The sequence below is a fragment of the Bacteroidota bacterium genome (assembly GCA_016711505.1).
Classification (GTDB): domain Bacteria; phylum Bacteroidota; class Bacteroidia; order AKYH767-A; family 2013-40CM-41-45; genus JADKIH01.
This window is the reverse complement of the sequence record JADJSV010000003.1, coordinates 230,686-288,356: the sequence shown is the minus strand read 5'-3', so window position 1 is coordinate 288,356 and position 57,671 is coordinate 230,686. Positions and strand designations below refer to the sequence as shown.

Below are 57,671 nucleotides of genomic sequence, written 5' to 3'. Positions count from 1 at the left end.
GAGTTCTAGTGGATTAGGGGTTACTTCGTGTTTAACCTGGCTGTAGTTTTTGGCCATTTTCCCTAAGCCGTTACAACCTGCTACTGCTACTGCTAACAGTATGAAGGAGAGTGATTTAAGCTTATTCATTTCGAGTGGAATAAAAATTAGTAGAGGTGAATTTTTTCGCAATATTGCAATTAATTTGTTTATAATGAAGGATTGTTAATTATTTTTTGAATATCGTTTTCTCTCATTTTCATCAAGTATGATTTTTCTCATACGAATTGCTTTAGGAGTTACTTCTAGGTATTCATCTTTTTCAATGTATTCCATTGCTTCCTCTAAAGAGAAATTAATTTTTGGTGTAATTCTAACATTGTCATCACTACCTGATGCACGCATATTTGTTAATTGTTTTGCACGAGTAACGTTTATTACAAGATCTCCCGGACGAATACTCTCCCCTATCACCTGACCTGCATAAACCTCTTCAGCAGGATCAATAAAAAATCTGCCACGATCCTGAAGTTTGTCAATTGAGTAGGCAGTTGTCTTGCCTTTGTCCATAGATAAAAGCACACCATTGATGCGACCCGGAAGGTCACCTTTCCATGGCTCGTATGCTTTGAATCGATGGGCAATAATTGCCTCACCTTGGGTAGCTGTTAACATATTATTCCGGAGTCCGATCACCCCTCGGGCAGGAATACTGAATTCTAAATGCAGTACATCACCTTTTGGTTCCATGATCAAAAGTTCACCTTTGCGTTGTGTTACCAGGTCAATTACAGAACCTGAAAATTCTTCAGGAACATTGACAGTAAGCATTTCAATCGGTTCACATTTTACTCCATCGATCTCTTTTACGATAACTTGCGGTTGTCCAACTTGCAGTTCATACCCTTCACGACGCATTGTTTCAATAAGGATCGATAAGTGAAGTACACCACGACCATAAACATTGTACGCATCCGGAGAAGATGTTTCTTCAACACGTAAAGCAAGATTTTTTTCGATCTCTTTATAAAGACGATCACGTAAGTGACGTGAAGTGACAAACTTTCCTTCTTTACCAAAGAACGGTGAATTGTTGATGGTAAAAAACATACTCATTGTCGGCTCATCGACATCAATTGTAGGAAGTGCTTCCGGAGATTCGAAATCAGCAATTGTGTCACCGATATCAAAACTTTCCAGTCCAACGATTGCACAAATATCACCTGCCTCAACAAATGTTTGTTTGCTACGACCTAATCCTTCGAAGCTGTGAATTTCTTTTACACGCGACTTAAGAATAGTACCATCACGTTTCATCAATGAAACCGGCATACTCTCACGCATTGTTCCACGGAAAACACGACCGATAGCAATACGACCAACGAAACTTGAATAGTCAAGAGAAGTGATCAGCATCTGAGGTGTACCCTGACGAACATTTGCAGGAGGACAATAATCTATAATTGTATCAAGTAAATCAGTGATATCTTCTTTCGGAGTTTTCCAGTCTGTGCTCATCCAGCCTTGCTTCGATGAACCATAAAGAGTCGGGAAACCTAGTTGTTCTTCTGTTGCTCCTAGGTTATAGAACAAGTCAAATACCTGCTCATGCACTTCGTCGGGGCGACAGTTTTCTTTGTCGACTTTATTGATCACGACAATTGGTTTTAATCCAAGAGCAAGTGCTTTTTGAGTAACAAAACGCGTTTGCGGCATTGCACCTTCAAAAGCATCGACTAAAAGCAATACACTATCAGCCATTGTCAGTACACGCTCCACTTCACCACCGAAATCGGCGTGACCAGGTGTATCTATGATGTTGATTTTTACGTCTTTGTATCTGATTGAAACGTTTTTGGCAACGATAGTGATACCACGTTCACGTTCTAGGTCATTATTATCAAGAATAAGATCATCAGTCGCCTGATTATCACGAAAAAGTTTGGCTTGATGCAGCATTTTGTCAACCAAGGTCGTTTTACCGTGATCAACGTGGGCAATAATGGCTATATTTCTGATTTGCATGTAGTTATGACGCTTTCTAAGTTAAGCGGGCCGCGAAGGTAGTAATTTTCGCTCGAAATGCGAACGATTTTGGATTTCGGATTCCGGATTTAGGATTTAGGGTTTTCGAAATATTTGTAAACCGCTTACTTTCATAACACTACAACAATTTGGAATTGGAAATGAAGTATAGAATTGGCTCATTCCGGAATTCGAAATCCGAAATCCGAAATTTTAATATCGTTTGGAAATATTGAGTATTAATCTACCTTTGCAGCCCTTCAAAAATAGCATTTTATGGAAAATTTCGTGTTCTTGATACCAATTCTCGGTATCGTCGGATTAATAGTCATGTTCATCAAGGCAGCCTGGGTCAATAAACAGGATGCCGGTGATGCTAAGATGCAAGAGTTAGCAGGATATATCGCTGACGGAGCAATGGCATTTCTAAAAGCAGAATGGAAAGTACTAGGTATTTTCGTAACGTTCGCTGCAGTATTACTAGCTTATTCAGGAACCATTCATGAAGTGAATGGTAAAGAAATACATTCAAGTTGGATCATTTCAATAGCTTTTATTATCGGGGCTGTGTTTTCAGCTACTGCCGGATATATAGGAATGAAGGTTGCCACAAAAGCAAACGTCCGTACAACACAAGCTGCACGTACTAGTTTAAAACAAGCGTTGAAAGTTTCTTTCACAGGTGGAACGGTAATGGGACTTGGTGTTGCTGGTCTTGCGATCTTAGGATTAGGCGGATTGTTCATTGCCTTCCTGAATATTTTTGCAGGCTTAGGTGAAGACACAGTTAGAACAGCAATTGAAGTATTAACTGGATTTTCATTAGGAGCTGAATCGATCGCATTGTTTGCACGTGTTGGTGGTGGTATCTATACTAAAGCTGCTGACGTTGGTGCTGACTTAGTTGGAAAAGTGGAAGCAGGAATTCCTGAAGATGATGTTCGTAATCCTGCCACGATTGCAGATAACGTTGGTGACAACGTTGGTGACGTAGCAGGAATGGGTGCCGATCTTTTCGGATCATATGTTGCAACCATTTTAGCAACTATGGTTTTAGGTCAGGAAGTAATTGTTACTGATAATTTCGGAGGAATGTCGCCGATCTTATTACCAATGGTGATTTGTGGTCTGGGAATTCTTTTCTCAATCGTAGGAACATGGTTCGTTACAATTAAAGATGAAAAATCAAGTGTTCAGAATGCATTGAACCTGGGTAACTGGGCATCGATGATCCTTACAGTCATCGCTTCTTATTTTGTTGTGAACTGGATGTTACCTGATGGTGATATCATTCTTCGTACTGCTACATTCACAAAAACAGGAGTGTTTCTTGCAATCCTGACAGGTACTGCAGTTGGTGCAATTATGAGTATCGTAACTGAATATTATACTGCCATGGGCAAAGGTCCGGTGAACTCAATCATTCAGCAATCTTCTACCGGCCATGCAACCAATATCATCAGTGGATTATCTGTTGGTATGAAATCAACAGTGATCCCGATTCTGACATTAGCAGCAGGTATTATTGTTTCATACAGATGTGCAGGTTTATACGGAGTAGCAATAGCTGCAGCCGGAATGATGGCAACAACAGCAATGCAATTAGCAATTGATGCATTCGGTCCGATCGCAGATAATGCCGGTGGTATTGCAGAGATGAGCCAGTTACCTCCTGAAGTTCGTGAGCGTACAGACAATTTAGATGCAGTAGGAAATACAACAGCAGCAACAGGAAAAGGATTTGCGATCGCTTCAGCAGCATTAACATCGTTAGCATTATTTGCAGCCTTTGTAGGTATAGCAGGAATTTCTGCGATTGATATTTATAAAGCAGATGTACTTGCAGGATTATTTGTAGGTGCAATGATTCCATTTATTTTCTCGGCATTATGTATCCAGGCAGTTGGAAAAGCTGCTATGGATATGGTACACGAAGTCCGCAGACAGTTCCGCGATATTCCGGGCATCATGGAATACAAAGCAAAACCGGAATATGAAAAATGTGTTGCCATTTCAACTAAAGCATCGATCCGTGAAATGATCATGCCGGGTGCAATTGCATTGATCACACCATTGATCGTTGGATTTACATTCGGTCCTGAAGTTCTTGGTGGATTGTTAGCCGGTGTAACAGTAAGCGGTGTGTTAATGGGAATCTTCCAGTCAAATGCAGGTGGTGCATGGGACAATGCAAAAAAATCTTTCGAGAAAGGTGTTATGATCAATGGAGAAATGTTCTACAAAAAATCAGAACCACATAAAGCATCTGTTACAGGTGATACAGTTGGTGATCCGTTCAAAGATACATCAGGTCCTTCAATGAATATCCTTATCAAATTGATGTCTATCGTTTCATTGGTAATTGCTCCTTACATAGCAGTAACAGGTGGCAGCGCAGAAACTATGGACGCTTGTTGTTCTGATAAAGCAGCAATTGAATGTCACATGAGTGGCGGCGAGAAAATGGGAATGGGTTGTGAAATGGATGCTGATGGAAATTGCGTTATGGATTCTGCAGCGTGTGCAGAAATGATGGCCTCAGGAAAATTAGACAGCTCTGCTTGTGTTAAAATGGAAAACGGAAAGTGTTATGTGAAGAAAGATGCATGTGTTCATGCAATGGGCGGAATGAAATCTGAAGGCGGAAGTTGCACAGAAGAATGTATGGCAGCATGCAAAGCAGCGGGGATTGATTGTGCGAAAGATGGATGTCCGAATGAAAGTTGCGGGATGCACAGAAAGTGAAAAACGAAAAATGAAAAATAAAAAATATGGTCCTGCTTCGGCGGGACTTTTTTTTGGGGGAAAGTGGATAGGTTGAATTGAAACTTAAAAATTTCAACACTAAGATCACTAAAATTAGTCACAAGAACACAAGATAAAATAAATCACTTGTGCTCTTGTGCTAAACTTAGTGATCTTAGTGTTAAATTTTAACTTTTATCCGTTGCATTTCAAAAACCGTACAAGCAAACTCATTCTTCTCATCAGCCGGATATTTATCTTCCGCCATGATTTCCCATTCATCCATATTCAATTCAGGAAAAAATACAGTGCCTTCAATTGTTGTATGAATTCTCGTCAGATATATTTTATCGCAATGTGGTAATGCAACTTTAAAAATTTCGCCGCCACCGAAAACAAAAGCTTCGTTATCATTCCAGGAAACTTTTATTGCATCAAAAAAAGTATTTACCACAATACAGCCTTCAGGAGCGTATCGTTTTTGTCGTGTAACGATTACTGTTGTTCTTCCAGGTAAAGGTCTGCCGATGCTCTCATATGTCTTTCTGCCCATGATGAGATGGTGTCCCATCGTCAGCGCTTTAACACGTTTCAGATCGCCGGATAATTTCCACGGCAGATCATTGGCATGACCAATTACATTATTCTCAGAAACGGCTACTACAATTGAAAGCATAATTTATTTTATACGGCTACAGCACCTTTGATGTGCGGATGCGGATCATAATTAACGATGGAAAGATCTTCAAATCTGAAATCGAAAATACTTTTCACTTCCGGATTTAAAATTAGTTGAGGAAGAGGTCTTGGATCTCTTGTGAGTTGCAGATTCACTTGTTCAAAGTGATTGGTATAAATATGAGCATCGCCAAGAGTATGAACAAAGGTTCCGGGCTTTAGTCCTGTTACCTGCGCTACCATCATTGTGAGTGCTGCATATGAAGCAATGTTAAATGGAACACCAAGGAATATATCAGCACTACGCTGATACAACTGACAAGACAATTTTCCATCAGCAACATAAAACTGGAAGAAAGCGTGACAAGGCGGCAATTTCATTTTACTTACTTCCCCAACATTCCATGCACTTACAATTAGCCTTCGCGAATCCGGATTCTTTTTGATCTGATCGATCACCTCAGAAAGCTGATCAATCTTGCGACCATCATCCGTTTTCCATGCGCGCCATTGTGAACCGTATACCGGACCGAGGTCACCATTCTCATCAGCCCAATCGTCCCAGATGGAGACGCCATTATCCTTGAGGTACTTTATATTCGTATCCCCTTTGATGAACCACAACAGTTCATGAAAGATTGATTTAGTATGCAACTTTTTTGTTGTCAGTAATGGAAATCCTTCAGCCAGGTCAAACCGCATCTGGTATCCAAACACACTCCGTGTGCCGGTACCGGTGCGATCGCTTTTGTCGCTACCTTTTTGCATTACATGATTGAGAAGATCTTGGTATTGTTTCATAAAATATAATATCTAACGGTTGCAAAGTTAACGAAAATCTCACCTAAACAGACCGAAAAGATATCACCAAAAAATGAGACCTTTCAACCTTTGCAGGGCAATTAGGCGTCGTACATTAATTTGTCTAAATTTACAATAGCAGCCCGAATACTCGGGCTGCTATTAATATTATGAGAACACTATTAATTCTCCTTTTACTTTGTCTTTCATTTTGTGGTTATTCGCAATTTCAAAGCGCAAACTACTTAGTAGGATATACCACAGGTTTGGATTCTTTTACAACTACCATGAGAGCACGGATCAATTTTGATTCCGGATTTCAAGGAATTCCCGAAGCAAGACCCATGAAATTTGTTGGTGCACAAGCTAATATTTCGGACAGTATGGGAAATATTGTTATTGCCACAAATGGAGTTTATGTTGCGGATGCAACCGGAAACATTATGGATAATGGAGATGATTTAAATCCGGGACAATATACATCTGATTTTAGCGATGGACTTCCTTTTGCTTCTGCAAATATAATTGTCCCTTTTCGGGTCAGCAAAATCAATTTGTACTTTTTCATATGACGGGAAATTACGATGCGAATTTAGCAGCTACAGAAATTTACTATTCTGTTATTGACCTTAATCTGAATGGCGGCCTAGGCAGGGTTATTTCAAAAAACCTAATTGCTGTTCAGGATACTTTTAGTTACGGAATTGCCGCATGCAAGCATGCAAATGGAAGAGACTGGTGGATCGTTGCTATTAAAGACAGCTCTGATCTTGCTTACAAAATTTTATTAACACCTGATGGGGTTTCACAAATTTCTACTCAAAATCTAAATGTTCCTCCTGCATACTTGAATGCTACTCAACCGCTTTTCAGTCCGGATGGTAGTAAATTCGCCTACTCATTATCAAATGCATTTAATGGTCCTTGGGTCTTCTATGTATACTTGTTTAATTTTGATAGATGTTCAGGAATGTTTTCAAACGCTAAAATAATAGATTGCACTGACACACATCCAGGTTCTGCATTAGCATTTTCAAGAAGCTCCCAATTTTTATATGCCGCTTCAACTTATCATATTTTTCAAATGAGGACAGATTCATTAGCTCAGCCATCACTTGACTCAGTTGCTAGCAATGATGGATACTACTCACCTTATCCTCCGTTACTAGACAATTTCTGGTATATGTACCTTGCAAATGATGATAAGATTTACATAACAGCTGGAAATAGTGTTGTTGATCTTCATTACATAAATTATCCGGATAGCAGCGGTGTGAGTTGTGACGTTAGACAACATGCTATCCGTCTTCCTTGCTACAATTTTAGGACAGTTCCTAATCATCCAAACTATGGACTTGGGGCTTTTCAGAGTAGTGTCTGCGACACTATTACTGCGATCAGAGAACTTCCTCAAAATTCGGTTCCGAAACTAAGCGTTTATTATAATTCAAATTTGCAAAATGCTTTTTTACAAGCATATGATCTCAAAGGAAATCATTTAAAAATTATACTCACAGATATTTCCGGTAGAATTCTTTTTGTTGACGATGTAATAGCTGATGCCGGAAATTTCTCGAAAAATATTCCGATGGATAATCTTGCAGCAGGAATTTACTTGGTGACCATTGTTACGGAGAAAGAAAATGTTTCAGAAAAGTTTGTGAAAAACTAAATAATTCATGTTTCTTCTTGATATCGTCTCGAACTATAACGCTTTTCAACAACGGCGCTCTTTTCAAATAACTTTCTGCATACTTAAGTAAACAGAGAGCATATAAAAATAGCGCAAATCCGTTCAGAATATCTGCATATTCAGTCGTATTGCCACGGAAAATAAAATATCGAAGTTTTTACGAGTATTTAAGATTTAAACTATCTTTCGAAACTAAACGCAAAAAATATGGGCATTAAATTTCGTCTGACTGTAGTGAGTTTTTTTCAATTCTTTGTCTGGGGTGCATGGCTGATCACAATCGGTACTTATTGTTTCAATGCCAAAGGCTGGACAGGTGCACAGTTTGGTGCTATCTTTTCTACGCTTGCATTGTCATCACTCTTTATGCCGACGATCGCAGGGATCATTGCAGATAAGTGGATGAATGCAGAAAGACTGTATGGAATTCTACATATACTTTATGGTTTGATCTTATTTTATGTGCCCAGTGTAAATGATCCGGACACGCTTTACTATGTGATCTTTGGTGCGATGATCTGTTACATGCCTACAATTTCACTTTCGAATTCAATCGCCTATACAATTCTCAAAGACAATAAATTCGATGTCATAAAAGTCTTCCCTCCTATTCGTGTGTGGGGAACAATTGGTTTTATCGTTGCCATGTGGATCACCAATCTGACAGGAAGTAAAGCCAATGCGAATCAGTTTATCATAGGCGGAATTGCAGCGATCGTACTGGGAATTTACGCCTTCACACTTCCAAAATGTCCGCCGCAGAAAAGCATTTCAAAAGATTCTTCATTGCTTGAACAATTAGGATTAAGTGCTTTTAAATTGTTTGGCAATTATAAAATGTCATTGTTCTTTATCTTCTCTATGTTTCTGGGTGGTGCATTGCAATTGACAAATATGTATGGTGATTCATTCCTCGATGACTTCAAAAGATTTCCTGAATACGCAGATTCTTTGGTAGTGAAATATTCTACGATCATCATGTCAATTTCCCAGATCTCTGAAACCGTTTTCATCCTTACAATTCCATTTTTCCTTAAAAGATTTGGCATTAAAAAAGTAATGCTTTTCTCAATGCTTGCCTGGGTTTTAAGGTTTGCATTATTCGGCTATGGAGATCCGGCTGGTGGATTATGGATGATCATACTTTCATGTATCGTATATGGAATGGCATTCGATTTTTTCAACATCTCCGGTTCACTCTTCATAGAAACAAATACAGATTCTTCAATCCGTTCGAGTGCACAAGGATTATTTATGATGATGACTAATGGGGTTGGTGCTTATCTGGGAAGCGTGGTAAGCGGATATGCAATTGATAAATATTTCACAAGTGCTACCGGTGAAAAAGACTGGCAACACATCTGGCTTTCTTTTGCTGCCTACGCAATGATCGTTGCAATTCTATTTGCAATTTTCTTCAAACATAAACACGATCCGAAAGAAATTCAGGCTGTTTCACATTAACACTGATTAATTATTTACCATCCTGATAAATTTAATATTATGGAAAAATGTATATTCCTGATTACGTTTATTTGGTTATCGTTTACTATAAATGGCAATGCATCAACAATAAAAATTCAGCAATCCGGAAACACAAAAATTCTATATTTTGCTAAAGACAGCCTTGTCGTTTCAAACGGCACTGTAGAATTTTCTCCTGATTCGTTAAGTTGTATAGTATTGTTTTATGATTCATTGATTTTTAAAGCTTATGATTTCAACAAAAAAGAATTATATGACTTTCCTTATAATTACGAGTCTGCAAAAATGGCCGTAATTGTTAATGATTATAGATTTGCAACTGTTGGATTCAGGCCCACCGAAAATTTATCGACCATTGTACAAATAAGTTTTTATTCTAATGAAGGAAAAAAAGTCAGAGATTCTCTTTATTCAACTCCTTCTGTATATAATGTGAATATGAAATTCATTAATAATAATGAATTAGCAATTTTACAGGAAGTATCAGTGATATTTACTTTAAAAAGATTACTCATTTTTGATGAAAACTATGTTCGCAAACTTGTAACTGAAATTGAATATCCCTCAAACGAATTCACCCATCCGTATTATAACTCGAAACGAAAATTCTATCTGGTAAAATACTATGACAGCTCGATTAAAAAAATTCAATCAATAAAAATAAAATCACCTTAAAAATTATTTTATGCAAAATTTAAGGGGTTTAAAGTGTGAAAGGTGTAACACCTTAAACCCTTTAAACCCCTTGAACTTTTTATCAGAAATCGTCAGGCTTTCATAAGCCCCCGTTATTTGTTATTCGTTAAAATCAATTGCTCTTTCTCTTATTGAGTTCATCCCGAATGCGACTCGCTCTTTCATAAGCTTCATCGTCTATTGCTTTCTTCAGCATTTCTTTCAGATCGTCTGTACTTGCAACGCTGAGTTCGTTTTCGGAAAGTTTGCTTGTAGAACCTGCAGGACGTTCGACTTGTTCTTCGATACTTTCAAGAGGAGTATTTTCATCTGTTGCAATTCCTGCAGTAGATAAAATGAATTCGTATGTATAGATCGGACAACCAAAGCGAACGGCGATTGCAATTGCATCACTGGTACTTGCATCGATCTCTAATTTCTTTTCGCCGTTGTTGCAAATAAGTTTTGCATAAAAAACTCCTTCGAGTAAATTGAAGATAATTACTTCTTCAACTTCAATCTTGAAAGAGTGAGCAAGACTTTTGAAAAGATCATGAGTCAGCGGACGCGTTGGCGTCATGTTCTCAAGTTCGATAGCAATAGCCTGAGCTTCGAAAGCTCCGATGATAATTGGTAAGCGTCTTTTGCCTTTGTCTTCACCGAGTACTAAAGCATATGCACCGGATTGAGTTTGGCTGTACGACAGGCCGATTATTTCAAGTTTGATTTTTTTCATTTTTCAATGCCAATCGGCACTAGACTTTATCGAAATTAATAAAAATTTGTTTCGCCTCCGCAATGTTAATTCTGGCTTGCTTTGAAGGCTTTAGCTGCTTCAATAAGCTTTGGAACCACCTCAAAAGCATCGCCTACAATACCATAGTCGGCAGCTTTGAAGAAGGGTGCTTCGGGGTCCTTATTTACCACTACGATGACCTTAGAAGAACTCACTCCGGCAAGATGCTGGATGGCTCCGCTTATTCCTACAGCAATATATAAATTCGGACTGATTGCAATACCTGTCTGGCCAACGTGTTCTGAATGTGGTCTCCAGCCTGCATCGGAAACCGGCTTACTGCAAGCAGTAGCAGCTCCAAGTACTTTGGCTAGTTCTTCGATCATTCCCCAGTTCTCAGGACCTTTCATTCCTCGTCCCGCAGAAACTACCAGTTCAGCTTCAGGTAGTGAAATTGTATTTCCTGCTTTCACTCTTTCCTTCACTGTTGCCGTGAAATCTTTTGCATCAGGAATAAAATCAAAAGCGGTTACTTGTGCTGATTGTGCACTAGGAACAACCTTATAAGAGTTCGGCATCATACTGATAACCTTTACACCGGCAAGCATTTCAATGATTGAATATGCTTTTCCTGAGAAGGATCCTTTTTTAACAGTGAAAGCTCCATCCATTACAGGAAGACTCACCACATTTTCTGCAAGTCCAGCATCAAGTTTTATTGATACTCGCGGAGCAATTGTTTTTCCTGCAAATGATGCAGAGAGAACGATCACTTCAGCATTTTCAGCTTTTGCAGCAGCAGCGATTACGCTTGAGTAAGCCTGAGTGTTTGGTGTATTTAACTTATCACCGGAAGCATTTAACACTTTTGTTGCTCCATACTGTCCTGCTTTTGCAAGTTCGTCGTTGCTGACATTTCCAATTGAAAGTGCAACCAATTGCTTACCAAGTTTTGCTGCAATTGCAGATGCATAACTGATCGCTTCAAAAGCTGATTTACGAAATGTTCCTTCTGCGTTTTCTATATATACGAGTACTGACATAGTTTTTTCTTTTGTAATGGATCAGATAATTTTTTTCTCTTCGCGGATGATGTCAAATAATTTCGATGCATCATCAACAGCGATCATTTTCACTGCACTTCTTAAAATCGGTTTGTCATAAGAAACCAGTTTTACTTTCTGTGCAACTTCAATCGGCTCAACAACAGTAAGTGGTTTTGTACGTGCCGACATGATACCACGCATGTTTGGAATTTTCCATTCTGCCATTCCTTCAGATGCACCGGCAACGAAAGGCATTGAAGTAGTGATCACTTCTTTTCCGCCTTCGATCTCTGAATCAAGAGTTGCAGTTGTACCATCTATCGTCAGACTTTTTGCAAAAAGGATACAAGGGATTTCTAAAAGTTCAGCGATCATTACCGGAACGCTTGAACCATTGTGATCACTGCTTTCACGACCACAAAGGATCATATCGAAAGAATTCTTTTTTGCATAATCTGCAATTTGTTTGGCAACAAAGAAAGAATCTCTTGGAATTGCATTTATACGAACTGCATCTGTTGCTCCAATAGCAAGTGCTTTACGAATGACAGCATCAGTAGAAGGATCACCAACATTGATGACTGTTACTGTTCCATTATTTGTTGTAGCAAGATCAACAGCCTTTGAAAGTGCGATCTCATCGTAAGGATTAAGGATGAATGTTACTCCGGCTGAAACGAATTCTTTATTGTCGGGAGTAAAATTTATTTTTGCCGTAGTATCCGGCACACTGGAAATACAAACTAATATTTTCATGTTGGTTTTGTTACTTTCAAATGATTAAGACCGATAAACTTCCGTGATTGGACTTTTCCAAGTCTTTTTTCCCGAAATTGTTTATCTTTCCTGAATAGTGGCGCGAAGATAAATAAATAAATTACCCGAAATTCATTAAAAACCATACATGTCTGTCAGATTAAATTTATTAGAAGCTTATTTAAAAGAAGACCACTTTGATGAGTTCCTCAAATATGCTTTAGCGTTGGAATACAAAAGCTTAGGTCGAACAGATGAAGCTTATTCACAATTGAAATCCTTGATCGAAGTCAGTCCGGAATACCTGGCCAGCTACTACATGGCCGGAAAATTTGCGGAAGAACTTCAATATCAGGCTGAAGCGTTAAATTTTTACGAAACAGGCATTCGGAAAGCACTTGAGCAAAAGAATGATCACACGTTAACAGAGCTTCGGACAGCCTTGAATCTGTTGAACGATGAAATGAGTGAGGATTAACAGGAATTTTTACATTTGCAGTCCCAAATAAAGAATACAAAATTTATTATGAGAGAAATCCAATTCCGCGAAGCACTACGTGAAGCAATGAATGAAGAGATGCGCAGAGATCCGCGTGTTTTTTTAATGGGTGAAGAAGTTGCCCAGTACAATGGTGCTTACAAAGTAAGTCAGGGAATGCTTGATGAATTTGGCGAAAAAAGAATCATCGATACGCCCATTGCCGAACTTGGTTTTGCAGGAATTGGTGTTGGTGCTGCAATGAATGGTTTACGTCCTATCATTGAATTCATGACATTCAATTTCTCTCTTGTTGCAATCGATCAGGTGATCAACTCTGCTGCAAAAATGATGAGTATGAGCGGCGGACAGTTTACTGTTCCCATTGTATTCCGTGGTCCTACCGGTTCTGCAGGTATGTTGAGTTCACAGCATTCGCAAGCTTTTGAAAGTTGGTATGCAAACTGTCCGGGACTAAAGGTTGTTGTTCCAAGCAATCCTGCTGATGCAAAAGGATTATTGAAGTCTGCTATCCGTGATAACGATCCTGTGATTTTCATGGAAAGCGAACAGATGTATGGTGACAAAGGAGAAGTGCCTGATGGAGAATATCTGATTCCGATCGGAGTAGCTAAAGTTGTGAAAGCCGGAACAGATGTAACTATTGTTTCATTCGGCAAGATGATGAAGATCGCATTGAAAGCTGCAGAAGATCTTGCAGCAGAAAACATCAATGCCGAAGTGATCGACTTACGTTCCGTTCGTCCGATCGATTATGCAACGGTGATCAACTCCGTAAAGAAAACGAATCGTTTAGTTATCGTTGAAGAATCATGGCCACTTGCTGCTATTGCAACAGAGGTAGCTTTCAAAGTTCAGAAAGATGCTTTTGATTATTTAGATGCGCCTATTTTGAGGGTGATGGGGATGGATGTTCCGCTCCCTTATGCACCGACATTTATTGAAGCTTATTTGCCGAATCCGGCTCGAGTTGTGAAGGCAGTTAAAGAGGTAATGTATTTGGTTAAATAGGCAATAATATTTTTAAGTTTTAACAGATAAAAGGCTCCCAGAACACACAAGAAGGATACACAACATAAAAATTTACAACAAAAAGAGTACCTTTGCGGCTTAATATTCAAAAAATGCTTTCTTTCTCAGAATTAGGAGTTGGCGAGAATGTTTTGAAAGCCATCCAAGAGTTAGGATTCATTGAACCTACTCCAATTCAGCAACAGGCCATACCAGTATTATTGGCCGATGAGACAGATTTTATCGGACTTGCACAGACAGGTACCGGAAAAACAGCTGCGTTTGGCCTTCCCATTCTTGAACTCACCGACCTGCGTATTCCAACCACGCAGGCTCTTATCTTAGCACCGACACGGGAACTGTGTGTGCAGATAGCAAACGATTTAGCTAAATACGGTAAGTTTCACCGTGCAGCCAACATCACCGCAGTTTATGGTGGTGCAAACATTGTTCAACAGATCCGCCAGATCAAAAAAGGCTCACAGATCGTTGTTGCCACACCTGGTCGTTTACTCGACTTGATCAACCGTGGTGCAATAGACATGGGCGAGATCCGCTATGTGATCCTTGATGAAGCAGATGAAATGCTGAACATGGGTTTCAAGGAAGATATCGACGAGATTCTTTCTCATCTTCCTGAACAACGTCGTGTATGGTTATTCTCTGCAACAATGCCGCAGGAAGTCCGCACGATTGCAAGCCGTTACATGAAAAATCCGTTTGAACTTACTATCGGTCGCAAAAACGATGGTGCTTCAAACATTGAACATCATTACTATGCTGTTCACGAACGTGATCGTTACAATGCATTAAAAAGAATTTTAGATTCTGTTCCGGAGATCTTCGGAATTATTTTCTGCAGAACAAAAATTGATACACAAAGAATTGCTGAATCTCTTGCAAAAGACGGATACAATTCAGATGCACTACACGGCGACTTAACACAAGCGCAACGTGATAAAGTAATGGCGCGTTACAGAACTAAAAATCTGGATGTGTTAGTTGCAACTGATGTTGCAGCACGTGGAATTGATGTTAATGATATTACTCACGTAATTCATTATAATTTACCTGACGAAGTTGAAAGCTACACTCATAGAAGTGGTCGTACAGCACGTGCAGGTAAATCAGGTATTTCAATTGCATTGGTGAATGTCCGTGAAATGGACAAGATCCGTACGATTGAAAAGAAGATCGGAACGAAATTCCATTTAGGTAAAATTCCTGATGCCGTAGAAATCTGCGAGCAACAGTTGATGAACCTGATAAAGAAAATTCATACAGTAAAAGTGAATGAAGCGGGGATTGCAAAATTCCTGGCTCCGGCTTTCGAAGAATTGAAAGAGCTTTCAAAAGATGAATTACTAAAAAGAATTGTAAGTATTGAATTCAATCGCTTCCTGGATTCTTACCGTAATGCACCGGATCTGAATGTAGATCTTGCGCATCAGGGAAAAAGTTCAGGCGGATATCGTTCAGCTGGTCCAAGGTTATTTATCAACCTGGGTTCAATGGATGGATTGAGCGAAAATTCAATGAAGAAATATGTAAGTGAGATCCTTAAAATCAGCGATACTTTAATCGGTAGAATTGACGTAAAAGGTGTTTACTCATTTATCGATCTTCCTGAAAAAGAATTGAGCCATGCAATGGAAACATTCCCGGGCGAGATCTATCAGGGAAGAAAAGTAAGAATAGAAGTTTCTTCAAACGAAACGCGTAAACCGAGCAGTGGCGGAAGAAGCTATGGCGGCGGTGGTAGAAGCAGCGGTGGTAGTGGTCGTCCAAGTTACAAAGACAGAAAACCTTCAGGTGGTGGTTACGGCGGAGATCGCGGTGGCAGCAGCGAAGGCGGCGGTTACAAAGGCAATCGTGATTCATCTTCAGGTGGCGGATACAAAGGCAGAAGCAGCAGCACAGGTACAGCAGGTGAGAAATCATCGCGTGGCTGGGGTGAAGGCCGTCCGGCTTCGGGTGGACGTTCATCAGGCGGTTCTGACAGAGAAAAACGTCCTGACACCGGAAAAAAGAAGAAGTGGTAATCAAAGTTTTAACTTAACGGTGTTCAAATTATATCCAGATTGACTCGTTAAATTAAGATATAATGGTGACCTTTACCAAACGAAAAAATCCCTCTAATCAATGGCAAGTATAAAATTCAACGGAAATGCATCAGAATTCTACACCGATCTTCGGAGCAGAGTAGATGCATATTTTGCAGAAAAGAAAATTGATCCGACAGGAAACGGTAAACTTTACTTCAAGACAGCTTTCTACATGTTGTCATTCCTGGCAGTATATATCACTTTAGTATTCCTCACTCCTTCAAACTGGGTTGCAATTTTATTGTGTGTATTGTTTGGATTGCTGACAGCAGGAATTGGTTTCAATGTAATGCATGATGGTGGTCATGGAAGTTATTCTCCGAATAAGACAGTAAATAAACTTGCTGCTTTAACTTTGAATATGCTTGGTGGTTCATCATATCTGTGGAACATTAAACACAATATGATCCATCATACCTTCACGAACATCGACGGACATGATGATGATATTGCTACTGAACCTTTGTTGCGTTTATGTGAATCACACAAGAAATATTTCTTTCACAGATTTCAATTCTTGTATTGGTTCATAGTTTACGGTTTGACTTACTTCCTATGGATCTTCATTCTTGATCTGGTAAAATATTTCAGAAAGACGGTTTCATCAAAAACAGGAATTAAGTTTGACTTCAAAACGCATCTTGGTTTCTGGTTGACGAAAATAATTTACGCAGGATTTTTTGTTGTACTTCCTATTGAAATGGTAGGCTTTACTCATTTCATTATTGGTTATAGTGTATTCTTATTTACAACAGGATTATACATCAGTACAGTATTCCAGTTAGCTCACGCTGTGGAAGACACACATTTTGTAGATCCGACAAACATGCCGGTTTTAGAAAATGACTGGGCAGTACATCAGGTAAGAACTACTTCCAACTTTGGATCACGCAGTAAATTACTTTCATTCTTGACCGGCGGATTGAATCAGCAGGTAGAACATCACTTGTTCCCGAAGATCTCTCATATTCATTATCCGAATCTGAGTTTGATCGTAAAAGATACATGTACTCGTCACGGCTTAGTTTATCTGGAGCATCCGACATTCTTTCATGCAGTAGCATCGCATGTGCGGTTGTTGTATAATCTGGGACGGAATAAATAATTTTGGTTTTAATACCAATAGGAGATCTCCAATAACAGAAATGTTGTTGGAGATTTTTTTTATAGGTGAGGGATTATTTCCCGCAGATCAACGCAGAAAAGGCGCAGATGAAATCGCAGATCTTTCATTTTATATTATCATGTTTGATCTAGTAATAAACTTGCTTTTTTGTAAGAACGAAACCTAGAATAAATAAATGTTGAGCAAATAAAAATAGTACTAGTGGGACGAAATACCCAACATTGTAATATAATTTAAGTCTCTAACCTTACCATGCGAGTCTAAGTAAAATAAGTATTCTGTGCATTGCGTATCTCGATCTTTGTTATCACATGGAGGAGAAACACGATATACTAATGCAGAAATAAGATTTGAATTTTTACTGCCCTTCGTGTCACTTGGTATTCCAAAGAGTGAAATAATTTGATCACTACTTAAACCTACTAAACAGTTTTTGTAATTAATTCCAAGTTTGTTAAGGAATTCTTGATTTACCAAATAATATAGATTGTCATTTGATAGAATCCAGCTCTTGGATATTTCAGACTGAAGACTTTAATACAAGGAATTCTATTCAATTTATTCGTCTCATTACATGCCGTTACGGAAACTATGAGTAATACTAATACTATACATATTATCTTATTCATAGTTTATTAGTTTTTATAACGTTCGAATTGTTCCTGAACTCTTACCCATATAGAGCCTTGATTCAAATTTTTCACTACGAATAATAAAATTAAACTTCACCGGAACGAATTACATCTATTTTGAAGAGTGATATTTCAGAAAAATTCTTCATCATATTATTTAATGATATACAAGGTCTTAACGCGATTTTATGTAAGAATAATCAAGAATTGTCGTCAAAATTCAAAATTCTTCGATTTAATTATCCTTTCTGCATAAATGACCTTCTTTTTTCGATGAAATTTCAACATGTTCATAACTTCTGTTTATCCGTTCCAAAAAATACCCCAAAAAGTGCATTTGTAAGAAATCCCACACTATTTTCTCAAACTCACACTGAATTTTAGGGGGTGTTGGTAAAAAAATACTTTTTCTTGACATACCCCCTATTTTTATGATACATTTGGCAAATAATTAATAAATATAGTATAAACCCTCAATTCACACATCTAACATGTCAAGTATTCGATTTCGTGCCCTTGAAACCTCATTGAACCGCCAGCCGGTCAAGGTTACTCCCCCTTCAAGTAAGGTATCCGATTATTACGGAGTGAACGTATTTAACCGTGAAGCCATGCAGAAATTTTTACAGCGTGATGCTTATAAAGCAGTCATTGCAGCCATTGAACATGGAGCTCAGATCGACAGAAAGATGGCCGATCAGGTTGCATTAGGAATGAAAGAATGGGCTAATACTAAAGGAGCTACTTCTTATACTCATTGGTTCCAACCATTGACAGGCTTAACGGCAGAGAAGCATGATTCATTCTTTGAATTAAGTGATGGTAAAGCTATAGAACATTTTTCAGGAAATGCATTGGCTCAACAAGAGCCGGATGCGTCAAGTTTCCCGAATGGTGGAATCAGAAATACATTTGAAGCCCGCGGATATACTGCATGGGATCCAAGTTCTCCTGCATTCATCATGGAAAATGCTGCCGGTAAAACTCTTTGTATTCCGACGATCTTCGTTTCATATACAGGAGAAACACTCGATTATAAAGCACCTTTGTTAAAAGCATTACATGGTTTAGATAAAGCTGCAGTAGAAGTTTGTCAGTATTTCGATAAAGACGTAACGAAGGTTTTTGCAACACTTGGTATCGAACAGGAATATTTTCTTGTCGATACAAGTCTGTTGAATTCTCGTCCTGATCTTTTAACAACAGGAAGAACATTGTTTGGCCATTCGCCTGCGAAAGGACAACAGCTGGAAGATCATTACTTCGGTTCAATCCCTGAAAGAGTATATAGCTTCATGGTAGATTTCGAAACAGAAGCATATAAACTAGGTATTCCTCTGAAAACCCGTCACAATGAAGTTGCACCAAGTCAGTTTGAATGTGCACCGGTATTTGAAGAGATAAATCTGGCAGTCGATCATAATGCATTGTTGATGGATCTGATGGACAAAGTTGCCCGTCGTCATTACTTCAAAGTATTGTTACATGAAAAACCATATGAAGGAATTAATGGTAGCGGAAAGCACAACAACTGGAGCTTAAGTACAAACACAGGAAAGAATTTATTGTCACCGGGAAGTACACCGAAGAGTAATTTAATGTTCCTGACATTCTTCGTGAATACGATCATGGCTGTTTTCAAGCATGCAGATCTGCTTCGTGCAAGTATTGCATCAGCGAGTAACGATCACCGTCTTGGAGCAAATGAAGCACCACCTGCGATCATGTCAATCTTCTTAGGTGGACAATTATCGTCAGTACTTGACGAGATCGTTCAGATGGTAAACGACAAAAAAATGTCGGCTGATGAAAAGACAGCATTGAAACTGAACATTGGTAAAATCCCGGAGATCCTTTTAGATAATACCGATCGTAACCGTACGTCGCCATTCGCATTCACAGGAAATAAATTTGAATTCCGTGCTGTTGGTTCATCGGCAAATTGTTCGAATGCAATGATGGTATTAAATACAATTGTAACAAACCAATTGATCTCTTTCAAAAAAGAAGTTGATCAGTTGATCGACAAAGGCACTAAGAAGGATGAAGCAATATTGAAAGTTCTTCGTCAGTATATCGTAGAATCAAAGAACATCCGTTTCGAAGGAAATGGATACGGAGATGAGTGGGTGAAAGAAGCAGAGAAACGTGGACTGTCAAATATTCAGACAACACCATTGGCTTTGGATGCATATGTAAGCAAGTCAACACTTCAATTATTCGATGACCTGAACATCTTCTCACATCGTGAGGTAGAAGCCCGTCATGAGATCTTACTTGAGACTTACATCAAAAAGATTCAGATCGAATCAAGGATCATGGGTGATCTTGCCATCAACCATATTATTCCGGCAGCAGTGAGATATCAGACAGAACTGGCAAGTAACGTTGAGAAATTAAACAACATCAAAGCCGGTGCTGATACTACTAAAACTCAGATGCAGATGATCACTGAGATCAGCGGTCACTTGAATGGGATCAACAAACTGGTCGATGAAATGATCGAAGCCAGAAAGAAGGCGAACAAGCAGGAGAATATCCGCACAAGAGCTATCACTTATTGCGATGAAGTCAAAGCATTTTTTGAACCGATCCGCGACCATGTCGATGCCCTTGAAATGCTGGTTGATGATGAGATATGGCCGATGGCGAAGTATAGGGAGTTGGTTACGATCAGATAAGCTTTTCGTAATTCAAAATTCGTAATTGGTAATTCAAGAATCGTAATTTGAAATTCGTAATTTGAGGGATATTGGGAAGCCGATATTTTACAAATTACAGGTTTCGGATTACGATTTTTTTATGGAATAATTCCTTTGAAAAGCAGTTGATAAATCACAGAAACCTGTAAAAGTGAACCAATCTTAACACAGTTTCGTTGAATGGTGGAATTCAGGCATGTAAGTGCTTGTAACAGAGCACACAAGTGTTAATTCACCGATTCGTAATTTTATTTGAAAAGGGCGTTAATACTTTTGTAATCATTAAAATTCTTATTTTCTTTGCTGTAGAGTGTATACTTTGCTCAACCCAATCTAACCCAAGGATGAAAATGAACTTTCGTTTGCTTTTGACTGCAGCTTTGATGTTTGCAGCTTCACTAACATTTGCCCAACGCGGCCCAACATACCAGGCTGATCTAGCATTTGACAAAGGCGATTATTATGATGCTGCTGCGCTTTATAAAAAAGCCTTCACGAAGGAAAAAAATAAAGTGAAGCGTGCAGAAGTAATTTACAAAGTTGCTGAGTCGTACCGATTAACTAACGATTACAAGAATCAGGAAGTATGGTATGCTAAGGCAATCAAAGCAAACTACAAAGCCCCGGAAGCTATTTTGCATTATGCCGATGCATTGAAGATGAATGGCAAATACGACGAAGCCATTGTTCAATACACGGCTTTCCAGAAAGAATCTCCAAGCGATCCACGTGGTGAAGACGGAATCAAATCAAGTCAGGATGCACAGAAATGGAAAGACAAGCCGACAAGATACCGTGTGCTAAACGTTGCACCTATCAATACGAAATACTCAGATTTTTCTGCAGCATATTCTCACAAAGACCGCAGACATATCATTTTTACTTCTGCAAGACAGGAATCGATCGGAAAACAAAATGATGGCTGGACAGGCGAAAAGTTTCAGGATCTTTTTGAAGCTGCTGTAGATAAAAAAGGAAAATGGAGCAGCCCGAAGCCTTTGCTTGAGCCTATCAATTCAGGTTCGAATGATGGCGGTGGATCTATGGATACAAAAGGAGTAGACATGTTCTTCACACGTTGTGATGAAGGGAAATTGGGTACTTGCAAAATATATTACACAAAACGTAAAGGACAGACTTGGGAAGAACCAAAGCTGATTCCGCTTTCTGATGACAGTGCAACTTGCGGTCAACCTTCGTTGTCAGCAGATGAACAAACATTATATTTTGTTTCTAACATGTCCGGTGGACGCGGAGGAAAAGATATCTGGATCTCTAAGTACGATAAGAAAGCGAAGACATGGGGAACGCCTGTGAATGCAGGAGATAAGATCAATACGGAAGCTGATGAAATGTTTCCATTCATTGCAGCTGATAGCACACTTTACTTCTCATCAAAAGGACATTTAGGAATGGGCGGACTGGACATTTTCAGTTCAAAGATGGCCAATGGAAATTTCGAAGAGCCTGTCAATTTAAAATATCCTGTAAACACTTCTTATGACGATTTTTCATTCGTTGTTGATGAGACAACAGGCGACAGAGGATTTTTAAGTTCAGACCGTGATGGTGGAAAAGGAAGTGATGATATTTATTCTTGGAGCTTACCTCCACTTCTTTTCACAGTATCAGGAAAAGTATTTGATGCAGATACAAGAGCAAATGTTGAAGGCGCTACGATTGAATTATTCGGTAGTGATGGTTCATCAATTCCTTTAAAGACAGATAAAACAGGTGCATACAAATTCGATCTGAAACCGGAAACATCGTACCGTCTTTCTGCACAAATGCCGAATTACCTGAACAAATACATTGAAGTTACTACAGTAGGTCTTGAACAATCAAAAGATTTCATTGGTGATTTCGACTTTGCACTTCGTTCAACGCTTCGTGCAATTGAATTACCGGAAGTATATTATGATCTTGGTAAATGGGATCTTCGTCCTGAATCAAAAAAAGCTCTTGATGGTTTAGTTGAAACATTAAAAGATAATCCAACGATCGTTGTTGAGATCGGTTCACACACCGATTCACGCCCTATTCCAATGACAAACGAGTTGCTTTCTCAAAAGCGTGCTGAGTCAGTTGTAAATTATCTTGCTGCTCAGGGAATCGAAAGAGAAAGACTTTCATTCAAAGGTTATGCTGCAACACAACCACGTAACCTTGACAAAGACAGAGGTAACTTTAAAACAGGTGATATATTAAATGACGAATTCATCGGCAAACTTTCTACGAACAAATTAAAGGAAGAAGCTCATCAGATGAACCGTCGTACAGAGTTCCGTGTATTGCGTACGAACTATGTAAAAGGTCAATCTGCAACTGATGACATTAATATTACTGAACCGACTGCTACGCTTGTAGATTCATCAGGTGTAAAAGCTGTTGAAGATGCTTCTGTTGCAAAACAAGTTGAAGCAAAAGATGCTGCTACAGGAGAAGTTGTTTCCGGTGCTGCGACTACTACTCCAACAGTACAAGCTCCCGGTGAATTATATGTTGTGAAGAAGAATGATACTTACAACACAATTGCAAAAACGAACAGTATGACTGTTAAAGACCTTAAAGCATTGAATGGTCTGAAAGGTGAAGTTATTTTTGAAGGAATGGAATTGAAGATCACTCCTAATGGTGACTATGCTGAATACGACAAGAAGTTCCGTGCACTTGAAAAAGGTGAAGATAGCTGGAGCGCAGTTGCGAAAAAATTAAACATGAAAACAGCTGATCTTAAAAAACTAAACAAAGGGGTTGATGAAGACACTTTCCGTCCGGGAAAGAAAATCAGGATCCTGCAATAAAAAATCAAAATGCATTATTAAAAGCTGTCCGGTCCGGGCAGCTTTTTTTTTGCCTTTTTTTATTGATTTCAAAGTAATTGCCCTATGAATGATGACCGGAAAAAGTAGAAAATGGGCAAAGTATTCCGTACTTTTGCAGACAATTAAATCTACCCAAACCGGTATGTCTGGAAATTATGCATTAAGAGGGGTTTCGGCCACAAAAGAAGACGTTCACGCTGCTATCAGTAGTCTGGACAAGGGTCTTTTTCCGGAAGCATTTTGCAAAATTGTACCCGATTTTTTAGCAAATAGTCCGGAACATTGTCTGGTCATGCATGCTGATGGCGCCGGAACAAAATCTTCCTTAGCATATGCCTACTGGAAAGAAACCGGCGACTTATCTGTCTGGAAAGGTATTGCCCAGGATGCAATCATTATGAATCTGGATGATCTGATATGTGTTGGTGCAACAAATAACATTCTGTTGAGTTCTACAATTGGAAGAAATAAAAATCTTATTCCCGGAGAAGTTGTTTCAGCATTGATTCTGGGAACAGAAGAAATTCTTCAGAACCTTCGTGATCAGAATATCGATATTCATTTGACCGGTGGAGAAACTGCAGATGTAGGGGATCTTGTAAGAACAGTGATCGTCGACTCCACAGTTGTTTGTAGAATGAAACGTTCAGAAGTTATTACTACAAAAAATATTCAGGCTGGAGATGTAATTGTCGGACTGGCATCATCCGGAAAAGCAATTTACGAAAGCGAATACAATGGCGGAATGGGAAGCAATGGACTTACTTCAGCACGTCACGATGTGTTCAGCAAAGAAGTAGCAAAGAAATATCCCGAGACATACGATCATGCATTGAATGATAAAGTTGTTTACTCAGGAAGCAAAATGTTGACTGATAAAATTGATGTCACGTATAAAGATGTGACCGGGAAAATTATTTCAGAAAAGATCGATGCCGGAAAATTAGTGCTTTCTCCTACCCGTACCTATGCTCCTGTCATTCAGAAAATAATTTCAGATTGTGGAAAAGAAGTTCACGGAATTATTCATTGCAGTGGCGGCGGACAAACGAAGCTCAATCACTTCAATAAGAATCTCAAAGTCATAAAAGATAATTTATTTGAGCTACCTGTTTTGTTCAAAATGATTCAGGAAGAAAGCAAAACGGACTGGAAAGAAATGTACCAGGTGTTCAACATGGGACACAGAATGGAAATTTATTGTTCCAAAGAAACTGCAGAATCAGTAATTGAAATCTCAAAGAGTTTTAATATTGATGCAAAGATCATAGGAAGATGCGAAGCGGCATCGGAAAAAAGTTTAACGATTTCTTCAGTATATGGAGAATTCAAATATTGAATAAAAATTCAGATTATAAAATCTGATAGAAAAAACAAAAATGTTATTAGATAAATTAGAAGCGATCAAGAATAGATTTGAAGATGTGGAAAGAGAGATCAGTTCTCCTGCAGCTATGTCTGACATGAAGCGTTTTGCACAATTGAATCGTGAGTATAAAGAATTACAAGTTATCGTTGCCAAATATGCAATGTATAAAGATGTTGTCAGCAATTTAGAACATGCACGGGAATTAGTATCAACTGAAAAAGATGATGAGTTCCGTGATATGGCGAAATTGGAATACGATGAATTATCTGCAACCAGTGAAAAAATGGAAGAAGAGATCAAACTCTTATTGATTCCAAAAGATCCGGAAGATCAGAAAAATGCAATCGTAGAGATCCGTGCCGGAACCGGTGGTGACGAAGCATCTATTTTTGCCGGTGAACTTTACCGGATGTATCAGAAATTCTGTGAACGTCGTGGATTGAAAACTGAATTGGTAGATTTCACAGATGGAACTTCCGGTGGTTTTAAAGAAATTATTTTCAATGTCAGCGGCGATAGTGCGTACGGCATTATGAAATATGAAAGTGGAGTTCACCGTGTTCAACGTGTTCCACAAACAGAAACACAAGGACGTGTACATACATCAGCTGCTACTGTTGCAGTGTTACCTGAAGCAGATGAGTTTGATATCGATGTAAAGGCGAATGATGTCAGAAAAGATTTGTTCTGTTCATCAGGACCGGGTGGGCAGTCAGTAAACACAACCTATTCAGCAGTTCGATTGACACATATTCCAACAGGAATCGTTGCTCAATGTCAGGATCAGAAATCGCAGATCAAGAATTTCGAGAAAGCAATGACAGTATTGCGTTCCAGAATTTACGAGTTAGAATATAACAAAGTGATGGAAGAAAGAGCTCGTCAGCGTAAGACTATGGTCTCAAGTGGCGATCGTTCAGCGAAGATTCGTACTTATAATTATCCGCAGAGTCGTATTACTGATCACAGAATTGGATTGACGATGTATAATCTGCAGGCTTTCATTGATGGAGATATTGGTGAGATGATTGGGGCGCTGCAGGTGGCTGAGAATGCGGAGAGGTTGAAGGAAGGGATGATTTGATGGGGAATGAAGTGGAATGAAGTGGAATGAAGTGGAATGAAGTATAAAGAAGTAAAATGAAGTGAAATGAAGTGAAATGAAGTATAAAGAAATAAAATGAAGTGGAATGAATACTTCGAGTGATTACTAATTACCAAATACAACCAATCTCAGATAAAACGAATGATTCCCGAACCGGTAAAAACAAAACAGGTGGTAGATAAAAAAACACTGACAAGAGCTTTTGAGTTAATGACAACTGCCCGGGCTATGTCGGATTTGTATGAGGAGAAATCGCAGATCACGCAGAAGTATGTACATGCTACTTCGCGCGGACATGAAGCGATCCAGTTGGCGATGGGAATGCAATTAAAAGCTTGTGATTATTTATCTGCTTATTATCGTGATGACAGTATTTTGCTTGGAATAGGATTACAACCGTTTGAATTAATGCTTCAGTTGCTTGCCAAGCGTGATGATCCTTTTTCAGGTGGGAGAACATATTATTGTCATCCGAGTTTAAACAGAGATGACATGCCGAAAATTCCGCATCAGTCATCTGCTACAGGCATGCAGGCTATTCCAACAACAGGATTAGCGATGGGAATTCAGTATAAAGAAAAAATGGGTCTTACAGATCCAAAACAAAAAGACAAATCAGTTGTAATTTGTTCCCTCGGAGATGGATCAATTACAGAAGGTGAAGTTGCCGAAGCTTTTCAAATGGCAGTCTTAAAACAAATGCCTATACTTTATCTAGTACAAGACAATGAGTGGGACATTTCAGCGCATTCAAAAGAGATCCGTGCAATGGATGCTCCGGATTATGCGAAAGGTTTCCCGGGACTTGAAGTAAGATCAATTGACGGAACTGATTTTGTGAAATCATATGAGACTATCAATGAAGTTCTGGCGATCATCAGAAAAGAGAGACGCCCATTTTTAGTTCATGCAAAAGTTCCTCTGCTTGGTCATCACACTAGTGGTGTCAGAAGAGAATGGTATCGCCACGATCTTGAAGAAGATAAAAAGAGAGATCCATTACCGCGGTTCAGAAGACTTTTAATTACAGAAGGATTTCTTGAAAAGGAATTACAGGAAATTGAAAAAAGGTCTATAGAAAAAGTTGCTTCTGATTTTGAAAAGGCAATGGCATCAGAAGATCCAAGACCGGAGGACCTTTTCAATTTCGACTTCGCTCCTACTCCTGTTACAGAAGAAAAAGGTGAACGTGAACCAAAAGGAAAAGATAAAACATTGATGGTCGACTGTGCGCTATTTGCAGTACAGGAATTGATGACTAAACATAAAGAGTGTTTGTTGTACGGACAAGATGTTGGCGCAAGACTTGGCGGAGTATTCCGTGAAGCTGCAACCTTAGCACAGAAATTCGGAGACGACAGAGTTTTTAATACACCAATTCAAGAAGCGTTTATTATTGGTAGTACTGTTGGTATGAGCGCTGTTGGATTAAAACCAATTGTAGAAGTTCAGTTTGCTGATTATATCTGGCCGGGACTAAATCAACTATTTACAGAAGTAAGTCGTTCGTACTTTTTAAGCAATGGTAAATGGCCGGTGAGTAATATTATCCGTGTTCCTATTGGCGCTTATGGAAGTGGTGGCCCGTATCACTCTTCAAGTGTTGAAAGTGTGCTGTCAAATATTCGCGGAATAAAAATCGCATATCCATCGACAGGAGCTGATCTCAAAGGTCTTATCAAGTCTGCTTACTACGATCCGAATCCATGTGTGATCCTTGAACATAAAGGATTGTATTGGTCGAAGATAAAAGGAACAGAAGATGCAAAGACAATTGAGCCTGATGAGAATTACATTATACCATTTGGAAAAGCAAGAATAGTACAATCTGCTGAAGCAGGAAAAGAAACTTCTCTATCGATCATCACTTATGGAATGGGAGTTTACTGGGCGAAGAATGCAGCAAAAAAACTCCCGGGAAGAATTGAGATCATAGATCTGCGGACTATCAATCCGATTGATGAAGAAGCCATTTTAACATCAGTAAAAAAACACAGTCGTTGTTTAGTGGTAACTGAAGAACCTGTTGCAAATTCCTTTGCTTTATCAATTGCAGGCATGATCAGCAATAAATGCTTTGAATACTTAGATTCGCCAGTCGGAATTATCGGTTCAGAAAATCTGCCTGCTATCCCTTTAAATTCAACATTGGAATTCACAATGATTCCAAATGCAGAAAAGGTCGAAAAGAAGATTGAAGAAATTTTGTCTTATTAACTACTAAAATCTTACACTTAGTTTACAGTAAAACAAACTAAACCAATTTTAATAAAGCGCCAATTTGAAATTTTAATCAAATTGGCGTTTCAATTTTATTTGAATTGTCCTGTTATTTTTTTATATAATGTAAGATTACCTTTCATATTTCCCCCCTGAGGTATCGGTTTTAGGCGTGGTTTGTAAGTGAATAAAACGCACAAATGAAAACCAATACACTACTTTTCGCGAAAGGGATGGCCGTCCTATTTCTGCTGGTGATCTTTTCAGATCTCACCAATGCACAAAGTTTCAAATGGGCCAAATCAGGAGTCTCAGAAGGATATGATTATGGCAATGCCATCACATCCGATGATTCAGGAAATGTTTATGTAACCGGACAGCTTGAGTTCAGATGTGATTTCGGTGGCGGTATTAAACATACCACTGCAGGAAAGCATGACATCTTACTTGGAAAATACGGTTCAGACGGAACATTGAAATGGGTCAAGCGCGCCGGCGGTATTGGTGGTGATGTTGGCTGGGGAATTGGCGTAGATGGAATTGGAAATATTTATTCTACAGGTGAGTTCGAAGGAACAGCCGGTTGGGCAGCAGGTGATTCATTAACTGTCTATGGAAGTAATGACATCTATCTAACGAAACATTCGAATTCAGGAAATCTGATTTGGGCAAAGAAATATGGTTGGAGCAGTGATGATAAAGCCAGAGCAATGGCTGTTGACAGAGATGGAAACAGTTATGTGACCGGTTACTTTTCAAGCACTGCACGCTTTGGTTCAATCAATGTGACCAGTAGTGGAAACAATGATGTCTTTATTGCAAAGATAGATTCAACAGGTGATCCCATATGGGTTAGAAAAGGTGGTGGAACAAGAGAAGATCGGGGTCGTGGTGTCGTTCTTGACAGATCAGGAAATGTTTTCATTACAGGAACATTTACACAAACAGCTACTTTCAGTGGAACTACTCTGAACTCAAATGGAAAGAACAGTTTGTTTGTTGTGAAGTACGACAACAATGGAAATTTTGAATGGGCAAAAGGTGCAGGTACATGTTGTGATACCACTCGTGGTAATGCAATCAGTGTTGATGCAAACGGAGATGTTTACATAGCAGGATATTTCAAAGACAATACAACGATTGGCAGTAATTCATTTACAGCTTTTGGATCATCAGATATTTTTGTAGCAAAATATGATGGAGGCAATGGAAATGTACTCTGGTCAAAACAAGCAGGTGGGCCTTATGAAGATATCGGATTTGCATGTACGTTTGATACAGTAAAAAATCAATTATATGTTGCAGGACAGGTCGACGATCACGGAAATTTCGGATCAATATACGTTGGAGCCGCAGGTAACCGTGATGTTGTCATTGCTGCTTATGATGCAAGTGGAACAGAATTATGGGCAAGACCCGGTGGCGGAAATCAAAGAGATGCAGGACAAGCGATCACTTATGATACATTAGGAAATATTTATACAACAGGATTTTTTAATGACACTGCAAATTTCGGAACAACTGTTTTACAAGGATATCCGCTTGCAGATTTCTTTGTTGCGAAAATGGCTCCGCCTCTTTCAACACAACCTTCTACAAATGCATCAGGTGTTATAGCATCACTTGCTAATTGCAATAACATCCAATTAAATTTCACTGCAGGAAACGGAACAAGAAGATTAGTAATTGCAAAAGCATCTTCTGCTGTGAATGTTTTACCTGTTGATGGAAACTACTACACTGCATCATCAGCATTTGGTTCGGGAACAGATCTCGGCTCAGGAAACTTTGTTGTTTACGATGGAACAGGAACTTCTGTAACTATAACCGGAGTTACTTCAGGAACAACTTATCACTTTGGTGTATTTGAATACAACGGAGTTGGTTTTGCTTCAAATTATTTATTGCCTTCATTCGGCACAACAAATTTTTCACCGAGTGGATTTTCTATAAATGCATCAGCGAATCAGACCACATTTTGCAATGGTGGTTCAACAACTCTTCGAGCAAGTCCGGGTGCTGCAACTTATACATGGTCACCATCAAATGGATTATCATCGATAACTGATTCTGTTATTACCGCAACACCAACCAGCACAATTACCTATACAGTAACTGCAACTAATGGAGGTGGATGTACTTCATCGCGAACAATAACATTAACAGTCAGTCAGCCTCCGACAGTCACATTCAATTCACCTGCTGCAGTATGTAGCAATACAGGAGCGTTCGCACTCTCTACAGGATCACCTGTGGGCGGAACATATAGTGGCACCGGAGTCAGCGGAAATGTATTCAACCCGGCAATTGCCGGAGTTGGTACAACCAGTCTGACATATAGCTATACGGATGCGGGCGGATGTTCAGCATCTGCAACTTCATCTATCGTTGTGAATGCAATTCCGACAGTAACATTATCTGCTTTTAATCCGATATGTCAGAGTGCTTCACTCCTTACATTGACAGGAGGATCACCTGCGGGAGGTACATACTCCTGAACAGGAGTCAGTACCGGCAAGTTCAATGCAGCAACTGCCGGACCGGGAACACATACGATTACTTATTCATATACGAATGGAAGTGGATGTACAAATACAGCTACATCAACTATAGTTGTTAATCCGACACCAACAGTTACACTTGCAGCATTAGCACCTGCCTGTATTAATTCTTCGCCGATAACATTGAGCGGTGGATCACCTGCGGGTGGTACCTATTCGGGAACACAAGTAAGTGGTGGAATATTTAATCCGCAATCAGCCGGAGTCGGAACATTTCTGATCACGTATTCATATACAGATGGAAATGGATGTCTCTCATCTGCTAGCTCAAACATAACGGTGACTACGACACCGAATGTAACAGCATCAGCGCTCAGTCCGGTTTGTGTAAATGCAACACCGATCACTCTGTCGAATGGTAGTCCGGCCGGAGGAACATATTCAGGAACAGGTGTAGCATCAGGTGTCTTTACACCTGCAGTCGCAGGGACAGGTACTACTGCTATAACTTATACTTATAACGATGGTAATGGCTGTTCAGGTACAGCATCCACAAATATTACAGTGAATGCATTACCAACTGTTACACTTTCAGCACTTGCAAATGTTTGTCAGAATGCAAATGCCGTAACACTTTCCGGTGGATCACCAAGTGGTGGTACATATAGCGGAACAGGTGTTACAGGAAATTCTTTTAATCCTTCAACAGCAGGTGCAGGAACACATACTATAACTTATTCCTATACGAATGCATCGGGATGTTCAGGTAGTGCCACTACTTCAATTACAGTGAACCCTACTCCAGCTGTATCATTGACAACACCTTCTTCAATATGCTTGAATGCAACACCTATAACACTTACAGGAGGAAGTCCTGCAGGCGGAACTTATGGTGGTACTGGAGTATCAGGCAATGTGTTCAATCCAACAACAGCAGGTGTCGGTACAAAAACAATTACTTATAGCTATACAAGCAGTGCAGGATGTTCTGCAAATACAAGCAGCTCGATCCTTGTAAACAGTTTACCAACTGTAACTCTTGCAAACTTCCAAGCAGTATGTAATGGTTCAGCCCCTATGACATTGACAGGCGGAAGTCCTGCAGGTGGTGTTTATTCCGGAAATGGAATTACAAATAATATTTTCACACCTGCAACAGTTGGGATCGGTACAACAACAGTAACCTATACCTACACTGATGCGAATAGTTGTTCTGCAAATGCAACCAATACAATAACAGTAAATGCCGGTGCCGCAGTTACACTTGGATCATTTACTCCCGTGTGCGATAATTCAGCTGCAATAAATTTAACAAGTGGTTCGCCTGCCGGAGGAACATATAGCGGAACAGGAGTCTCAGGAACAACATTTAATCCATCAACTTCAGGTGCCGGAACATTTGCAATCACCTATTCATATACGAATGCAAATGGATGTGTAAGTACTGCTGAATCAAACATAGTTGTAAATGCAGTAACTGCAGCAAGTATGGCAACGCCACAAGCAGTTTGTTTGAATACATCTACTTTTGCATTGACAGGTGGATCTCCTGCCGGCGGAACTTATTCCGGTACAGGAGTAACTTCAAATAATTTTAATGCATCTGTAGCAGGAGTTGGAAATGTAACGATCACATATACTTACACGAATGCATCAGGATGTATCTCAACAGCAACAACAACGCAGGTTGTAAATGCTGCCGGCACACCGGCCACGATCTCAAGTGTTAGTCCTATGTGCGCAGATGCAGCAGGAGTAACTTTATCAGGAACACCAGCAGGCGGAGTATTTTCAGGTGTCGGAGTTACAGGCACAACGTTTACACCAACAGTTGCCGGAAATGTCACTGTCACTTATACATTCACTAATCCTAACGGATGTGCGACATCAGCAAATACAACAGTTGTTGTAAATGCACTTCCAAATACAACATTGAGTTCCGTAACTCCTCTGTGTACAAACAGCGGTGCATTGACGCTTTCAAATGGTAGTCCGGCAGGTGGTACATACTCTGGTACAGGTGTAAGCGGAAATACATTTACTCCTTCCAATGCAGGAACATTCCCTCTTACATACACCTATACAAATTCAAACGGTTGCACAAGTTCGGCACAAACGAATATTGTTGTGAATGCTTTACCGGTTGTTACGCTTGGAAATTTTGCATCTCTTTGTGTGAATGCAACACCAATTACTCTGACGGGCGGACAACCTGCCGGTGGTGTGTATAGCGGAACAGGAATCAGTGGCGGTGTATTTAATCCGGCAGCAGGATCGGGACTACGTTCGATCACTTACACCTATACAAATGCAAACAATTGTTCAGCTTCAACAAACGCTAACATAATTGTAAATCCGGCACCGACAGTAAATCTCGGAAGAGATACAATGGTATGTGCGCAAACTGTTGTGACTTTAAATGCCGGAACAGGATTTACTTCTGTTCAATGGTCGACAGGTGCAATAAGCAACAGCATTTCAGTCGACAGTTCAGGTATTGGTTTTGGAAGCAAGACGATAACAGTGAATGTGACAAACACAGCAGGTTGTGTCGGCAGAGATACTGTAGTGGTTACGTTTGACAATTGCAGCGGAATTGAGACATCACATGAACCTGCCTTCGGTGTTTACTTCTATCCGAATCCGTTCAATGGAAACTTCCATATCCTCACTGAAAGACCTCTTGATTATTTTATCTACGACATCAGTGGAAGATTAGTTGAAACTAGAAAAGACATCCAGGGAATATATGAAACCGGTGATCATCTGGCTGCAGGGACTTACTTTATTGAATTCAGAAGTAAGGAGCAACGGAGAACGTATCAGCTGATAAAGGCGACTGGTTCTAATTAAAAAATTAACAATGAATATTGAGAGCTCAACAACCGCGCCGACGGGTTGTTGGGCTTTTTTTGTGTTTTCAACAATCTTGGCTTTAACTAATAATTAGTAAATGATTTTTTTAAAATTACCCATAGAAACTATCTTTATTCCATTCCAATTTGAAATGGGAAAAGCAAATTGATTGAAACCAATATGGGAAACAATCGGCTTTTGCATTTTTTCTTTTCCTATTATATCATAAATATATAGATCCATATTGCAGCTTTTTGTGCTAAAAAAATTAATGAAAACAATTCCATCAATAATATATGCATTGAAGGAATTATTATTAGTTTCCATAGTTGTTGTGGAATTGCCAGTGTCGGTTAATTTGGCGAGCCATATATCTTTACTACCGTGATTGAATTGAATATCTCCATCATTTGAACATGATGCAGCAAAACGTGCTGCTATGATTTATTCTTTACTGGGCACTTGTAAATTAAAAGGTGTTGAACCTTATGCATGGCTGAAAAATGTTTTTGAAGTTTTACCCGACTGGAAATTTAATCGCCTTCAAGAATTACTGCCCTGACGAATCAGATTTATAATAAATATTTTTCTAACTTGAAATATGTAGTTGGTCGGATGGATACAAATTAATTCAGTGAATCGAATGAAAGACTTGAAATGTTTTTACTTTGACTTATTGATAAAACTACTTTGAAGCTGGTTAACTTGCCTCCTTAGAATTGGAAAAGTAGTAAAGGTATAAATTGTTTTATAGTTCATGGACGAAACTCCCTTAAGTTATTGAACAGTCCAGAAGTTTACTTCAGCCGAATATCAATTTGCAATAACAATTTTCGCACGAGCATCCCCTACAGTAACTACTTTTATTCCCTGTTCAAAGGAACCACCAACCTCTAAATTGTTTTTTCCAGGTAAAAGACGAACTTTCCTTATATAAGAAACCCTTCCAAGCAAATCAGTAATGGAAATATTTTGCCAACTTTCATTCACGCTATTTATTGTTACCTGAAGTTTTCCGGATGACCAAATAACATTAAGATCCTTTATAAATGTTGATGTGTTTTGGGTTGATGTTGGAAGAACCTCGAGTTTAGCAACCCAAATATCTTTATTCCCATGATTATTTGCCGGCATGTCTCCGTCTGAAGATTGAGTTGAACCAGTTAACAAGTAATGATTGATATCAATTTCTTTAATATCTTTTCCCTCTTCATCCAAAGATCCGCCAATTGATTTACCCCATTCGAGATTACCCATGCTGTCAACTTTAGCAGCCCATGCATCAAACTGTCCGTGATTGCTAATTACAAATACAGAATCATTGCTTGTTGAGTAACCGGTAAAGATAAGTCCTCCGTCTGAAGTAATGGAACCACCATATGACCAATCTATTCCTAAACCACCGTAGCAGTTTTGCCATAGTATATTTCCTGCAGAATCACATTTAAACATCCAAATATCTCCATAACCCATATATCCTGTGACATCTCCGTCAATTGAATTCGTATTTGCAATGACATAAAAATTAAGTCCTGATGGTAAAATCTTAGCCGCATTATCTATCCCACTACCTCCATAACATTTTGTCCAAAGTACATTTCCTGTTACATCAATTTTTGAAACAACAACATCCGAAGCACCATGAGCATTTGTGAAATTGGCCTCGGAATAACCTGTTATTAAATAGCTGCTATCTGACAGTTGACAGCATGAAACACCATTACCTCCATAAATGCCGCCGTAGCAATGAGTCCATTCTATGTTTCCGACGGAATCAGTTTTTACTACCCATATTTCATCGTAGTATTGACAACTTACATCTCCATCACTACTTAATGTTGTCCCGATCAGAAGACTCCCATTGTCAAAAGTGGAAGTTATTCCACTTAGATAATCTTCATTTCCTCCTCCATAACATCGTTGCCAGACAATTCCACCTAGTGAATTCATTTCAAGCACCCAATAATCTTGAGAAGGAACACTAGGATTTCCACTCCAAGGATGATTTCCTATAACATCACCATCATTGGAACTTGTAATGCCTCCAACTGAGAAACTTGAATCGTCCTTTAGTAAAAGATATGTTCCTATTTCACTAGAAGTGCCTCCGCGACTTATTTCTGACTGTAATACCCCTATACTGTCTAAGGTCACAAACCAAACATTACCAGCACCGACCGTTCCAATATGATTGGAAATATCACCATTATTTGATTTTTCAGTGCCTAATAATATGATTTGACCATCGCTTGTCGAAGCAACTGTTCCAGGAAACTCATCAAGAGAGCCTCCATATGAATAAATCCATGAAATGTTTACTGTTTGACCAATTATATCAATCTCCGATACCAAAATCACACAAAAGAAAAGAAAAAGTGTTTTCATAGCTTGACAAACATTTTGTGAAGTGAATTATCTGCATCAATAAAGTAAGTGCCTGGTTTTAAAAAGACACTTGCAATTCAACGTATGAACTATTAACCATAACCGATAACACAAGTGAACCAAAGATATCAAATATTTTGATTTCTTGAATAGGAATCTCATTTTCAATTGTTAAAAACGAGTTGACCGGATTAGGAGATACTGACAATTCATTTGAATTAGAGACATCCGCTTTTATAGAGCTCCCTTTTCTTAAAGCCGGTGTAGGTGGACAGGCGGGTGATGGTTCTGTTGTTGAACAAGCAAAACAATCATCATTTGATCCAGTGCAATTTGAACAATCAGAAAATACTGAAATTGGAGATGGATCAATGTACTCGAATTTTGGAACAGAAGGACTAACATTTAAACCCGGAAAAACCTGAGAAGGATTTCCTGTAATGTTATCACCCCAAAGTCTATTATTTCTATCATCGATGCTTAAATCGAGAGTTTCAAGATAGTAATGATCTTGACCTCCACATGCTGCTGAAGCATTATTTAATCCGGTTATTCCTATTATTTGCAATGGATTATCAAGACGTGTGTGATTTATAGAGCCGAGGTTTCTTTCACAACTAATCGGATCGCATGCATTCAATCCGAAATTCCTCCAAATTGAAGATGCACCAGATGGTCCAATATCAATTACATTCCATAAAGCACGTGGAACAATGATTGGTTGTCCGTCAGTTGAAAGTAGAATCCATTTCATTGTATAGTTCGTTGTAATTGTTGAACCTATAAATCGTACCCCCAAACCTGTTGAGAATTCAACCAGTGGATGATGCCAAGGTACGGGACAACCAGTACCTGTTTCATCTACATCCCAACCAAAGGATCGTGTAATATTGTCAATTGGATCTGTATACTCTTCGAAAAAATCGCAACCCGTAAATGAAGTCGATTGATCTGGAAAAGTTATTAATTGCCCATTTGTTCCTAAATAGAAACGCGCGTTTTGATACGCATTTGCGCACCACCCGTAAAGATCGCAATCTATAAAATGCATGCCTTTTGTATTTGGATGTATTGCTTTACTATTTGGTCGAGAGGCTGAAATAAATGTACATAAACGAAAAATATGATCTCTGTTAAAGGACGAATTTGGTGCAGAGGTAAATTCATTTACTTGGGCGTGAGCATCATTTACCATTCCATAAAAATTATTGTACTCAAACCTACAATTGTAAAAATATCCGTTTGTATTTGCGAAATTACTATTTTCAAATTCAATATCTAAACCAGCTGCCATCTGTAAAGTATAACGATGCATTCCATTCCAACTAAATTCAGAGTTGAACACTTGTAATCCACTGCCTCCGGCCCATACAAGTCCAGTTCTACAATTATTTGTCGATTTAACATTATTAATAAAGCCACCTACATTTGCAAAATTTGGAATAGCAATCTGGTGACTTGCACTAAAATGACTTTTACGATGATTTATCCAAATTCCATCATGACCAAAATTCTGAGTAATTACATTTTCTATTGTAAAAATATGACATGCATTTAAAAATATTCCATCGTATGGCATTCCATTCGGCCAAGCACCTCCAACAATTACATTATCAAGATTACCGTCCAACTTAAGATTTCTTATTGTGACATTATTACATTCATTTAAATGAATCATTTGCCCCATAGTGGCAATATGACTATAATCTGTTCCATTATAAGCACATTCTTGAGCATCAACACACATAAGTAATCTGTCATCCGGATTATTGGGATAATCAAAAGATCCAATTTTCATACAGTTTTCAAAAATCAATGTCGTGGTATCATCATAAAATATTTCGCCCTCAATTGTTAAATTATTAATACCATCAAAACATAGAACGTTGTTACCTTTTAAATAATATCCTGAACCATTTTCCTGCCTTCCAACTATATAAGTACCAAAAGGAATAAATATTGTTTTTTCAACATCTGGGTCTAAACCTTGCAAAAATTCTGCAGCTGATTCAAATGCACATTCTGATGATGAAGTACCAGTAGGATCTGCATCGAAATCTGCAACCATATCAATCGAAATTGAAGTACAAGGAGAAGGGCAGGTTATAGTAATTGGAGGGCATGATCCAGGAATAGGTGAATTATTACATTGAAACTGCTCATCTACAGGATACATTGTAGTATTAATCCTAAATAATGCCGTGTCAATACACCCATTTTGATCAGTTACAATTAAAGAGTGATCTCCTAATGATAAATTACTTATCGAATCCAAGATTGAACTATCAGACCATAAATAGGTATAAGGCGTTTTCCCACCTAATACAAAGGCAAAAGCTTTACCATCACCTACAGAATCGTTACTTGCATTTTCAGTATACAAACTAATGTCTAATGGGTCGTAACCTGGAATCACAAAAGTCTTCTTTTGTAAACAACCATTCGCATCTTCAACAACTACAGAATATTCTCCAACAGACAATCCGGAAAGTGTATCCTTATTCTCTCCATCGGGAAAGTATGTAAAATTGTATGGAGCAGTGGCGGAAGTCACAGCAATAGCTACACTACCATTCGGATCATTAAAGCAATTAGCTGCAGAAAGAATATGTGGCGCTAAAATTGGCCCATCGTCATCTAAAATTTCCGCAATTGAAATAGCTTGGCAATTATTATTGTCGGTTACAGTTAACGTATCGTACCCAGAGCGCAAGTCACCTTCTACTGAATCACTTCCTAAACTACTCCAACTATATACATATGGTCTTTCTCCACCTGTGACTAATGAAACTATACTTCCATCAAAGAGAGAACAATGAGAGTTGGTTACATTAAAATTAATTTTAATTTCTTTTGGTTCTGTAAGTAAATAATTAAAAAAAGAACTACAACCATTAGCATCCATAACCTGTAATCCTTTCATTCCTGCACCAATTTCCGAAATAATACTATCTGTATCCGAGATACTTCTATCCCATTGAAACTTTGATATAGTAGTATCTGACCAGCCTAACTCAAATTTAAGTTCACCGCTAGTTTGGCCATAGCAAGAAATTGCAAGTAACTCTGTTATGCTTCCTGTCGGACCATTTTTATCAGAAAGAGTGGCTGAGAAACCTGCTGTGCATCCTATGGAATCGGTAACAACGAGCGAGTATTTTCCACTTTTTATACTCGAAGCAGTTGAATCTCTTATTCCCAGTTCCGGCCAAAAATAATTATATGGCCCTTCTCCTCCTGATAATGACGCCGAAATACTTCCATTTTTTAATCCGCAATCAGATGAGTCAATAGTAAAGGTAGCTTCCATTTGTTCTGGTATTTCAATAGTAATACTATCTCTTAATTGACAAGTTTTACTATCTTTAGTTGTAATGTAATATTTACCTGGACTCAACCCATCGTTATACTTTTTATCCCCCATTATTGGCTCCCAACTAAATGAATATGGCGGAGTGCCTCTGTAAAGAGACACTTCTCCAAAACCATCAGAACGACCTTCACAAGATACAGACTTAGAACTTATCGTTGAATGAAAGAATAAACACTTTCTTAGAGCAAGAGTAACATAGGTGGAATTCTCTATACTATCAGAGGAAGCAGTATAACCTTTGATACTGTCGCCTGAATATCCACTGTTTCCGAGATCTTTCCATTTAATACTATCCCAAGAAACCACTCTAACATTTTGTGGCGACAGTAGTAAACATGTGTCATTATTCCAACTTAATTTTAGCTTCACTTTTGAAACACCTGAATTTCGAGTCAGCCTCCAATATTGACACTCATTTAAATTATCAACTGAAGTATCTGATACTGAACCAAAATTTTGTCCTGTCGGAAAGTATTGTGCAGTGTAGGAATCTGTAGACGAAACTGGCGCAGTGATTTCAAGCGGATGATACGGATATGCAAGAGAAGAAGAACCCACTGCAAAAGTAAAAGCAGCGTTTCCGGTTTTCTTTAACGGGCCGTTGATGTAAGTCGAGTCACTTCCACCAATTAGTTTTCCGCCGTGTGAAATCGAAAGTAAGTTGGTTGTATCGGTATTGATTCGTCCATTTGTTAATTGCAAAGAATCTGAAACAATAAGTGGAGAATTTATGGTGAGTGAATTACTTGCCTTATTCACCTGTAGTTTTTTTATCGTTGGATAAAGTGATGTTGTGCCTCTGTTTATTGATTGGGCAGATGTACCATCAAAAACTACTGTTCCACCATTTCCACCAAATTGCATTGATGAAGTTCCATCAGTTGTAATGTTACCTGAGAAAGTTGAATTCTTTGTATAAGCCGGGTATAAGTTAACACTCGTACCTTTTTGAATGAAGGTGACGTTCGCATTGTAATCGTCAGCTGTGCTATTAGCAAGGTATGTATTGTGAGCAGTCGAACTTGAATCCTGAATGATCGTTGTTCCATTAAAGGTGTTGCCGCCACCGAATGTAAGATTGGATGTGGGATGCATCTTCAAAGTTGTAGCTGAATTAAATGTTGTTCCAGTTGAGACAATCGAATTACCATGAAAATTGAAGTTACCATTGAAACTATTACCGGAAGTTAGAGTTAACTCAGATGGAGATTCTTCCATTGTCAAGGTACTTGTACTGAGTTTGGTAACGTTCTGCATAAAGAGGATTCCGCCTGTACTGATTTCAGTGACAAAAGTACTATTGCTATCGAGTACAGTTATTCCACCACTACTTCCAAAGCGGACGCCTGGACTATTGATTTCAATAAAATAAAGAGAATCTTTGAAGGTGCAGGTTCCGGTAGAGGAAATATAAAACCCCTCTCCTACACTGGCTGCTTTATTGTCTATGCTGCATTTTCCATAAAACAATCCTTTGTTTAACGTAAAGGTACCGCCTTTGTTAGTAAAACTTGAAGACATTAAAAATGTATCTGTCTGTGCATTAGCGAAAGAATAGATAGCACTTGTGCTTAGATCGTTCTCAAAACTCATCTGATTATAAAAACTGCAGCCTCCAGTTGAAGTTACATTGGAACTTCCCGTACTTTCAAGAATAGTAACACCATGAAATTTTGAACCATTCAAATACAAAGAAGGTACACTTGCTGAAATGGAATCGTAAAATACGGAACCGCTTTCAAAATAAAGTTTGGCCGTACCAGTCATGTTAAGTGTTATTTTTGATGAAGAATCCAAAGATGTGAAATTTCTTAGATACAACTGACCGGATGACATTCCTGAACCTCCAATGCTAATTTTATTTCCTGCTGTTTGTGTACAGGAACCGGTTGAATATCCAAAGAAAAAATTGCCGCTTGCGTTATTTAAAATAATATTGGATGTGTATGTAGCACTGCCATAATAGTTAGAATAAATGTTCGGTCCATTGAAACTGACAGTTCCATTGAATTGACATCCTGTTGCTTTGTGAGCAATGAAGATGTTTGCTGTACTAGCATTATAAAGATCCAGGGTTGAATTAAAAATATCCGGTAGTGAATCTGCAAGTGTGATTCCTGCTATTGCACTATCCGTAATTGAAACAGGACCATTGAATGTATTTCCTCCTTTGCTTGCATGTACTCTCCCGGTTGAAGGAATGACGATTTTTAAACTATCATTAAAGACAGAACCATTTAAAAATACTCTTGTACATCTGGCACTAACTTTTGTACTGATCGTTGATCCTGCAAAAGTGTGATTAGTTCCAATTAATGTCAGTAGTCCATTGGTAACAGTTCCACCATTAAAAAAGGAATTTGCCCCAACAGAAAGTTCATTGCTTTGAAGATTCAAAGTACCGCTGGTCATGGTCAACAGTTTTACTTCCGTCTTGGCAGCGATGTAAACATTATTGGAGCCGGTTACAATGGTTACGGTGTCATTCGTTGATGGCGTACCATTTGGTGTCCAATTGGTACTCGTGCCCCAAGCAGTAGATGTTCCGCCATTCCATGTATAGTTTCCGGCAAGAAGGGAGGTTGAAATTAAAAATGAAGTAAGTATCGTTAGGATGAATTTATTCAACCAGGTAGTTCTTGAGTTCATGAGGGAGGTTTTTTAAAAAATGTGAAATAATTAACGATTGAAGACAACTGCTGTGTTGTAACTGCCATCCGTTCGCTGGATCCTGACTTGCGAATAATAAGAAAGCATTTGTTGCAGATTTCCAAGACCAAGATGAATGGCATATTCATCTCTTAAGTAGGAAATGCCGCTACCCAGAGAACCGGAAACATCGAATGTAAAATTCCGGGAAAAAACATCAGATGCACCCGGGCTTGAACCGATCTTGACTTCGATACTTTGTATATTCGTTGTGTCGTATAAATTCAAGTTCATACCCACATCGAAAATAGTTGTGTCGGTTAAAATTGGAAGACTGTCAGCTGTAAGATGGTTACCTACAGCTTCAGTGGCCACATCCATTGACATAACAGGATAGGTGTTCTGTGCACTGCAATCGAAACTAGAAAAGAAAATTAAATAGCCAGTAAGCCGAATAGAAAGAGTACGTGTATTCATAGTAGTAGAATTAAAAATTAAGAATGATAAATGAATAATTAAATAATGAAATGCAACACAAAAAACGTGGAGGGTAAATGCAATTCAATAGCGAATATAGAATTCTATATAATGAAATACACCTTGGGATAAAAATTTAACATTTGGGATTGGAAATTTTTATAATAAATGAGAAAAGGTTTGAAATGAATTTTGGTTTTTTATCGTAGAGGTAAACCCATTGTCTTGATTCAACCCCTTCCAAACGACATCCCCTGCAACTGCAACGAAGTCTTCACAACAGTTTCTGTTTCCGGTAAAAGTCGTTCGCCGATTGGATCCATGAGTTGTCTGTCATTTGCGCGTGGATTTTTTATGCGGCTGTCGATGGGATAAGCATTCATCTGGTCAGATGGAAAAGGTTCGAGCATTCCGGTGATCTCGTTGAGGTGTTCTGCTTTCAGCCATTTGCGTTCCTGACTTTGCGAAAGGATAACAGGCGAACGATGATGCGGGATCATTTGCAATAATGAATTTGAAACAGTGGTTATGATTGCAAATGAATTGGTTATATCACCGGTTTCAGGATCAGCCCATTTTTCCCAGATGCCGGCGAAAGCAAATGGTCGTTGCTGGTCGCGTAGATATACGACATATGGATGACTGAGTCCTTCGTTGGTGGTGCCTTCTATAAAAGCATCAGCGATAACTAAACATCGTTGTGAGCGAATTGCTCTTTTGAAAGATGGTTTAGAAATAATTCCTTTTCCTCCTGTGTAATTCGGATCGTTCTCTTTATTTCCATCACCTTCTGCACGTGCATTGAATAAATACATTTTTTTCTTCGCCCAGAATGGGGTCAAACCAAACTGAAAAAACTGAACTTTTGTTGGTTGATCATTCGTGATAACTGGCGCCATTGATCCCGGACCAATGTTAAAAGACGGCAATACATTCAAAGGAAGTTCGGGAACAGTTACGTTGAACCGTTTTTCAATTACTTCGACTTTGCTGACTACAACGTATCTTCCGCACATATTTCTTTGGGTAAATAGTAAGTGTTAAGTAGTGAGTAGCACCACCTACTAAATTTCAATTTAATAAATTTTACTTCAAATGATGAATCGAATTCACCGGGCTATCCTCTTTTCACTTTTCACTTTTCACTTTTCACTTTTCACTTTTCACTTTTCACTCTTCACTTTTCACTTTTCACTTTTAAAGGTGCGATAAACATCTTGTTGTTTCGGCCGGTCCTTAGGTACTTCCCGCAACGGTTCACACGGCTTCAGTGTGGCATATAACTCTGCCGGAAGATCCTGATACAATTTCGTGCCTTTGGTTTTCCATTCGATCATATCGTCGCTGACGTCTTTGATGATCTTTGCGGGATTACCGACTACGATCTTTCTTTCCGGAATTGCCATTCCATCGGGGACGAAACACAAAGCACCGATAATGCAATTATCACCGACGATTACATTATCCATTACAACGGCATTCATACCAACGAGAACATTTTTTCCTATTGTTCCACCATGAATGATGGCACCATGTCCTATGTGAGCATTTTCTTTTAACAGAACCGTTACACCCGGAAACATATGGATTGTACAATTCTCCTGAACATTGCAACCGTCACTGATAATTATTTCACCCCAGTCGCCGCGAATGGCTGCACCCGGACCGATATATACATTTTTTCCAATGATCACATTTCCCGTTACCGTTGCATTCGGATGAATGAACGATGATTCGTGTACGACAGGTTTGTAACCATTGAATTCAAAAATATTTGCCATGGAAATTTCTTTATACTTTTTCTATCACAACTGCATAACCCTGTCCTACTCCAATACACATTGTTGCCAGTGCATACCGTTTGTTTTGTTCATGCAATTCAAGAGCGGCAGAACCGATGATCCTTGCACCACTCATTCCTAGCGGATGACCTAATGCAATTGAACCACCATTCGGATTGATTCGTTTATCGTCATCTTTCAATCCCCATGAACGAATTACAGCAAGTGATTGTGCAGCGAATGCTTCATTTAATTCGATGATGTCAATATCGTTCCATGAAATTCCTGCACGCTTCAAAGCAATGTTAGCTGCTTCGACCGGACCAATTCCCATGATGCGCGGCTCTACTCCTATCGCTCCCATTGAAACGATCTTTGCAAGTGGTTTCAGATTATATTTTTTTACAGCAGCTTCTGATGCAAGTAAAAGTGCAGCAGCTCCGTCATTTAAACCGGCAGCATTTCCTGCAGTGACTGTTCCTTCTTTTCTGAAAGAAGGCTTTAATTTTGAAAGTCCTTCGAGAGATGAATCAGGTTTCATGAATTCGTCTTTGTCAAACATTTTCACTTCACCTTTCTTCTGTGGAATTTCTACGGGTACAATTTCTTTTGTGAATCTTCCTCGTTCCTGAGCAGCTTTTGCTTTCTGCTGACTGCTGAAACTGAATTTATCCTGATCAGCGCGTGAGATTTTATCACGGTCGACAAGATTCTCCGCTGTTTCTCCCATAGCATCAACTCCGAATTGTTCTTTCATTTTCGGGTTGATGAATCTCCAGCCGAAGCTACTGTCGAACAATTGTGCATCGCGACCATACGGTGTGCTCGTCTTCGACATTACCCATGGACCGCGCGTCATATTTTCCACACCACCGGCAATTATCATTTCTGCATCGCCAACCATAATTGCACGGGCGCCTGCAACTGTTGCAGATAATCCTGAAGCACAAAGTCGGTTCACAGTTTCTCCCGGAACATTGATCGGCAATCCTGCCATCAATGCAGCCATGCGGGCAACGTTTCTGTTGTCTTCACCGGACTGATTTGCACAGCCGAGAATGACATCACCAATCTGAGTGAAATCTACATTCGGATTGCGTTTGATTATTTCTTTGAGAACGATTACGGCAAGATCATCGGTGCGGATCGCTGCTAATGTGCCGGCGAAGCTACCGATGGGGGTGCGGATGTAATCGATTATATAGGCGTTGGTCATGATTTTGATAAATGTGGTGTTAATTTTTTCAAACACCAATTAATGATTCGTTTTTTTATCGCACCAATATGTGATCCCTCTGGGATCAATGCTGATGCTATCTTTTTTTCTACCGATATGTGATCCCTCTGGGATCAATGCGATGCTATCTTTTTTTTTCTACCGATATGTGATCCCTCTGGGATCAATGCTGATGCTATCTTTTTTTTTCTACCGATATGTGATCCCTCTGGGATCAGTTGAATTTGAGGTCAGTATTTAATTTTTAGGTGCACTAAATAACCTTTGACCTTTGACTCTTGACCTTTAACCAAATTTTGATTTTATGCTTAAACTTCCCATTGCTTTGGCGTCCGGTAGACAGTACCCTTAAACAACGCCACCGTTTCATCCAATTGATTTTTTATTGTTACTGAATATACTCCGATCTTATCTGTCAATGAAAGTTGTTCTGCAACTGCAGTGATCACATCTCCTTCTTTTACAGATTTTGTGTGTGAGATACTTGTTTCTACAGACACCGCCATTCGTCCATGACTGTTAGAAGCAAATGCAAGTGCGCTGTCGGCGAGTGAATACGTAATTCCGCCGTGAGCGATCTTGAATCCGTTCAGCATATCTTTTCTTACTGTCATTCGTAGGGTGCAATTTCCTTCACTTACATGAATGCGTTCAATTCCTAGCCACTGACTGAATCCGTCGTGGTTATACATTTTAGATACAACTTTATTTGCAAGAGATTCTTCGCTCATATCTTATCTGCGTTTTGTTCCGAAAAGCATTCCCATCAACCCGCGGGTTAATTCACGTGCGACTTGTTTCACAACAGGATTTTTTGAAACCGCAGCAATTCTGCCGCTAATATCAAATCCTTCATCTTCTTTTTGTGAGGACTTTTCTTTTTTACTTTCTTCTATTGACGGCGCCGACTCACCCTGAATTTTCTTTGTAAGCATTTCGTATGCACTGCTTCTGTCAATCACTTCATTATATGAACGGGCAATGCTGGAATTGTTTACAATTTCGTTTTGTTCTTCAGGAGTAAGAATATCCATTCGCGTAAACGGTGGAGCCAACAAAGTATGTACTAATGGAGCCGGAATTCCCTTTTCATTTAATACAGAGATCATCGCTTCACCGATTCCCATTTCTGTAATAAGTGAATCCGTTTTATAAAATTCTGTCTCCGGATAATTTTGTGCAACTAGTTTAATGTCTTTTCTGTCTTTCGCTGTGAAAGCACGCATAGCATGCTGGAATTTTGAACCCAACTGACTTAATACAGATTCAGGAATATCGCCGGGGACTTGTGTACAGAAATAAATTCCTACACCTTTCGATCGGATCAGGCGGATCACTTGTTCAAGTTGATCCATTAAAGCATCAGTTGCATCGTTAAAGATCAGATGTGCTTCATCGATGAAGATTGCAATTTTCGGTGCAGCTTTATCCCCCATTTCGGGAAATGTTTTATAGATCTCCGCAAGTAAACAAAGCATGAAAGTCGAGAATAATTTCGGTTTGTCCTGGATATCACAAAGTCGGATGATGTTTATATAACCATGACCATTCGAGTTCTTTCTCAAAAGATCATTTACTTCAAATGATTTTTCTCCGAAAAACTGACTTCCCCCTTGTTGCTCGAGTTCGAGAAGTTTCCGCATGATCACACCTGCAGTTGCAGGACTGATCGAACCATATTCTTTAATATGTTCCTTGCCTTCACTTGTCACATACCGTAACACTTCTCTGAAATCTTTTATATCCAGTAAAGGCATCTGATGATCATCACAAAATTTAAATACAATTGTGACAGCACCTTGTTGATTGTCGTTTAGTTCAAGAATTTTTGAAAGCAACAACGGACCAAATTCAGAAACCGTTGCACGTAGTCTTAATCCTTTTTCACCGGATATAGACATCAATTCAACCGGATATTGTTTGGGCTTCCATTCAATACCAATTTTAGCAACACGTTCTGCTATCTTCGGGTTATCAGTGCCGGGTCTTGCAACACCACTGAGATCACCTTTGATGTCCATCACTAAAACGCTTACACCTTTTTCAGAAAGTGATTCAGCAAGATGCTGGATCGTTTTTGTTTTACCTGTTCCGGTAGCACCGGCAATGAGTCCATGTCTGCTGACCATATTCAAAGGCCATTTGACATGAGTATTGACAACTGCTTCTTTGTTTAGCATTGCAGTTCCAATCAATATGGAATCACCTTGAAAAGCAAAAGCACTGTCTATTGTTGATTTAAAATCAGCCATATTATTTTTTGACGCTCTTAGAGCTGAATCTTCTTATGAATAGAATTTCTTTTTTTCGCGCCCGATTTTTTTCCAAACCGTTTTGCTTCGAACAATCTTTTCTGAGTAAGCGATGGCTTGTAACGTGCATCGTAAAAGAACTGTGTCCACACAGTTTCCGTTACTTTGTAATTGATATCATTCCCTATAAGATCCATTAATTCGAACGGACCCATTTTAAATCCACCGATTTCTTTCAATGCCCAATCAATTGTTGCAAATCCTTTAGTCCCGGACGGAATTCCTTCCCAACCTTCTTCGTAGATGCGAATAGATTCTCCGTAATAAGAACGAGCGAGACGGTTCACGATAAATCCGGGTGTATCTTTCGCAATGACGATCGTTTTTTTCCATCCGGATAAAAACGATTTAATTTTCTCTGCCAGCAATTCATCAGTTGTGATAGAAGGAATTACTTCTACCAATGGCATCAATGGTGCAGGATTGAAAAAATGAATTCCAATTATTCTCTGCGGGTGTTTACAAGCAGCAGCGATTGAAGTAATGGATAACGAAGAAGTATTAGAAGCGATAATGCAATCATCGGAAACGATCGATTCAATTTCTGCAAAAACACTTTGCTTGACAGCAAGGTCTTCAACAATTGCTTCAATGATCAGATCACATTTGCCAAAATCCATTAAGGCAGATGAAAATTTTATTCTGTTGATTATTTCAGAAACCTGTTCAGTTGTAAACTTTCCTTTTTCTACCAGTTTTACAAAAGTAGCCTTTAGCGATTCCTCTGCCTTCTTAAGTACGGTATGATTTGTATCGAGCAGAATCGTAGAATGACCTGCAGTGGCGGCTACCTGAGCAATTCCGGCACCCATGGTTCCGGCTCCAATAACGCCTATAATTGAGTTTTTTGAGAGTTCTTTCATAAATGTGAGGTCACAAAAGTAGCAATTATTTGCACCGTGTTACGAATTAAAATCAATGACTTTTTGCATATAATGCTGTTTTTCAATACTTTACAAAATCAGGTTTTCTCACAAAAACATCTTGATAAATATTGCATTATTCATCTGTTTACGTATATTTGCATCCCCAAAAATAAATACGGGTCAGCGAAATACGTCTGGCTGATAAGAACTTAAAAGAAACCAAATTTACAATGGCAAATCATAAATCGTCAATCAAACGCATCCGCAGCAACGAAGCTAAAAGAGATACAAACCGTTATCAGGCTAAAACACTTCGTAATGCAATTAAAAATTTCCGTGCAGTAACAAGTAAGACAGATGCTACAGCGCAACTTCCGAAACTTGCTTCCATGCTTGACCGTCTTGCCAAAAAAAGTGTGATCCACAAGAACAAAGCTTCTAACTTAAAAAGTGAATTAGCTATACACTTAACGCATTTAAAATAATCGGTTTTCATAGTAAAAAAGAAGGGACTTATGCGAGTCCCTTTTTTTTTGCCATAAATTTCGCAGAGTTCCCCGCTTTTATTGGATGCAGAATTCTTTATTACTTCTTTTCTTGCAAGATGGAAAACCATCTAAGTATAAAATCATGGTCGGAAGAAGATCGTCCCCGCGAAAAATTAATGCTAAAAGGCCGACATACTTTAACCGATGCGGAATTAATTGCCATTCTCATTTCAACCGGAAATCAGAATGAAAGTGCAGTTGAACTTGCCAGAAAAATTCTTCAGGAATGCGATAACAATCTGAATAAACTCAGTCGGTTGAATGTACAGGAACTGATGCGCCTGAAAGGCATTGGGAAAGCCAAAGCAATAACCATTCTTGCAGCACTTGAACTGGGAAAGCGTCGTAAAGAAGTTCAGGATACAAAGGCAATTCAAGTGACAGGTAGCAAAGATGCTGTAGATATTTTCCAGCCTTTATTGGGCGATCTTTTACACGAAGAATTCTGGGTACTTTTTCTGAATCGCGCGAACAGGATCATCAGCAAACAACAGATCAGTACAGGAGGAATGAGTGGGACAGTTGCCGATCCACGGATGATCTTTAAAGCAGCACTTGACCAGAAAGCTTTGTCAATTATACTTTGCCATAACCATCCTTCCGGAAATACTCAACCAAGTACAGCCGATATTCAACTAACGAAAAATATTGTTGAAGCCGGGAAGGTATTAGAGATCTCTGTATTGGATCATGTAATCATTACCCAGAATGGATATTATAGTTTTGCGGATGAAGGGGTCATTTGAAAGGAATGTGAAATGTATTTTTTTAACACTAAGACCACTAAGTTTTTGGCACAAGAGCACAAGTGAAAGTAAATATCACACTGTGTTCTTGTGACGAATTTTAGTGATCTTAGTGTTGAATACATTTTTGAGAAACATTTTCATACCTTAGCCCAACATTTAAACTCCCCGTTGGTCCTAGTATATACCACTTCTTCCACTCCTCGTCTGAGGTACATTTTTGATCTGATGCTAACCGATCTGGTAGGCATTGAATTCGAAATTACTCACGACGTAGATAAGTTTATTTTCTATAACGGACCGAAATTCAATTACAGCGAAAAGCAATTTGGAGAAGAACTGTTCTTCTTTGCCACACAATTTTTATTCGAAAAAAAGATCAAGCAGCAGGATCTTTCTGTACTTGACTGGCAGGATACGAAAGCATTTTTTGCAACACATCCCAAATACGTTTTACCGTTTGATCCATTTGCCGCATCATTTTATATGGTCAGCAGGTATGAAGAATATCTACCTTTTACAAAAGACAAACATGAACGTTTTGATGCAGCACAGAGTATGGCATTTCAAAAAGGATTTTTGCATAAACCAATTGTAAATATTTATGCAAAAAAGATCCGCGAGATCCTGGCAGAAGCATTTCCGAAATTGACATTTAAAGAACAAAGCTATCAGTACGTTTCAACGATAGATATTGACAATGCCTGGGCATTTAAAGAAAAAGGTTTTTTAAGAACAAGTGGAGCATTTTACGTTCTTTAAGCCGATTCGATTTTTCTGCAGTCATTGAAAGGCTTTCGGTAATCTTAAATAAGAAGCCGGATCCATATTACACTTACGATCATTTATTTGAGATTCAGAATAAGTATAAAATCAGCTCGATCTACTTTTTTCTTCTTGGCGACTATGCGGAGAACGATAAAAATGTTTCCGGAAGTCGTAAGAAATTTCAGTCACTGATAAAACAGATCGCAGACTATTGTGAAGTAGGAATCCATCCATCTTATGCTTCCAATCAGGATGTAGCAAAATTGTTTCTCGAGAAAAAACGTCTTGAGAAAATTGTCCGCCGGGACATTACCAAAAGCCGTCAGCATTTTCTGAAAATGAAATTACCGGAAACATACCATAATCTGATCGAGTATGATATTACGGATGATTATACTATGGGCTTTTCAGGTGAAGTAGGTTTTCGCGCAGGAATTTGTTCTTCCTTTTACTTCTACGATCTAAGCCGAGATACTCCGACACGATTACGCATTCATCCCTTTGCAGTAATGGATGCAACACTACGTTTTTACATGAAAGTTCAACCAGCTGAAGTAATGAGCTATGTTGGTCCGCTGATAAAAGAAGTAAAAGCAGTAAATGGAACGTTCATGTCTTTGTGGCACAATGAATCAATTTCAGATATAAAGCCATGGGAAGGCTGGAAAGAAGTTTATGAAGACATTGTAAAAGCAGCACATAAAAATTGATCAGGTATTTTCGCCATAGTGAAATAGACAAATCGAAGTGGGATAATTGCATCAAAGCTTCTCCTGCAGGTATTGCATATGCTGCATCCTGGTATCTTGATCTTGTTTCACCCGGATGGGAAGCCTTAATTGAAGATGATTATGCGGCAGTATTCCCATTAACTTCAAGAAGGAAATATGGTTTCAATTATTTATTTCAGCCATTTTTTACACAGCAGGGCGGCTTGTTCAAACAAGATGAATTTATTCATGCAGAAAAAACAAAATTGTTTTTAGAAAGTATCCCTTCTAAATTCAAACTTATAGAAATCAATCTGAATACATCAAATCAGATTGAATCATTCGGCGATTTTAAAATTTCAAAACGGAGAACCCATCATCTTTCTCTTAAAAATTCTATTGATGAATTGCGTAAAAATTATTCAGATAATTTAAAACGAAATTTAAAAAAAGCAAAACTTTCAAATCAAAAAATTGAATCCGGAAACGAACTGCGAACACTTACAGAAATTTTCCGGCAAGAGCGGGGAGCAGAAATTGCAGCATTAGGCGATAAAGAATACGATCTTCTCGAAAAAATGGTGGAGCAGGCTTACATCAGAAAAGAAATCGAAATCCTTTTTACAAGAAATCTTTCCGGTGAAATTACTGCCGGAGCAGTTTTTCTTCACTCCTGTTCCTCCTACATTTTTCTTTTTTCAGCAACCTCAAAAGAAGCCCGTGAATCAGGTTCCATGAGTTTGATCATTGATCATTTCATTGAAAGCCATCAAAGCGAGGATAAAGTGCTTGATTTTGAAGGTTCCATGAATGACGATCTTTCGCGATATTATCGCAGTTATGGTTCGCAAGAAATTGTATATTTACAAATCATAAAAAACACACTGCCAATACCTTTCCGTTGGTTTAAATAATCCCACCACTATGGTCCGTAATTTAAGTCTTAGCAATTCTATCATCAATCAGTTTGTCGCTGAATTGAGAGATGTCAACATTCAAAGCGATAGAATGCGCTTTCGGAAAAATCTTGAACGGATCGGAGAAATATTTGCTTACGAGATCTCAAAGACTCTCAACTTTGAATTGAAAGATGTAACAACTCCATTAGGCATTGCAAATGTTCCTGTGTTATCAGAGCAACCGATCGTCGGAACTATATTGCGTGCAGGACTTCCACTACACTATGGCTTATTGAATTATTTTGATTCAGCAGACAATGCTTTTATCAGTGCATACAGAAAGCATCATAAAGATGGCACTTTTGACATCAAACTTGAATATGTAGGTAGTCCATCATTAGATGGCAGAGTGCTGATTCTTTGCGACCCAATGCTAGCAACAGGTTCATCAATGGTGATGACATTTAAGGCATTGATGGATAAAGGAATTCCAAAACACACACATATAGTTTGTGCCCTTGCGAGTCTGGAGGGTATTGAATATGTAAAAAGAAATATGCCTGAAAATGTTACTATATGGGCAGCTGCCATTGACGAAGAGTTAACAGCTCAATCGTACATAGTTCCGGGACTTGGCGATGCCGGTGATCTTGCTTTTGGAAGTAAGTTGTAACAATTTACATTTTCATACGATTTAATTTTTTCTCTTTCGTTAGAGAATACAGGGTAAGATGGAAGGCTTTCTGAAGATATTGACATTGATTTTAATAAGCAGCGTTAAGTTTGCTTTCGGACCATCACCATGTTTTCGCCACCGGTAGCAGACACTCCGGAATTGCTCGAGATCCATTATCAGTATGTTGAAAGTATGGTGCCGCCGCAGAAAAAAATATTTACATCACGGACAAGAAAGATCGTCCGCATCTGGAGAAAATATGGATTGGTGGGTCTTGCTGCACTGACACCTGTCATTTTTTCAATCCCTCTAGGTACATTTTTTATGAGCAGACTTGAAAAAAACAAAAAGAAAATAATTTTCTACATGTTCGTTTCCATTACATCGTGGTCATTACTGATAACTACAATCTTTCAATTAACTCAGACTCGAACGATACACGAAATTTTAAAGTAGACTAAAGAATATTTGCTGTGAAAAAATACAACCATATCTTTTTTGACCTTGATCATACGCTATGGGACTTTGATAAAAATTCCAGTGAAACATTGTTGGAATTATATCATACACATAATCTTTTTAGTCTTGGCGTAAAGACTTTTGAAAGTTTTCATCACGCATACAAAGAAAGAAATGCCATGATGTGGGATGAATATCGTCTGGGGAAAATTGACAAAGCAACATTACGTGATAAACGATTTGTTTTTACATTCTGGGACCTTGGATTGGATCCTGATACTACTCCAAAGGCATTATCCGAAGATTATATTAAATTAAGTCCGGTCAGAAATCATTTATTCCCCACTCTCACGAAGTGCTTACTTATCTGAAGTCAAAATACAAACTCCATATTATTACCAATGGTTTTGAAGAAGCCCAGCATATAAAACTGGAAGCATCAGATCTGAAAAAATATTTTGAAGAAATTATTATCAGTGAGCACACAGGGTTCAAGAAACCTGACATTCGCATTTTTGAATTTGCAGAAAAACTTACCGGATCTAAACCGGAAGATTCAATTATGATCGGCGATGGACTGGAAGTAGATGTACTTGGTGCATTAGCTGCAGGATGGGATGCTGTATTTTTTTAATCCGAACCGGATTCCTCATTCTGAAAATTTGAAACACGAAATTGCATCTCTTGATCTGTTGCAGAAAATTTTATAGATAAATCAGCAAGCATAAAAAAAGCGGATGACCGATTGATCACCCGCTTAATCCAAATTTCTTTAGAATTATTTTGATTCTGACTTCGGAGCCGGAGTCGATGAAGCTTTAGCTTCATGCGTACAAGCAGCTTTTTGTTCAGGAGTACAAGCTTTAGCAGAAGCATTGTTTTTACAACAAGCTTTTGTAGCTTTTGTACAGCAAGATGCTTTTTCAGTAGCAGCAGGTGTCTTTTTATCAGATACAACCTTTGTCTCTTGAGCAAAAGTATTTACTGAAAGGAATGCAGCGAATGCTACCAGGGCGATGACTTTTTTCATTTTTCTGAATTATGATTAGTGAGTTAATTTTCTTGAATCAAAAATAAACATTTTTGTACAATTATACGCTGATTTTAACCCTTTAACGGACTGATTTGAAGCATATTCTTGCATTTAACAATGTTTAACGGCTTTTTTATAAAGAAATTGAATGCATTTCCTACTTTCACATCAGTTTTTGTATGGAATATTCGGAAAATTTAAAGGTAGCTTTTCAAAGCGTCAGAAGTCAGCTTTTGCGGACAGTTCTTACTGCGCTCATTATCGGAATTGGAATTATGGCACTTGTAGGAATTCTTACCGCCATAGATGCGATCAATGGGTCGATCAGTGAAAATTTTCAAAGCATGGGTTCTAATTCTTTCACCATTCAAAATCGTGGAATGAATATCCGCATTGGTAACAAAGGAAGGAAAGCTAAAAGATTCAAGCCAATTGATTATTATCAGGCTACACGTTTTGCAGATGATTTTAAATTTCCCGCAACAGTAAGTATCAGTACCTATGCATCACACGCTTCCACTGTAAAATGGAATGACAAAAAGACCAATCCGAATGTTAGTATTTTAGGCGGTAATGAAAATTACGTAAACACTGCGGGCTATAATATTGACAGAGGAAGAAATTTTTCCGCACATGAAATTCAGAATGGCGACAACGTTGTAATTCTTGGGAAAGATATTACAGATAAACTCTTTCTGACATCTGATCCAATAGATAAAATCGTTTCTCTTGGCAGTAATAAATACAGAGTAATCGGCACATTGAAAGAAAAAGGTTCTGCTATCGGATTTGGTGGAGATAAAATCTGTCTGATCCCGCTTTTCAATGTCAAACAAAATTACCATCGTGAAGGGATGTCTTTTTCAATAAATGTGAGCGTGCCCGATGTTGCCATGATGGATCCTGCAATTGGTGAAGCTACCGGTTTACTAAGAACAATCAGAGGCGTGCGAATTGGAGAAGAGGAAACGTTTGAGATCACAAAAAGTGATAGCATTGCACAGTTGTTCATCGAACAGATCGGATTTGTGCGACTGATTGCATATGTAATTGCATTCATCACATTGCTTGGTGCAGCAATTGGTCTTATGAATATCATGTTAGTATCAGTAACTGAACGTACCCGCGAAATCGGTATCAGAAAAGCATTAGGAGCTACTCCTTCGATCATCCGCCGACAATTTTTATTTGAAGCGATTTTAATATGTCAGATGGGTGGCTTGATCGGTGTTTTCTTAGGTATTCTCGTTGGAAATATCATGAGTCTTTTACTTGACTCCGGATTTATCATACCATGGAACTGGATCATCCTGGGATTATTCATTTGTTTTATAGTCGGAATTGTTTCAGGATTTTATCCTGCAGCAAAAGCAGCGAAGTTGGATCCGATTGAAGCACTAAGGTATGAGTGATGGATTTTTAGATTCGTAATTCAGGATCGGTAATTAGTAATTAGTTCGTTATTAGTTATTATATTTGTTCAAAGCCTTGCCATCTACTCAACACCTATGAAAAAGCATTTTTTCCGGATCATATTTTTGATATTAACAGTCTTTGTAGTGAACGACATCAAAGCCGCTAATGTACTTGGTGGAGATACTGCATTTATCAGAACATATGGTGGAGTGAATTTTGAGGAGTTCAGAGACATTGTACAAACGCCTGACAGTGGTTTTTTAATGTGTGGAATTACGAATGGCTACGGTCAGGGGAGCAATGCAATATATGTTGTAAAGACAACAAAAACAGGAGAACACGAGTGGTCGAAAGCATTTGGTGGAGTTTCACCTGATCTTGCTTATTCTGTTGCTATCAATAATTCCGGGAATTATTTCATTGCTGGAACAAGCAGTTCGGGTGGCAATGGCGGATACGATGGTTATTTGATCTGTCTTGATGTATCAGGAACAATACTATGGGAGAAATATTATGGCGGAAGCGACTGGGATTTTATCTATTCAGTGGAAGTAATGCCTGATCAGAGTATCCTCCTTGCCGGAGAAAGTTATTCATTCAGTAATGGAGGAACTGATGCATGGGTTCTGCACTTGAATTCTTCCGGTGATACTACATGGACAAATAATTTCGGAAGTACGGGAAATGATGCCTTTAAAAATATTTGTCAGAGTCCTACAGCAATATATTTATCAGGATATATTGACAGCACAGATGCCGACGGTATGGATGGCTATCTGATAAAACTTGATCTTACAGGAAATTTTGTCTGGGAGAAAAGAGTTCATCTTCTTGGCCGAGACTTATTAAATGGTTGTACAATTGACCAATCAGGCGACCTGATCGCATATGGTTCTACAGCCCCATTCGACTCTACTAAAAATGATGCATTGGTTACTAAGCTTGACACTAACAGTACTGTGATCTGGTCGTATAACAGTGCAAGCGGAGAAGATGATGATGCTAAAAAAATCATTCCCATTTCTAACAATGAACTTTTTCTCATAGGACAAAAAAATCCAAGTGGAAATGGAGCGAAGAGTATTTTTATGACGAGGTATAACTCTTCAGGATTTTCAGTTAATGGCGGACAAAGTTTCGGAGGGCCTAATGATGAGGAAGGTTATAGCATGATCAACACAATTCAAGGTGGAGTTGCAATTGTTGGTTATACATCAAGCTATGGATTAGGAAATTCCGATGCATTGCTGGTCTATCTGAATTCGGATTCAAGTGTCACTGCTCCGGTTGTATATAGTTTAGTTTCATTTACAGAAACGCTATCACCAATTGGTATCGAAGAAACGAACGACGATCTGAATTTTTCAATTTATCCCAATCCGACGTCAGGAGTTGTTACAATTCAAATTAAAGACAAATCACCTCTTAGCAGAATTCTTGTGTATGATCTCATGGGAAAATGTGTAAATGAACTGAAAGATCTTTCAAATTCAGAAATAAATTTCGTATCGTTAACTGACAATTCGGAAGGCGTTTATTTTATTAAAATTGAATTTGAGAACGGTAGTAACAGATCCTTCCGGATTTTAAAAGTAAAATAGTTTACTGTTTCAATTTTTGAAAATATGCTAAAGTCTAAAAGCGAGTTAAAAATTATTAGCCTTTACATATTACTTTTTCAGTGCTTCTTTTCCTGGTCAATAAATTTTTCATGCCCGGAATTTTAGCTTCTGCGAACTTCCTTAACTGGGATGCTGAACATTATT

At 38.7% G+C, this 57,671-nt stretch carries 45 protein-coding genes and 1 pseudogene (2 of these 46 only partly in view); 29 read left to right on the top strand and 17 right to left on the bottom strand.

Annotated elements, in window-relative coordinates; genetic code table 11:
• Positions 1 to 129, bottom strand: partial view of a hypothetical protein gene (locus IPL24_07100; GenBank protein MBK8363451.1) — the start only. 1,635 nt of this gene lie to the left of the window's left edge; 129 of the gene's 1,764 nt are visible here — the first part of the coding sequence; its start codon is at positions 127 to 129; its stop codon lies off the left edge, out of view.
• Positions 130 to 204: 75 nt separating this feature from the next.
• Positions 205 to 2,004 (bottom strand): translational GTPase TypA, encoded by a 1,800-nt coding sequence (typA, locus tag IPL24_07095; GenBank protein ID MBK8363450.1) that lies wholly within the window; start codon positions 2,002 to 2,004, stop codon positions 205 to 207.
• Positions 2,005 to 2,280: 276 nt separating this feature from the next.
• On the opposite strand from typA, the pseudogene IPL24_07090 reads away from it, so the two are divergent.
• Positions 2,281 to 4,503, top strand: a pseudogene (locus tag IPL24_07090) (sodium-translocating pyrophosphatase).
• A 427-nt stretch (positions 4,504 to 4,930) separates the two neighbouring features.
• Here IPL24_07090 and IPL24_07085 read toward each other — a convergent pair.
• Both IPL24_07085 and IPL24_07080 read right to left on the bottom strand, forming a co-directional pair.
• On the bottom strand, positions 4,931 to 5,425 hold the full coding sequence (locus tag IPL24_07085) for a dihydrofolate reductase (GenBank protein ID MBK8363449.1): 495 nt from the start codon (positions 5,423 to 5,425) through the stop codon (positions 4,931 to 4,933).
• 8 nt (positions 5,426 to 5,433) lie between these two features.
• Positions 5,434 to 6,228 carry a thymidylate synthase gene (locus IPL24_07080; protein MBK8363448.1) on the bottom strand — a complete coding sequence of 265 codons (795 nt, stop codon included), beginning with the start codon at positions 6,226 to 6,228 and terminating at the stop codon, positions 5,434 to 5,436.
• A 170-nt stretch (positions 6,229 to 6,398) separates the two neighbouring features.
• On the opposite strand from IPL24_07080, the gene IPL24_07075 reads away from it, so the two are divergent.
• The 4 genes from IPL24_07075 (at position 6,399) to IPL24_07060 (ending at position 10,081) form a co-directional block, all read left to right on the top strand.
• Positions 6,399 to 6,800 (top strand): hypothetical protein, encoded by a 402-nt coding sequence (locus IPL24_07075; protein MBK8363447.1) that lies wholly within the window; start codon positions 6,399 to 6,401, stop codon positions 6,798 to 6,800.
• Positions 6,797 to 7,900 carry a T9SS type A sorting domain-containing protein gene (locus IPL24_07070; protein MBK8363446.1) on the top strand — a complete coding sequence of 368 codons (1,104 nt, stop codon included), beginning with the start codon at positions 6,797 to 6,799 and terminating at the stop codon, positions 7,898 to 7,900. The genes IPL24_07075 and IPL24_07070 overlap by 4 nt, the downstream gene beginning before the upstream one ends.
• A gap of 228 nt (positions 7,901 to 8,128) precedes the next feature.
• A complete protein-coding gene (locus IPL24_07065) occupies positions 8,129 to 9,385 on the top strand; it encodes a nucleoside permease (protein ID MBK8363445.1) in 1,257 nt (418 codons plus the stop codon).
• A gap of 39 nt (positions 9,386 to 9,424) precedes the next feature.
• A complete protein-coding gene (locus IPL24_07060) occupies positions 9,425 to 10,081 on the top strand; it encodes a hypothetical protein (protein ID MBK8363444.1) in 657 nt (218 codons plus the stop codon).
• A 133-nt stretch (positions 10,082 to 10,214) separates the two neighbouring features.
• Here the strand turns inward: IPL24_07060 and IPL24_07055 are convergent, their stop codons facing one another.
• From IPL24_07055 to IPL24_07045, 3 genes are all read right to left on the bottom strand, one after another.
• Complete coding sequence (locus IPL24_07055) at positions 10,215 to 10,817, bottom strand: bifunctional nuclease family protein (protein ID MBK8363443.1); 603 nt, start codon at positions 10,815 to 10,817, stop codon at positions 10,215 to 10,217.
• 65 nt (positions 10,818 to 10,882) lie between these two features.
• Positions 10,883 to 11,860: an electron transfer flavoprotein subunit alpha/FixB family protein gene (locus tag IPL24_07050; protein MBK8363442.1), complete on the bottom strand. Its 978-nt coding sequence runs from the start codon at positions 11,858 to 11,860 to the stop codon at positions 10,883 to 10,885.
• A 21-nt stretch (positions 11,861 to 11,881) separates the two neighbouring features.
• Entirely contained in the window at positions 11,882 to 12,619 is a 738-nt protein-coding gene (locus tag IPL24_07045) for an electron transfer flavoprotein subunit beta/FixA family protein (protein ID MBK8363441.1), read from the bottom strand.
• Positions 12,620 to 12,767: 148 nt separating this feature from the next.
• On the opposite strand from IPL24_07045, the gene IPL24_07040 reads away from it, so the two are divergent.
• The 12 genes from IPL24_07040 to IPL24_06985 all read left to right on the top strand — a co-directional run bounded on the left by IPL24_07040 (position 12,768) and on the right by IPL24_06985 (position 34,132).
• Complete coding sequence (locus IPL24_07040) at positions 12,768 to 13,097, top strand: tetratricopeptide repeat protein (GenBank protein MBK8363440.1); 330 nt, start codon at positions 12,768 to 12,770, stop codon at positions 13,095 to 13,097.
• Positions 13,098 to 13,145: 48 nt separating this feature from the next.
• Positions 13,146 to 14,129, top strand: a complete 984-nt coding sequence (locus IPL24_07035) for a pyruvate dehydrogenase complex E1 component subunit beta (GenBank protein ID MBK8363439.1) — start codon at positions 13,146 to 13,148, stop codon at positions 14,127 to 14,129.
• A 113-nt stretch (positions 14,130 to 14,242) separates the two neighbouring features.
• Positions 14,243 to 16,171 (top strand): DEAD/DEAH box helicase, encoded by a 1,929-nt coding sequence (locus IPL24_07030; protein MBK8363438.1) that lies wholly within the window; start codon positions 14,243 to 14,245, stop codon positions 16,169 to 16,171.
• Between the two features lie 100 nt (positions 16,172 to 16,271).
• Entirely contained in the window at positions 16,272 to 17,339 is a 1,068-nt protein-coding gene (locus IPL24_07025) for an acyl-CoA desaturase (GenBank protein ID MBK8363437.1), read from the top strand.
• A gap of 1,144 nt (positions 17,340 to 18,483) precedes the next feature.
• Positions 18,484 to 20,673: a glutamine synthetase III gene (locus tag IPL24_07020; protein ID MBK8363436.1), complete on the top strand. Its 2,190-nt coding sequence runs from the start codon at positions 18,484 to 18,486 to the stop codon at positions 20,671 to 20,673.
• 371 nt (positions 20,674 to 21,044) lie between these two features.
• Positions 21,045 to 23,498 (top strand): OmpA family protein, encoded by a 2,454-nt coding sequence (locus IPL24_07015; GenBank protein MBK8363435.1) that lies wholly within the window; start codon positions 21,045 to 21,047, stop codon positions 23,496 to 23,498.
• Positions 23,499 to 23,661: 163 nt separating this feature from the next.
• The gene (locus tag IPL24_07010) at positions 23,662 to 24,858 is read left to right on the top strand and encodes a phosphoribosylformylglycinamidine cyclo-ligase (protein ID MBK8363434.1); all 1,197 of its coding nucleotides are present in this window, start codon (positions 23,662 to 23,664) and stop codon (positions 24,856 to 24,858) included.
• Between the two features lie 40 nt (positions 24,859 to 24,898).
• Complete coding sequence (prfA, locus tag IPL24_07005; protein ID MBK8363433.1) at positions 24,899 to 25,972, top strand: peptide chain release factor 1; 1,074 nt, start codon at positions 24,899 to 24,901, stop codon at positions 25,970 to 25,972.
• Between the two features lie 162 nt (positions 25,973 to 26,134).
• The gene (locus IPL24_07000) at positions 26,135 to 28,210 is read left to right on the top strand and encodes a tungsten formylmethanofuran dehydrogenase (protein ID MBK8363432.1); all 2,076 of its coding nucleotides are present in this window, start codon (positions 26,135 to 26,137) and stop codon (positions 28,208 to 28,210) included.
• A gap of 203 nt (positions 28,211 to 28,413) precedes the next feature.
• Positions 28,414 to 30,711, top strand: a complete 2,298-nt coding sequence (locus IPL24_06995; GenBank protein ID MBK8363431.1) for an SBBP repeat-containing protein — start codon at positions 28,414 to 28,416, stop codon at positions 30,709 to 30,711.
• 186 nt (positions 30,712 to 30,897) lie between these two features.
• Positions 30,898 to 33,567, top strand: a complete 2,670-nt coding sequence (locus tag IPL24_06990) for a T9SS type A sorting domain-containing protein (protein MBK8363430.1) — start codon at positions 30,898 to 30,900, stop codon at positions 33,565 to 33,567.
• Between the two features lie 442 nt (positions 33,568 to 34,009).
• On the top strand, positions 34,010 to 34,132 hold the full coding sequence (locus tag IPL24_06985) for a transposase domain-containing protein (protein MBK8363429.1): 123 nt from the start codon (positions 34,010 to 34,012) through the stop codon (positions 34,130 to 34,132).
• 251 nt (positions 34,133 to 34,383) lie between these two features.
• On the opposite strand, the gene IPL24_06980 is transcribed toward IPL24_06985, so the two are convergent.
• The 9 genes from IPL24_06980 to IPL24_06940 all read right to left on the bottom strand — a co-directional run bounded on the left by IPL24_06980 (position 34,384) and on the right by IPL24_06940 (position 48,647).
• Positions 34,384 to 35,955, bottom strand: coding sequence for a hypothetical protein (locus IPL24_06980; protein ID MBK8363428.1), 1,572 nt, complete (start codon positions 35,953 to 35,955; stop codon positions 34,384 to 34,386).
• A gap of 58 nt (positions 35,956 to 36,013) precedes the next feature.
• Positions 36,014 to 41,977, bottom strand: a complete 5,964-nt coding sequence (locus IPL24_06975; protein ID MBK8363427.1) for a hypothetical protein — start codon at positions 41,975 to 41,977, stop codon at positions 36,014 to 36,016.
• A gap of 30 nt (positions 41,978 to 42,007) precedes the next feature.
• Complete coding sequence (locus tag IPL24_06970; GenBank protein ID MBK8363426.1) at positions 42,008 to 42,454, bottom strand: hypothetical protein; 447 nt, start codon at positions 42,452 to 42,454, stop codon at positions 42,008 to 42,010.
• A gap of 230 nt (positions 42,455 to 42,684) precedes the next feature.
• Positions 42,685 to 43,470 carry an SOS response-associated peptidase gene (locus tag IPL24_06965; protein ID MBK8363425.1) on the bottom strand — a complete coding sequence of 262 codons (786 nt, stop codon included), beginning with the start codon at positions 43,468 to 43,470 and terminating at the stop codon, positions 42,685 to 42,687.
• 168 nt (positions 43,471 to 43,638) lie between these two features.
• A complete protein-coding gene (locus tag IPL24_06960; GenBank protein ID MBK8363424.1) occupies positions 43,639 to 44,235 on the bottom strand; it encodes a transferase hexapeptide repeat family protein in 597 nt (198 codons plus the stop codon).
• 10 nt (positions 44,236 to 44,245) lie between these two features.
• The gene (pcaF, locus tag IPL24_06955; GenBank protein MBK8363423.1) at positions 44,246 to 45,451 is read right to left on the bottom strand and encodes a 3-oxoadipyl-CoA thiolase; all 1,206 of its coding nucleotides are present in this window, start codon (positions 45,449 to 45,451) and stop codon (positions 44,246 to 44,248) included.
• Between the two features lie 329 nt (positions 45,452 to 45,780).
• On the bottom strand, positions 45,781 to 46,203 hold the full coding sequence (locus IPL24_06950; GenBank protein ID MBK8363422.1) for a hotdog fold thioesterase: 423 nt from the start codon (positions 46,201 to 46,203) through the stop codon (positions 45,781 to 45,783).
• A 3-nt stretch (positions 46,204 to 46,206) separates the two neighbouring features.
• Positions 46,207 to 47,724 (bottom strand): DUF853 family protein, encoded by a 1,518-nt coding sequence (locus tag IPL24_06945; protein ID MBK8363421.1) that lies wholly within the window; start codon positions 47,722 to 47,724, stop codon positions 46,207 to 46,209.
• A 17-nt stretch (positions 47,725 to 47,741) separates the two neighbouring features.
• The gene (locus IPL24_06940) at positions 47,742 to 48,647 is read right to left on the bottom strand and encodes a 3-hydroxybutyryl-CoA dehydrogenase (GenBank protein ID MBK8363420.1); all 906 of its coding nucleotides are present in this window, start codon (positions 48,645 to 48,647) and stop codon (positions 47,742 to 47,744) included.
• Between the two features lie 233 nt (positions 48,648 to 48,880).
• On the opposite strand from IPL24_06940, the gene IPL24_06935 reads away from it, so the two are divergent.
• The 9 genes from IPL24_06935 to IPL24_06895 all read left to right on the top strand — a co-directional run bounded on the left by IPL24_06935 (position 48,881) and on the right by IPL24_06895 (position 54,090).
• Positions 48,881 to 49,135: a 30S ribosomal protein S20 gene (locus IPL24_06935; GenBank protein MBK8363419.1), complete on the top strand. Its 255-nt coding sequence runs from the start codon at positions 48,881 to 48,883 to the stop codon at positions 49,133 to 49,135.
• Between the two features lie 119 nt (positions 49,136 to 49,254).
• Positions 49,255 to 49,944 carry a DNA repair protein RadC gene (gene radC / locus IPL24_06930; GenBank protein ID MBK8363418.1) on the top strand — a complete coding sequence of 230 codons (690 nt, stop codon included), beginning with the start codon at positions 49,255 to 49,257 and terminating at the stop codon, positions 49,942 to 49,944.
• Positions 49,945 to 50,115: 171 nt separating this feature from the next.
• On the top strand, positions 50,116 to 50,706 hold the full coding sequence (locus IPL24_06925) for a hypothetical protein (GenBank protein ID MBK8363417.1): 591 nt from the start codon (positions 50,116 to 50,118) through the stop codon (positions 50,704 to 50,706).
• A gap of 269 nt (positions 50,707 to 50,975) precedes the next feature.
• A complete protein-coding gene (locus tag IPL24_06920) occupies positions 50,976 to 51,422 on the top strand; it encodes a hypothetical protein (protein MBK8363416.1) in 447 nt (148 codons plus the stop codon).
• Positions 51,419 to 52,336 (top strand): hypothetical protein, encoded by a 918-nt coding sequence (locus IPL24_06915; protein MBK8363415.1) that lies wholly within the window; start codon positions 51,419 to 51,421, stop codon positions 52,334 to 52,336. The genes IPL24_06920 and IPL24_06915 overlap by 4 nt, the downstream gene beginning before the upstream one ends.
• A 10-nt stretch (positions 52,337 to 52,346) precedes the next feature.
• Complete coding sequence (gene upp, locus IPL24_06910; GenBank protein MBK8363414.1) at positions 52,347 to 52,994, top strand: uracil phosphoribosyltransferase; 648 nt, start codon at positions 52,347 to 52,349, stop codon at positions 52,992 to 52,994.
• Positions 52,995 to 53,123: 129 nt separating this feature from the next.
• On the top strand, positions 53,124 to 53,453 hold the full coding sequence (locus tag IPL24_06905; GenBank protein MBK8363413.1) for a hypothetical protein: 330 nt from the start codon (positions 53,124 to 53,126) through the stop codon (positions 53,451 to 53,453).
• Between the two features lie 17 nt (positions 53,454 to 53,470).
• Positions 53,471 to 53,827 (top strand): hypothetical protein, encoded by a 357-nt coding sequence (locus IPL24_06900; GenBank protein MBK8363412.1) that lies wholly within the window; start codon positions 53,471 to 53,473, stop codon positions 53,825 to 53,827.
• Positions 53,812 to 54,090 (top strand): HAD-IA family hydrolase, encoded by a 279-nt coding sequence (locus tag IPL24_06895; protein ID MBK8363411.1) that lies wholly within the window; start codon positions 53,812 to 53,814, stop codon positions 54,088 to 54,090. The genes IPL24_06900 and IPL24_06895 overlap by 16 nt, the downstream gene beginning before the upstream one ends.
• Positions 54,091 to 54,234: 144 nt before the next feature.
• On the opposite strand, the gene IPL24_06890 is transcribed toward IPL24_06895, so the two are convergent.
• Complete coding sequence (locus IPL24_06890) at positions 54,235 to 54,486, bottom strand: hypothetical protein (GenBank protein MBK8363410.1); 252 nt, start codon at positions 54,484 to 54,486, stop codon at positions 54,235 to 54,237.
• 182 nt (positions 54,487 to 54,668) lie between these two features.
• Between IPL24_06890 and IPL24_06885 the strand changes: the two genes are divergently transcribed.
• The 3 genes from IPL24_06885 to IPL24_06875 form a co-directional block, all read left to right on the top strand.
• Complete coding sequence (locus tag IPL24_06885) at positions 54,669 to 55,901, top strand: ABC transporter permease (GenBank protein ID MBK8363409.1); 1,233 nt, start codon at positions 54,669 to 54,671, stop codon at positions 55,899 to 55,901.
• Positions 55,902 to 55,997: 96 nt separating this feature from the next.
• Entirely contained in the window at positions 55,998 to 57,506 is a 1,509-nt protein-coding gene (locus IPL24_06880) for a T9SS type A sorting domain-containing protein (GenBank protein ID MBK8363408.1), read from the top strand.
• A 110-nt stretch (positions 57,507 to 57,616) separates the two neighbouring features.
• Positions 57,617 to 57,671, top strand: partial view of a hypothetical protein gene (locus tag IPL24_06875; GenBank protein MBK8363407.1) — the beginning only. It continues 1,079 nt past the right edge of the window; 55 of the gene's 1,134 nt are visible here — the first part of the coding sequence; its start codon is at positions 57,617 to 57,619; its stop codon lies off the right edge, out of view.

Excerpts from the sequence above, each read along its gene's own strand:
- typA (MBK8363450.1), bottom strand. The coding sequence starts at position 2,004 with ATGCAAATCAGAAATATAGCCATTATTGCCCACGTTGATCACGGTAAA.
- IPL24_07085 (MBK8363449.1), bottom strand. The coding sequence starts at position 5,425 with ATGCTTTCAATTGTAGTAGCCGTTTCTGAGAATAATGTAATTGGTCAT.
- IPL24_07080 (MBK8363448.1), bottom strand. The coding sequence starts at position 6,228 with ATGAAACAATACCAAGATCTTCTCAATCATGTAATGCAAAAAGGTAGC.
- IPL24_07075 (MBK8363447.1), top strand. The coding sequence starts at position 6,399 with ATGAGAACACTATTAATTCTCCTTTTACTTTGTCTTTCATTTTGTGGT.
- IPL24_07070 (MBK8363446.1), top strand. The coding sequence starts at position 6,797 with ATGACGGGAAATTACGATGCGAATTTAGCAGCTACAGAAATTTACTAT.
- IPL24_07065 (MBK8363445.1), top strand. The coding sequence starts at position 8,129 with ATGGGCATTAAATTTCGTCTGACTGTAGTGAGTTTTTTTCAATTCTTT.
- IPL24_07060 (MBK8363444.1), top strand. The coding sequence starts at position 9,425 with ATGGAAAAATGTATATTCCTGATTACGTTTATTTGGTTATCGTTTACT.
- IPL24_07055 (MBK8363443.1), bottom strand. The coding sequence starts at position 10,817 with ATGAAAAAAATCAAACTTGAAATAATCGGCCTGTCGTACAGCCAAACT.
- IPL24_07050 (MBK8363442.1), bottom strand. The coding sequence starts at position 11,860 with ATGTCAGTACTCGTATATATAGAAAACGCAGAAGGAACATTTCGTAAA.
- IPL24_07045 (MBK8363441.1), bottom strand. The coding sequence starts at position 12,619 with ATGAAAATATTAGTTTGTATTTCCAGTGTGCCGGATACTACGGCAAAA.
- IPL24_07040 (MBK8363440.1), top strand. The coding sequence starts at position 12,768 with ATGTCTGTCAGATTAAATTTATTAGAAGCTTATTTAAAAGAAGACCAC.
- IPL24_07035 (MBK8363439.1), top strand. The coding sequence starts at position 13,146 with ATGAGAGAAATCCAATTCCGCGAAGCACTACGTGAAGCAATGAATGAA.
- IPL24_07030 (MBK8363438.1), top strand. The coding sequence starts at position 14,243 with ATGCTTTCTTTCTCAGAATTAGGAGTTGGCGAGAATGTTTTGAAAGCC.
- IPL24_07025 (MBK8363437.1), top strand. The coding sequence starts at position 16,272 with ATGGCAAGTATAAAATTCAACGGAAATGCATCAGAATTCTACACCGAT.
- IPL24_07020 (MBK8363436.1), top strand. The coding sequence starts at position 18,484 with ATGTCAAGTATTCGATTTCGTGCCCTTGAAACCTCATTGAACCGCCAG.
- IPL24_07015 (MBK8363435.1), top strand. The coding sequence starts at position 21,045 with ATGAACTTTCGTTTGCTTTTGACTGCAGCTTTGATGTTTGCAGCTTCA.
- IPL24_07010 (MBK8363434.1), top strand. The coding sequence starts at position 23,662 with ATGTCTGGAAATTATGCATTAAGAGGGGTTTCGGCCACAAAAGAAGAC.
- prfA (MBK8363433.1), top strand. The coding sequence starts at position 24,899 with ATGTTATTAGATAAATTAGAAGCGATCAAGAATAGATTTGAAGATGTG.
- IPL24_07000 (MBK8363432.1), top strand. The coding sequence starts at position 26,135 with ATGATTCCCGAACCGGTAAAAACAAAACAGGTGGTAGATAAAAAAACA.
- IPL24_06995 (MBK8363431.1), top strand. The coding sequence starts at position 28,414 with ATGAAAACCAATACACTACTTTTCGCGAAAGGGATGGCCGTCCTATTT.
- IPL24_06985 (MBK8363429.1), top strand. The coding sequence starts at position 34,010 with ATGATTTATTCTTTACTGGGCACTTGTAAATTAAAAGGTGTTGAACCT.
- IPL24_06980 (MBK8363428.1), bottom strand. The coding sequence starts at position 35,955 with ATGAAAACACTTTTTCTTTTCTTTTGTGTGATTTTGGTATCGGAGATT.
- IPL24_06975 (MBK8363427.1), bottom strand. The coding sequence starts at position 41,977 with ATGAACTCAAGAACTACCTGGTTGAATAAATTCATCCTAACGATACTT.
- IPL24_06970 (MBK8363426.1), bottom strand. The coding sequence starts at position 42,454 with ATGAATACACGTACTCTTTCTATTCGGCTTACTGGCTATTTAATTTTC.
- IPL24_06965 (MBK8363425.1), bottom strand. The coding sequence starts at position 43,470 with ATGTGCGGAAGATACGTTGTAGTCAGCAAAGTCGAAGTAATTGAAAAA.
- IPL24_06960 (MBK8363424.1), bottom strand. The coding sequence starts at position 44,235 with ATGGCAAATATTTTTGAATTCAATGGTTACAAACCTGTCGTACACGAA.
- pcaF (MBK8363423.1), bottom strand. The coding sequence starts at position 45,451 with ATGACCAACGCCTATATAATCGATTACATCCGCACCCCCATCGGTAGC.
- IPL24_06950 (MBK8363422.1), bottom strand. The coding sequence starts at position 46,203 with ATGAGCGAAGAATCTCTTGCAAATAAAGTTGTATCTAAAATGTATAAC.
- IPL24_06945 (MBK8363421.1), bottom strand. The coding sequence starts at position 47,724 with ATGGCTGATTTTAAATCAACAATAGACAGTGCTTTTGCTTTTCAAGGT.
- IPL24_06940 (MBK8363420.1), bottom strand. The coding sequence starts at position 48,647 with ATGAAAGAACTCTCAAAAAACTCAATTATAGGCGTTATTGGAGCCGGA.
- IPL24_06935 (MBK8363419.1), top strand. The coding sequence starts at position 48,881 with ATGGCAAATCATAAATCGTCAATCAAACGCATCCGCAGCAACGAAGCT.
- radC (MBK8363418.1), top strand. The coding sequence starts at position 49,255 with ATGGAAAACCATCTAAGTATAAAATCATGGTCGGAAGAAGATCGTCCC.
- upp (MBK8363414.1), top strand. The coding sequence starts at position 52,347 with ATGGTCCGTAATTTAAGTCTTAGCAATTCTATCATCAATCAGTTTGTC.
- IPL24_06905 (MBK8363413.1), top strand. The coding sequence starts at position 53,124 with ATGTTTTCGCCACCGGTAGCAGACACTCCGGAATTGCTCGAGATCCAT.
- IPL24_06890 (MBK8363410.1), bottom strand. The coding sequence starts at position 54,486 with ATGAAAAAAGTCATCGCCCTGGTAGCATTCGCTGCATTCCTTTCAGTA.
- IPL24_06885 (MBK8363409.1), top strand. The coding sequence starts at position 54,669 with ATGGAATATTCGGAAAATTTAAAGGTAGCTTTTCAAAGCGTCAGAAGT.
- IPL24_06880 (MBK8363408.1), top strand. The coding sequence starts at position 55,998 with ATGAAAAAGCATTTTTTCCGGATCATATTTTTGATATTAACAGTCTTT.